Below are 52,640 nucleotides of genomic sequence, written 5' to 3' on the forward strand. Positions count from 1 at the left end.
CTACGAATTTATGCTGACCAGTAGTGCGTTAACACTCTCTCGATCTACATCCTTTTCCAATTCAAAAGCAATTGATCTGCCTTCCTCAAGATCAAATGCACGACCTGTGCCGTTGTTAGCGTTAAAGCTGCCGATACTAAAAAGCTTTGTGCGGATCTCGTTATTGATAACCGACTCCCAGACATACCGCTTGGTACCTGGATTAAGGTTAGCAATTTGCATCCTTTCGGTGACATTATTTATGTTTATTGTGATGGCACCGTGATTGATCACATTATGTCCCAATCGAATTGATGGCTCCACTGCATCGACCAGCGCGGCGACATCGCCACCCCTTGTAGCCTCTAGTGCTCGAATATTCTCCGGTTCATCAGCAACAGCCACGCCGGTAGCTCGACTGTAGATGGCTTTCAGCAAATCCGTCAGCAAGTTGCCGGCTACTCCGGCACCAAGAGCTCCGACAATTGCTGCGGCCTGCCAATCAACCTCGTAAAGAGATTCGAAACTCCCTGGCTTCTGAGCGATAAGATTAAAAGTCAGAGGAACATTGCCAAACTCTCTCCTTCGAACCTTCCCCTCAACGATATAGTTTGCAACTATGAGGATTGTGCGTGTTATCCCAACCAAGCTTTGGGTACCATCATATGCGGGCAATTTATGCAGATCAGCAAGATTACCTTCAAATTTCACGTCCAGAAGCATGTACTACCCCCAATTTGCCCTTTCGCGAATCTACAAGCTACAGTAGCAAAGTTGAATCTACAACATTGAACGAATTGCAGGCTCGCGGCTCACCATGAGGGGGGTTTGGGGTCGCCGCGCCATATTCTGAAACGCCGAAGACGAAGCGAGGCATCAGTCGCCCTCATGGTGAGCCGTGAGCCCATCGAACGATCGAACCACGAGGGCGCTTGGCGCGCTTCCTATCCCACCCGTTTTCCCGCCTGATCGAACCAGTGCAGCTTTTCCGCCCGGACTACGACCCGTAGCTGGTCGCCCGGTCTGGCGGTGGCGCGGCCATGGACGCGCACGATGATGCGTGTTCCGGCAGCGGCGCAGTACAGAAAGCTTTCGGCGCCGACCGGCTCGACCGCTTCGACGGCGGCGGGAATGGCCAATGCTCCGCCCGGGGCTTCCGCGCCATGGGTGACGTCGGCGTCTTCCGGGCGGAAGCCGAGCGTGGCGGCGGCTTGCGGCGCGAATGGGACAACAGAACCGTCGGTCAGCATCGGGGCTGCGGAAGCAAGGGCTGTTGAGCCAGCGGCTGAACCGTGGCCGACGGCGGCCATCTCTTCCGGAGAGCCGGCCGGCATCCGACCTGCCCCGCCGCGCGTGAGCGCCAAAAGGTTCATCGGCGGCGCGCCGATGAAGCTCGCGACGAAGGTGGAGGCCGGCTTTTCATAGATGTCGAGCGGATCGCCGATCTGTTCGACGAGCCCTGCATTCATCACCACCAGCTGGTCGGCGAGCGTCATCGCCTCGAGCTGGTCATGCGTGACATAGACGGATGTGACGCCGAGCGCGCGCTGCAAATTCTTTATCTCGACCCGCATCTGGCCGCGCAGCTTGGCGTCGAGATTGGAGAGCGGCTCGTCGAACAGGAAGACCTTCGGGTTGCGCACGATGGCGCGGCCCATGGCCACGCGCTGGCGCTGGCCGCCGGACAGCTCGCGCGGGCGGCGGTCGAGCAGGGCGGAAAGCTCCAGCGTCTTTGCCGTCTCGCGCACCCGCTTGTCGATTTCGTCCTTGGGCGTGCCGCGGTTGCGCAGGCCGTAGGCCATGTTGTCGTAGACCTTCATATGCGGGTAGAGCGCGTAATTCTGGAACACCATGGCGATGTCGCGCTCGGTCGGCCCGATCGCGTTGACCACCTTGCCGTCGATCGAGACAGTGCCGGCCGAGATCGATTCCAGCCCGGCGATCATGCGCAGAAGCGTGGACTTGCCGCAGCCCGACGGGCCGACCAGCACGCACAGCGCCTTGTCGGGAATGGCGATGGAGACGCCCTTCACCGCTTCGACGCCTCCAGCGTAGATCTTCTTGACGTCCTTCAAGTCGACTGTCGCCACGCTCTTACTTCTCCGTATCGACAAGGCCGCGCACGAACCAGCGCTGCATCAGCACCACCACCAGAATTGGCGGCACGATGGCCAGCATGCAGGTGACCATGACCAGGTGCCATTCGGTGTCGGCGTCGGCGAAGGAAATCATCTTCCGGAGCGCGATGACGATGGTGTTCATGTCGTTGCGGTTGGTGACGAGCAGCGGCCAGAGATATTGCGTCCAGCCGTAGATGAACAGGATGACGAACAGCGCCGCAATATTGGTCTTGGACAGCGGCAGCAGGATATCCTTGAAGAAGCGGAACGGCCCTGCGCCGTCCACTCGCGCGGCCTCGACCAGTTCCCCCGGAATGGTGAGGAAGAACTGGCGGAACAGCAGCGTGGCGGTGGCCGAGGCGATGATTGGGATGATGAGGCCGGCATAGGTGTCGATCAGGCCGAAATCGACCATCACCTTATAGGTCGGCAGGATGCGCACCTCGACCGGCAGCATCAGCGTGATGAAGATCAGCCAGAAGAATGTCATCCTGAGCGGGAAGCGGAAGAACACGATCGCATAGGCAGACAGGATGGAGATGCAGATCTTGCCGAGCGCGATGCCGAGCGCCATCACGGTGGTGTTGAAGAGCAGCGTTCCGACCGAGACGCCGCCGATGCGCCCCACGCCGCCGAACAGCGCCTCCGAATAGTTTTCGACGAACCTGTCGCCCGGGAGAAGCGGCAGTGGCGGGCGCAGGATGGTCTGCAGCGAATGCGTCGAGGCGACGAAGGTGTAGTAGATCGGGAAAGCGACGATAAGGATGCCGAGGATCAGCACCGCATGCCCGATGAAGGTGCGGAGGGGGTAGGATTCGGTCATGGGAATACGCTCCCCCTTGCGGAGAGGTTCGGCGCGCAGCGCCGGGTCGGGGCTCGCGAAGAATGCCGGGTTCTTGGAAGACGGAGAACTTCGTCGTCACCCCCACCCCGCTCCGCTTCGCGGATCGACCCTCCCCGCAAGGGGGAGGGTAAAGAACGCGCCTCACCCATAATGCACCTTCTTTTCCACGTAGCGGAACTGAATGGCGGTGAGCGCAATGACGATGACCATCAGGATCACCGACTGCGCGGCCGAATCGCCGAGGATCAGATTGACGAAACCGTCATTGTAGACCTTGTAGACCAGCGTCTCGGTGGCCTTGCCCGGACCGCCGCCGGTGACGGCGTGAATAATGCCGAACGTGTCGAAGAACGCATAGACTGTGTTCACGACCAGCAGGAAGAAGGTTGTCGGCGCAAGCAGCGGGAAGACGATGGTCCAGAAGCGCTTGGTCGGCCCCGCCCCGTCGATCGCCGCGGCTTCGATGAGCGTCTTGGGGATAGCCTGCAGCCCGGCCACGAAGAACAGGAAATTGTAGCTGATCTGCTTCCAGGAGGCGGCCGCGACCACCAGCACCATGGCGTCGCCGCCGTCGAGCAGCGGGTTCCAGGCGATGCCGAGCCAACGCAAGCCATAGGCCAGCGTACCGATCGACGGGTTGAACAGGAACAGCCACAGCATGCCGGCGATGGCCGGCGCCACCGCGTAGGGCCAGATCATCAGCGTGCGGTAGAGTCCGCGGCCGCGAATGACCTTGTCCGCCATGACGGCCAGCAAAAGCGCGGTGACCATGGCGACCGCGGCGGTAGCGATTGAAAACACCGCGGTGACCCTAACCGAATTCAGGTAGTTTGGATCGGCGAGCACGCGGGCGAAATTGTCGAACCAGACGAATTGCGACTTCAGCCCGAACGGATCTTCCCTGAGCATCGACTGGTAGAGGGCCTGGCTCGCCGGCCAGTAGAAGAAGACCAGCGTGATGGCGAGCTGCGGCGCGAGCAGCAGGTATGGCAGGATCTTGTTGGGGAAGACGACGCGTGGGGACAAAAGAAACCTTTAGTCGCGATGTGCAGATCCTGAAACGATGGCGCCGCCCCTCACCCGTACCCTCTCCCCGTTATCCTTCGACAAGCTCAGGACGGGGCGAGGGGTCGCCAGCGTGAGGGCCAGTTTCGACGTTGCAGAGTTAATTCAGTTCCCGATCGCCTGCTGGATCGCTGCGTTGCCGCGCGAGACGGCATTGTCGAGCGCCTGCTGCGCCGTCTGCTCGCCGGCCAGCATCTTCTCCAATTCCTCGTTCTGGATGTCGCGCACCTGCGGCAGGTTGACGAGGCGCACGCCGCGCGAATTCTCGGTCGGCTCCTTGCCCAGCATCTGGTTGATCGGCGTCTCGCGGCCTGGGTTCTTTTCGTAGAAGCCGGACTTCTTGGTTTCCTCGTAAGCCGTGAGCGTCACCGGCAGATAGCCGGACACCTGGTGCAGGCGGGCCTGGATTTCGGTCTGCGACAGGAAGTCGAAGAAGGCCGCCACACCCTTGTATTCCTCGTCGGACTTGCCGCCGAAGACCCACAGGCTGGCGCCGCCGGGAATGGTGTTCTGCGGCGCGCCAGTGACTTCCGGATCATAGGGAAGTTGGCCGATGCCGTAATTCATGCCCGACTTGACGATGTCGCCGAGGCCGCCCGACGATTCGGTGAAGATGCCGCATTCGCCGGCCAGGAAAATCTGCTTGGCTTCGGAAGTGCGGCCGCCATAGCGGAACACGCCTTCCTTGGCGAGGTCGGCGAGCGCCTGGAAGTGCTTCACGAACACCGGCGAATTGATCTTCAGCTCGACATCGACGCCGGCCAGGCCGTTTTCATTGGTGCCGTATTGCTGGTTGTTCCAGGCCGTGAAGTTTTCGAGATGTATCCAGGTCAGCCAGGTCGAGGTGTAGCCGCAAGACGCAGCACCGCTGGTCTTGATCTTGCGCGCGGCCTCCCAGACTTCCGGCCAGGTCTTCGGCGGATTGTTCACGTCGAGGCCGGCCTTCTCGAAAATGTCCTTGTTGAAATAGAGGATCGGCGAGGAGGAGTTGTAGGGGAAGGATAGCATGGTGCCGTCCGGCTTCGAATAATAGGCGACGATGCCCGGCAGGTACTGGCTCTTGTCGAACTGCTTGCCGCCCATGGAGAGTATCTCGGCGACGGGCTTGACCGCGCCTTCGGCGGCCATCATGACGCCGGTGCCGACATCGAACACCTGCATGATGTGCGGCGGCTGCTTGGCGCGGAAGGCGGCGATGCCGGCATTCAGCGTCTCGGGATAGGTGCCCTTGAACACCGGAACGACCTTGTATTCGCTCTGGCTCTCGTTGAATTCCTTTGACAGCGTATCGACGACCTCATTGTTGGCGCCGGTCATTGCATGCCACCAGGAGATTTCGGTGACGGCGAATGCGGACGATGTCGAAAGCAAAGTGACGGCGGCGGCTACACCGGCCGCAAGGCCTTGAAATTTCATGTTTCTCTCCCGTTTATGGTTGGCAAGATGGCTGGTCTCGCAGGGGGAGTATCGGTCGATTGTGACAGTGAGACAACGGTTTTGTTGCCGCTTCGTGAATTTTCATGTGCATTTCGGTTGGAGTTCGTTTCGGCAGGCATAAGAAGGCGCGCAGGGGCCTGCTGACCCCGCCCGTGATGAGGCGGAGTTGAGGCAGCGCTACATCGGGAACCGTGTGTCAGCCGCCGATCGCCACACCGATCAGCTTCCTGGCGTCGTCGCTCGACCATTCGGCCGGGCCGTTCATGTGGGCGAGCAGGCAGCCTTCGCCGTCGACCAGCAGCGTGACCGGCAGGCCGAGCGCCAGGCCGCGCATCTTGAGTTCCTCGAAAGTCGCCATCGTATTGTCGCGGTAGTAGCCGAGCGCCTCCACGCCGGTGTCGGCCAGGAACTTCTTCCGCTTGGCGTCATCGCCGGTGTCGACATTGACCGCCACCACCTCGAATTTTTCGCTGCCCAATTCCTTCTGCAGGGCGTCGAGCGCCGGCATTTCGGCGCGGCATGGCGCGCACCAGGTCGCCCACAGATTGACCAGCAGGGTCTTGCCGGCGCGGTCGGCGACGGTCATGGCGTTGCCGTCCGGCGCATTGAAGGCGAGCGTCTTGAGCGATTGCGGCGGATCGGCCGGCAGCATCGCCGCGACTTCGCCGGTAGCGGCCGCCGCTACCGTCTTGGCGCGATCGGCCTTTGCGGCGCAGAGCTTGGAATTGGCGTCGGCGTTGACGACCGCGCCCGCAGCCGATGGCGGGGCGTTGTTGCCAGACAGGGTCGCGCTGACATATACCGCCACGGCGCCTGCCAACGCCCCCGCAAGCGCGGCCACGGCCAGCAGCCGCGGGACAGGTATCAGTTTCTTTCGATCAGCCATTTCAGTTCAATCTTAATCTCCGGAGCCCGATTAGCACGATGAGCGACAAGAAGGCCAGCAACGCCATGTGGGGCGGACGTTTTGCCTCTGGTCCGGCCGCGATCATGGAGGCGATAAACGCCTCGATCGGTTTCGACAAAAAACTCTACGCCCAGGACATTCGCGGATCGATCGCGCATTCCGAGATGCTGGCTGAAACGCGCATCATCGAGCGCCAGGATCAAGAGAAAATCGCTCACGGGCTGAACACGATTTTGGCAGAGATCGAGGCCGGCGATTTCGAATTCTCGACCCGGCTCGAGGACATCCACATGAACATCGAGGCGCGGCTGGCCGAACTGATCGGGCCGGCGGCGGGCCGCCTGCACACGGCGCGTTCGCGCAACGACCAGGTGGCGCTGGATTTCCGGCTGTGGGTCAAGGATGAGCTGCATCGCGTCGCCGAGGCGCTGAAAGGGTTGATCGCCGCTTTCCTGACGCGCGCCGAGCACCATGCCGCGACCGTCATGCCGGGCTTTACCCACATGCAGACCGCGCAGCCGGTGACCTTCGGCCACCATTGCATGGCCTATATCGAGATGTTCTCGCGCGACCTTTCGCGGATGCGCGACGCCATCGAGCGGATGGACGAGAGCCCGCTGGGTGCTGCCGCGCTGGCCGGCACCGGCTTCCCGATCGACCGGCAGATGACCGCGAAGGCGCTCGGCTTTCGCGAACCGACCCGCAATTCGCTGGACAGCGTTTCCGACCGCGATTTCGCGCTGGAGTTTTTGTCGATCGCAGCGATCTGCGCGACGCATCTGTCGCGGCTGGCGGAGGAGATCGTCATCTGGTCGACGCCGCAATTCGGCTTCGTGCGGCTGTCGGACAGTTTTTCGACCGGCTCTTCCATCATGCCCCAGAAGAAGAACCCGGACGCGGCCGAACTGGTGCGCGCCAAGACCGGCCGGGTTAACGGCCATCTGATCGGGCTCTTGACCGTGATGAAGGGGCTTCCGCTGACCTATTCCAAGGACATGCAGGAAGACAAGGAAGCCGTGTTCGACGCCGCCGAGACGCTCGACCTGATGCTGGCGGCGATGACCGGCATGGTCGGCGACATGGAGATCAACGAGGCGGCGATGAAGAAGGCGGCCGGCTCGGGCTATTCGACCGCGACCGACCTCGCCGACTGGCTGGTGCGCACGCTCGGCCTGCCCTTCCGCGAAGCGCACCACGTGACCGGCCGTGCCGTGGCGCTGGCCGAGTCAAGGAAGCTCGGGCTTGAAAAGCTCAGCCTCAAGGATCTGCAGTCGGTTCATCCCGGCATAACCGACGACGTGTTTTCGGTGCTGTCGGTGCAGAATTCGGTGAAGAGCCGCACATCCTTCGGCGGCACCGCGCCCGCCGAGGTGAGGAAGCAGATACGCTACTGGAAGAAGCGGCTCGGCAAGGCGTGATTTGCCGGGGTGCAATGGCAAAAAAACTTCGCTACAAGCGGCAGGCTGATTTTCTCGGGACGGATGCGTGATGACCGGAAGCAGGATTTTGACGATTTTGGTGCTTCTGGCGGCGCTCGGCGCGGTTTCCGCGTGCGGGCGCAAGGCGCCGCTGGATACGCCCTACCAGGCCGCCATCGACGCCCGCAAGGAGGCTGAGAGAGCCAACGAACCGGTGCCGCCCGAGCCGCAGCCGCCGGTCAAGGACAAGCCGTTCATCCTCGACCCGCTGCTTTAGGCTTGCATAGCCGGCCGAATTTCATCGCTTTTCCTGTCCGGGACAAAAGACAGTGAACCATTTCGACTATCGCGACGGCGTGCTGCATGCCGAGGACGTCGCCCTGCCCGACATCGCGCAGGCGGTGGGGACGCCGTTCTACTGCTATTCGACGGCGACGCTGACGCGGCACTTCAATGTCTTCCGCAAGGCTTTCGAGGGGCTGGACTCGCTCGTATGCTACGCCCTGAAGGCCAATTCCAACCAGGCGGTGCTGACGACACTGGCAAAGCTCGGCGCCGGCGCCGACGTGGTTTCGGAAGGTGAATTGCGGCGCGCGCTGGCGGCCGGAATCCCGCCGGAAAAGATCGTGTTCTCAGGCGTCGGCAAGACCTCGCGCGAGATGGATTTCGCGCTTGCCGCCGGCATCCTCTGCTTCAATGTCGAATCCGAACCGGAACTGGAACTGCTTTCCGAGCGCGCGGTGGCCGCCGGCAAGATCGCGCCGGTCTCGCTGCGCATCAATCCGGACGTCGACGCGAAGACCCACAAGAAGATCTCGACCGGCCGCGCCGAGAACAAGTTCGGCATCCCCTGGCAGCGCGCCCGGCAGGTCTATGCCCGCGCCGCAGGACTGCCGGGCATAAAAGTCGCCGGCATCGACACCCATATCGGCAGCCAGATCACCGACCTGCAACCGTTCGACGACGCCTTCGCCCTTCTAGTCGAACTGGTCGGCACGCTGAAGGCGGACGGCCACGCCATCGAGCACATCGACCTCGGCGGCGGGCTTGGCATCCCCTACCGCACCGACAATTCGCCGCCGCCCCTGCCCGACGCCTATGCGCAGATCGTGAAGAAGCATGTGGGAAATCTCGGACTCAAGGTGATGTTCGAGCCGGGCCGGCTGATTGTCGGCAATGCCGGTATACTGGTTTCGCAGGTGATCTTCGTGAAGGAAGGCGACGCCAAGAACTTCCTGATCGTCGATGCGGCCATGAACGATCTGGTGCGCCCGACGCTCTACGACGCCTTCCACGACATCCGGCCGGTGGTGCGCCAGCCCGCCGACGCGCCGCGCATGACAGCCGACATTGTCGGGCCGGTCTGCGAAACCGGCGACTATCTCGGCCACGACCGCGACCTGCCGCGGCTGAAGGCCGGCGACCTGATCGCCATCGGCACTGCCGGCGCCTATGGCGCGGTGCAGGCAGGCACCTATAATACCCGGCTGCTGGTGCCGGAAGTGCTGGTCAAGGGCGACGCGTTCCACGTCGTGCGGCCGCGCCAGAGCTATGACGAGCTGATCGGGCTGGATTCCGTACCGGACTGGTTTTGATCTTCCTTCCAATCACGTTTTCGCCAGTCGCCTCGCCTTTGCCGTGTTTGCTGCTATCTTTTGAGTCGTAGGCCGCGCGCTCCCGCGCGGCTAATGCTGGAAGGGCCGATGGCAGAAGCGCCCGCAGACAGGAACGAGCACGGTTTTGCCGGACGGCTGGCCCGCACCCGGGTGGCGGTCTGGACCGCGATGGTGGTGGAGCGCGGCTGGCCGCTGATCCTGCCGCTGGCGGTGACGGTCAGCCTGTTCGTCAGCCTCTCCTGGCTTGGCGTTTTCCGGATCATGCCCGACATGGCCCGCTTCGCGGTGATGGCGCTGCTGGCGCTGGCAGCGCTGGCTTCGCTCTATCCGCTGCGCTTCTTCAAAAAGCCGACGCCGGCCGAGATCGACCGCCGCATCGAAGCAGCCAACGAATTGCTGCACACGCCCGTGCTGGTGCAGACGGACCGGCCGAGCGGCAAGGAAACCAATTTTTCGCAGGCGCTGTGGCGCGAGCACCAGAGACGCATGGCCGAGCGTCTCGGCGGGGTCGGCGGCGACCTGCCGCGCACCCGCGTGCCTGAGCGCGACCCGTGGGGCATCCGCGCCGCCGCCGCCCTGCTGCTCTTCGTCGCTTTCGCCTTCTCGTTCGGGCCCTTCGGCGGCAGCCTCGGCGACGGTTTCAGGGCGCATGCGGCGCGCGAGACGATCCCGCCGCGCATCGACGCCTGGGTGACGCCGCCTTCCTATACCGGCAAGGCGCCCATATTCCTGACCGCCGACGCCGACCGCGCACAAGGCCCGGTGACGGTGCCGGAAGGCAGCGATCTGACTTTGCGCGTGACCGGCGGCCCGGGCGACGAGGCCCTGGTGTTCACCGACGCAGCCGGCAACATGCGCGAAATCGCGCCTGCCGGCGCGCCAGCAGCCGATGCGCCTAAGCCGGTTGCCGACAGCGTCAACGCCGGAGCACGGCAGTTCGCAGCGAAGCTTGCCAGCGACGGCGTTCTGGCGCTGCGCTCGGGCGAGGACGAGCTCGAAAGCTGGGCCTTCGCCGTGATACCGGACCAGGCCCCGGTGATCCGCTTCTCCGACGAGCCGAAGCGCGCGGTGAACGGCGCGTTCGAACTCCACTATGAAATCGAGGACGATTACGGCGCAGCCTCCGCCAAGGCCGAGTTCGCGCTTACCGAAAAGCCCGCCGAAGGCGCGCGGCCGCTCTACAAGGCGCCGGAAATGCCGCTGGCCATTCCGCGCCGCGGCAGCGTCGCCGGCAAGGCGAACCGGGATCTGACCGAGCATGTCTGGGCCGGATCGGGCGTGGAACTGACGCTGAAGGCGGTCGACCATGCCGGCCAGGAGGCGACCAGCGAGACCAAGTCGATCACGCTGCCGGAGCGACCCTTCTCCAATCCGCTTGCAAAAGCGGTCGTTGAATGGCGCAAGATCCTGTCGCTGGACGCCAACCGCGTGCCCTATGTGATCGAGCTTATCGACGCGGTCACGCTGCGGCCGGAAGACACGTTCGAAAACCTGTCGCACTATCTCGGCATCATGACCGGCCGAACCAAGCTCAAAATGGCGTCGACCGACGACCAGTTGCGCGAGGTGGCGGACTATCTCTGGGGAATGGCGCTGCAGATCGAGGACGGCGACCTCTCGGCGGCGGAGAAGCGGCTGCGCCAGGCGCAGGAAGCGCTGAAGCAGGCGCTGGAGGACGGCGCCAGCGACGAGGAAATCGACAAGCTGATGAAGGAACTGCGCGAGGCGATGAACGAATTCCTGCGCGAATTCGCCGAGCGCGCCGCGCGCGACCCCAATCTGGCTATGCCGGAGATGCGGCCCGGTCAGCAATTGCGCCAGAGCGATCTCGAACGGATGATGGACCAGATCGAGAATCTGGCGAAATCAGGCAACCGCGAACAGGCCAAGGACCTTCTGGCGCAGCTTCAGGACATGATGAACAATCTGCAGGCCGGCCGCCAGCAGCAGGGCCAGAACGGCCAGCAGAGCGAGATGCGCCAGCAGATGGACAAGCTCGGCGAGATCATGCGCCGCCAGCAGGAGATGATGAACGAGACCTTCCGCATGGACCAGATGCAGCGCGGCCAGCAGCAGCGCGGACAGAATGGCGAACAGGGCGAAGGCGAGATGGGCCAGCAGGGCGAACAGGGGCAGCAGCCTGGCATGACGCCCGAGGAATTCGCCGAGGCGATGAAGCAGCTTCAGGAAGGCCAGGGCCAGTTGCAGGGCGATCTTGAAAGCCTGATGAAGGGCCTCGAAGGCATGGGCATCCAACCCGGCGAGGGCTTCGGCGAGGCCGGCGAGGCGATGGGCGAGGCCGAAGGCGCGCTCGGCGAAGGCGAAGGCGAGCGCGCTGTCGGCGAGCAGGGCCGCGCGCTGGAAGCGCTGCGCCGCGGCGCGCAGGACATGATGCAGCAGATGCAGCAGGCCATGCAGGGCGACCAGGGCGAGGGCCAGGAAGGCGGACGCCAGCAGAACGCCGATCGCGACCCGCTCGGCCGCCCGCGCGCCACCACCGGCCCGGATTTCGGCAATTCGGTCGAGGTTCCGGACGAGATCGACGTGCAGCGCGCCCGCCAGATCCTAGAAGCCATCCGCAAGCGGCTCGGCAACGCGCTGTCGCCGGCGCTGGAGAAGGAATATCTCGAGCGGCTGCTGGAGCTGAATTGAATTCAGGTGGGGTCTGCCTGCAAATGGCGACTCGCCTGACCTGAACCCGACCCGGCATCCAGTAAAAATCCAAGGATCATCGCCCATGCCCACCCTCGGCGCGGTCACGCCCATCCTGCGCATCTTCGACATCGACAAGGCGCGCGAATTCTATGTCGGCTTCCTCGGCTTCGAGGTGCAGTGGGAACACCGCTTCGGCGAGAACTTTCCGCTCTACATGGAAGTCGCGCGCGACGGCTGCGCGCTGCATCTGAGCGAGCACCATGGCGACGCCTCGCCAGGCTCAGCCATTCGCATCCGCGTCGGGGACATAGAAGGCCTGCATCGCGAATTGCGGGCCAGCGACTATCGCTTCGCCAACCCCGGCCTGGAGGAGACGCCGTGGAAGACGCGTGAAGTTTCGGTCACCGATCCGTTCGGCAACCGGCTTCATTTCTTCGAGGAGACGGCGGAATACCAGCGCCGGCCCAAGCCGGAGTGAGCCAATCCGGCCATGGGCCTACTCACCCGCCCATCGCTGCCGCGTCCTTCGCCATGAAGCGCTGGAAGGCCGGGCGGGCGGTGACCCGGCCGAGATAATCGTCGAAGACCTGTTTCTTCGGCAGCACGCCGAGAATGTGGGTGGCGAAGTGGATGCCGCTGCCGAGCTGGGTGTCGGCGGCGGTGAATTTTTCGCTGGCGATGTAGGGCCGCGCGGAGAGCGTCCTTTCCAGATTGCGGACCATGTCGTCGAAGGCGCCGAACGAGAAATCGTTGCTGACATATTCCCAGCCCTTCGCCCGCGCCGCGATGCACGGGTCGAACACGGAATCGCAATAGACCAGCCAACTCAAAAAGGTTGCGCGGTTGTCGTCACCGACCGCTGGCGCCAGCCCGGCCTCAGGGAATCTTTCGGTGAGATAGAGACAGATCGCGGCTCGCTCGGTAACGACCGTGCCGTCATCGTCGATGGCCGGCACCTTCTTGTTGGGCTGGATCTCGCGATAGCTCTCCGGCACGCCGCCTGGCGCGCGTATGTCCACCGGCTCAATCTCGAACGGCGGGCCCAATTCCTCCAGAAGCCAGTGGACACTGGACGAGCGGGACCAGGGCGCATGGTAGAATTTGATCATCGTCGTCTCCTCCCAAGCAACTCGACGATGCAGATATAGCAGACCGCTCCTGACAACATTTTGTCAGGATAAATGTCGGGAGGCTTAGCCGGCGGCGATCACTCGCGAGGAAAACGCCTCGCGAATGGCGTCGGCCATGCCGTCAATGGCCTCGCTGCGCGCGCCGGAGGCGCGGTGGAGCACGACGTTGGAGGAATCGATGTCGCCGAACCCGTCGGCCGCTGTAAGTTCGCGGCAGTCGGCGGGAATGTTGCTGCGCGAAACCGGCGCCACGGCGAGGCCGGAAGCGACGGCGAGCTTCAGCCCGCCGGTGGTGTCGCTGGTATAAGCGACGCGATAGGCGAGGCCGCGCTGCTCCAGCGATTTGATGGCGAAATCCTTGCACCAGCCGGCGCGGCTGTAGAGCGCCACCGGCAGCGGCGTCTCCTCGTGTGCGGAGTGCAGCGTCGAGGTGGCCCAGACGGTCGGGTCGCGCATCAGCACTTCTCCATCCGAATAATCCTGCCATTCGAAGACGACCGCGAGATCGAGCTCGCCGCTCTCGATCGCCGCCTTCTGGCTGGCCGAATGCGCGTATCTGACCGTGATCTCGACCTTCGGATGCTGCCTCGAAAAGGCGTTGAGCGCCCGCGACAGGATCGCATAGCTGTATTCTTCCGGAATGCCGATCCGCACCGGCCCGTCAAGCGGCGCGGTATGGAGCGAGGCCGCGGTCTCGTCGAGGAGGGCCACGATGCGGCGCGCATTGGCGATCAGTTCGCTGCCCTTGCGGGTGAGGAGCACGCCGCGCGAACCGCGCTCGAAAAGCGCTGCCCCAATCGTTTTCTCCAGCCGCTTGATCTGCATGGAAACCGCGGACTGCGTGCGCCTGACCTGGTCGGCGGCGCGCGTGAAGTTGCCGGTCTCGGCGACGGCCACGAATGTCTGCAAAAGATCGCTGTCGAGATGAATGCCCATGCCCACGCATCATAAGGAATACTGATGACAGGCATCATTCCTATTCGTTTGCGACATGTCAATCGACGGACGACAATGGCCACTCCTCACTCAGGCCCGCTGCCGCAACCGGCCGCGGGTTCTTTTTTGGCGGGGTGCGTTCCTGAGCCGATCAGACGGCGCGCACTTTTTTCAGCCGCATCTCACCCCTATCTACCGTCGTCCTTTAACAGTCACGGCGGAATCCCTTGAAAAAGCCCAAAGCCCTGAAGCGGGCCCTGCTCATCGTCAACCCGCGCGCCCGGCGCGGCACAGGCTCGATCGCCTCGGCGGTGAAGGTATTGGAAGAGCGCGGCATCGCCGCGACCGAGGTCAAGGTCGGCGAGGGCGAAACCATCTCCAACCTTATCAGGGCGCACAGGGCCGAATGCGATTTCGTCATCGTCGGCGGTGGCGACGGCACGCTCAATGCCGCAGCGCCCGGGCTGGTCGACACCGGCCTGCCGCTCGGCGTTCTCCCGCTCGGCACGGCGAACGATTTCGCCCGCACGGTCGGCATTCCGGCCGATCCGGTCAAGGCCGCGGAACTGATCGCCGCCGGAGAGCCGCGGCCGATCGATCTCGGCGAGGTCAACGGGCATTTCTTCTTCAACGTCGCCAGCATCGGCTTCAGCGCGGAACTGGCGAGCGACCTGACCGAGCACGCCAAGAAGCGCTGGGGCAAGCTCGGCTACGCCATCATGGCGGCGCGCATACTGGCGCGGTCGCGGCTGTTCACCGCCCATCTCGACCATGACGGAACCACCGAGCGGCTCCGCACCATGCAGATTTCCGTCGGCAATGGCCGTCATTATGGCGGCGGCATGACCGTGGAGGAAACCGCCACCGCCGACGACGGCAAGCTCGATTTCTACAGCCTCGAGGTCGACCATTGGTGGCGTCTGCTGGCGCTGCTGCCGAGCCTGAGAAAGGGCACGCATGGCCGCTGGAACGATGTGCGCGCCTTCCAGACCACCGAGGTGACGATCCGCACCAGCCGCCGCAGGGCTGTCAATACGGATGGCGAGCTCAGCACCTACACCCCGGCGCATTTCCGCATCCGGCCGAAGGCGATCTCGGTGTTCGCGCCGCCAAAGGGACAGCCGACGTAAGGCAGTCTGCGCTCCCTATCGGGCCGGCAGCGGCGGAATCTGGCCGAGCGGGATGAAGCCGAGCGTCGCTCTGCCCTTGGCGATCCTCAGCGGCAGCGATGGCGCGTCGCCGAGCATCGCCAGTCCGGAAAAAGCCTGCTCGATCTGATCGCGTTTTTCGGGAACCGCCTCGCCGAGAACCGCCGACAACCCCTTCGGGTCGCGGATGGTGATGTTCAGATTGGCGTCGATCAGGCCGGCATCGTCGACCGAGAACGGCCCGCTCAGCGTCACGCCGGTCTTCTCCCCGGTGGACAGCGCCAGTTCGCGGATCGTGCCCGACTGCCCGCGCAGATCCTTCACCCTTTCGCCGAGCAGCCGGACGCCGTCATTGATGGTGATGTCGGACTGGCCCGACAGCGGTGGAATTTGGCGGCCGTCGAGCAGGCTCGCATCGAGCGCCAGGCCGCTGAAGCTGCCGGCGAGGTCGAGGTTCTGCTCGTTGGGCCGCATATGCGCCTGAAAATTTTCGGCGGCGAGCAGCGGCGCGCCATCGGCCGTCGCAGCCTTCAGCCGGACGCCTTCGAGCGACAGCCTCTGCGGCAGCGGCGTCGAAAGCCGGGCGCTGGCGCGCAGATTTTCCCAGTCGAGCGCGAAGGCGCCGGCCTTGGCGCTGCCTATGCTTGCCGGGCCATCGAGTTCGGCGACGAGCCGCATCGGATCGTAGATCTGGCCGGCCGAGCGGAAGCTTCCAGCCGAGAGGCTGATGCCCTGCGCCGCATCCGAAAACGCGATGCTGTCGCAGTAAAGGCCGATGCGAAACGGATAGCCGCGCGCGGTCGGGTTGACGCAGTCGGCTTGAACGCCGTCGCGGTTGAGCGCGGCGATCGCGGTCTTCGCCTCCGCCTCCAGCCTGCCGGCGAGCCAGAACCAGCCGAGACTGTAGCCGCCGAAAAGCACGACGATGAATACGCCGAGCCAGAAGAAGCGGCGGCTGTAATTGGGCTTTTTCCTGTCGGGTGACGGCATGCTGTGGCTCTATCCTTTGTCTCGGCGTGTTCGGGAAATCCCATTCCCACGCTTCGTAATCATGCATTACGTATGGGCTGAACGATGCTTCGGTCGGAGTTGGCTTGGCGATATGGGCGATTTTTGGGTTTTTGGCTATGGCTCGCTGATCTGGCGTCCCGGTTTCGCCCATGTGGAAACGCAGCGCGCCCGGCTTTTCGGCTTCCGCCGCTCGCTCTGCGTGCGCTCCTTCGTGCATCGCGGCACGCCCGCGCGGCCCGGCCTGGTGCTCGGGCTGGACCGCGGCGGCTCCTGCGTCGGCCTCGCCTTCCGGGTACCCGGCGAGTTGCGCGGCGAGGTGCTCGCCTATCTGCGCGAGCGCGAACTGCCCACCAGCGTCTATCTCGAACGCACACTTCCCGTGCGGCTTGCCGATGGCGGGATCGCGCAGGCGGTAACCTACATAGTCGACCGCACCCACGAGCAATATGCCGGCGACCTCGACGAAGCGCACGCCGCCTCGATCGTCTCAGGCTCGGTCGGCCAGTCGGGGCCGAACGAGGATTATGTGCTGAACACGCTCCAGCATCTGGAGGCGCTGGACATCAGGGATCACTGGCTGGAGGCGGTGGGCAAGAGGCTGGCTGTCGATCCAGATTGAATCTGATCTCGGTATAAAGATTTAGAAGAATACCTGCCTAAATCGGCGAACCTGAGAGCTGCGTTGTTAAATCGTGTTTCCGATGTTACTATACACGCCTGTCACAAACTTCGAATATAGTTGCCAAGTCGCAAGTGGGGAAGAACATGAACCTGAGGCGGCTGACCGTCGGAACCTTCAATCTTTTCAATCTCAACGAACCGAACATGCCTGTCTATACGGACAGGAATGGCTGGTCACAGGCCGAATACGACCTGAAGATCGATTGGACCATGCGCGTAATTCGCATGCTTCGGCCCGACATATTCGGGTTCCAGGAATTGTGGCACGCGGCATCGATCAGCCGGGCAGTGGAGGCTTCTGGCCTCGCCGGCGAATACGACGTGGTTGCGCCGCCGGACGCGATCGGGGAGCGCATCGTCTGCGCCGCAATCGTGCGCAAGGGATTGATGAGCAGCGAACCCGATTGGATCGTCAATTTCCCGGACAAATTCGTGCTGCAAAGCTCGGGAGACGATCCGCAGACTCCGGAGATCAGCGTCGACATCGACAGCTTTTCGCGGCCCGTGCTCCATTTTACGGTCAAGCCGCGTGAAGCGCACGATCACGTGCATGTCTATGTCTGCCATTTCAAATCGAAGGCGCCGACGAAAGTATTCCGCGAGAGTTGGTTCAGGGCCGACGAAGCCACCTACAAGAAGCACGCGACTGGCCTGGGTTCGGCGATCTCGACCATTCGAAGAACCGCGGAAGCGGCGGCGCTGCGTTTCATGCTTTCCGAACAGATGAAAGGCACCGGTACACCGGTGATCGTGCTCGGGGACATCAATGACGGCCAACACAGCAACACGGCCAACATACTGACGGAACAGCCGAAATATCTGGTCGGCGACTCGGTGGGCGGCGGCGACACCAGCCTCTACACCGCCCAGACCCTGCAGGAGTACCGCAACACGAGGGACGTATACTACACGCACATCCACCAGGACATCATGGAGTCGCTCGACCACATTCTGGTCAGCGAAGAATTTTACGACAACAGCAGAAAACGCATCTGGATCTTCGACGGAATGACCGTCAACAACGATCATCTGAACTTCGATAATCACAAGGAAACCGGCACCAACGACCACGGGATCATCTGCGCCACGTTCAAGTACAAGCCGATCAAGGCAGAGGCGAGAGCGATCGTCGAAGACGACACGTAAGTCAGGCTGCGGTTGACCGCTCACTGACTCCCAATTCCCTCAGCCGCCTCACCGCCGTCGGCGGCATGGGCGGCGGGTTTGGCGAGCGGGCGGCCTCGATCAGAAACTGGTCGCAGGCGGCTTCCGTCTCGGACACCAGCCGCCGCATGAACTCTTCCTTTTCGAGGCCGGGCGGGATCGGCGGCAAAAACCGCGCCTTGATCGTGCCGGGATAGCGCAGGAACTTGCGGCGCGGCCAATAGAGGCCGGCGACATGCGCCACCGGCACCACGGGAATATCGAGTTGCGCGTAGAGTTCGACGATGCCCCATTTGTAGGCCGGCTCGTCGCCCGGCGCGCGGCGCGTGCCTTCCGGATAGATGATGAGCTGGCGGCTGTTGCGCGCCAGTTCCGCCCTGGTCGCGGCGATCACCGCCTTCAGCGCTTTCGAGCGGTTGCCGCGGTCGACCGGGATCATCCGCATCTTCATGATGTACCAGCCGAAGAAGGGGATCCAGGTCAGTTCCCGCTTCAGTATGTAGAGCGCATCGGGGATGTGCGGCAGGAAGGCGATCGTGTCCCAGAACGACTGGTGTTTTGGGGCCAGTATATACGAGCCCGCCGGCAGGTTTTCGAGGCCGGCGATCTCGCTCTTCGTGCCGGCGATCTTCTCCTGCAGCCAGAGGCTCGACTTCGCCCAGAATTTCGGCACGTACCAGGCGCGGTTGCGCGGTGACAGGAAGTAATAGGGCGTCCAGAAGATCATCTGGAGGATCAGGCTGAGATAGAAGGCAATGTTGAAAGCCAGCGAGCGGATTTGCAGCATGAAAGAGCCTGATCGAGGGATGCGTCCGCTGGTTACACCAAGTGCCGGAAAAAGGAAAATGCGGCTCAGCGAGGAGCAAAGCCTGCTGACGAGGCGTTCGCGGTGGCGATGTCTTCGCTGCTCGTGCGCACCGGGACGACGCCGCGCGCCAGCGAAAAAAGGTATTTGTTGTATTCGGTGAACAGCACCCGCAGCGCATCCGGCTTGGTAACCCAGCCGCCGTTGTCCAGCCTGGTATTCACGACCGGATAAGGCTGCAGCTCGGCGTCGCCGATATACCGGCCCATTTCCAGAAGGCTTCGCGGCATATGGTAGTTGTTCGTCACAAGGATGACGCTGCCATAATGGTGGCTGCGCACCCACTTGGCGCTCTCTTCGGCGTTGCCGATCGTGTCCAGCGCGGCGTGGTCGATGTCGACGCAGCAGGAGAACAGCGTCTTGTCCGCGCCGGTCGCCGCACGCAAAGCATCGCGGTTGGCGACCGGATTCACGCCGCTGATCAGGAGCCTCTCGCCCTTCCCCGATTTCAAAAGATCGACGCCGGCGTCGATCCGCGCTTGTCCACCGGTCAGGACGATGATTGCATCGGCCCTGGGCAGGTCCTTGGGTGTTTCCATGCCGCCTATATGGCTGGCGAACAGGCCGAAGCCTGCGGCGAACAGAAAAGCCGCCCCCGTGAGTGAAAATGCGGCAATGCGAAGGAAAGAAACGAGGCGGAGCTTTTTTGGGCCATGACGTCCCGTGCCGCCGTTTCCGGCGGCTGCGGTCGCATCGGTCGAGTTCGGCCCGTTCACCATATGATGGTTAACTCCGAATCGCCGTCTTGACCAGCGCCATCGCGCGTCGTGCACCGGTTCTGCACACGGTCAGCCTCCATCCGGACGGCCGACATCTATGTCGCTTAAATAGGTCACGACCGTGAAATGCGAAGTCGCGGCCGTCAGCGCGCCGACCACCGCCACCACCAGCGCCACGCCGGCATAGCCGGTGACGCCTATGGCGAAATTGCCGAACAGCGCCGTCGCCTGGTCGGCCTCGGGCGTGGCGAGGTTCATGGACGACCACCAGGAAAACACGATGAACACCACGACGGCCGCCAGGCCCCCGACAGCCGCGCCCTTCATGCCGGTGAGCAGGAAGTGGTGGCGGAATTCGCTGGCGATGAAGCGCGCCTCCGCGCCGACGAAATGCAGCACCTCGATGATGTGGCCATTGCCGGCCATGGCGCCGCGCGTGGCGAACACCACCGACAGCACGGTGGCCGAGAGCATCAGCACCAGCACCGCCACGCCGAGCGTGACCGTGGTTCGCGCCATGGCGACCAGCCGGTCAACCCAGGTGCGGTGGTCGTCGAGCATGGCGCTCGGGACTTCCGCGGCCAGCATGGCCCGCATGGACGCGAAGTCGGGCGGGCTGTCCTCGTCTATGGTGACGATAACCAGCCGCGGCACCGGCAGTTCGTCAATGTTCAGCCCGGCGCCGAGCCACGGTTCGAGCAGCCGCGCGGTCGCCTCGCGGTCGACGATGCGGGCCTCGCGCACGCCGGCGAACTCGCTGGCGATGCGCTGGGCGGCGGCGAGTGCGGCCTCCATGTCGAACCCTTCCGAGGGCTTTATCTGGATCGTCGCCTCGCGCGCGATCTGGTTTTCCCACACCGACGCGGTGTCGCGCACCAGCGTGACCGCGCCAAGCGTCAGGCAGGACAGGAAGGTCATGATGGCGATGACGGAGATCAGCGCCCGTCCGGCGATGTTCTGCGACGGCACGATCGGCGCCATCTTGCGCTGGGCGCGCTCATTGGCCGGCCGCGTCTCGTCCATGCCATGCCCGTCATGCTGCTCGGCCAGTTCAGTCATAGATGTCGAGCCTCCCGCCGGACAGGATCATGCGGCGCGCATCGACCTGTTCCATCAGGCCGAGGTCGTGGGTGGCGATCACCACGGCCGTGCCGAGCCGGTTGAGTTCGATGAACAGCCGCAGCAGTCGACGCGCCAGCGGCGGGTCGACATTGCCCGTCGGCTCGTCGGCAAGCAGGATCTCCGGTTGCTCGATCAGCGCCCGGGCGATAGCCGCACGCTGCTTCTCACCGCCCGAAAGCACGGGCGGCAGCACGTGCATGCGTTCGCCTAGGCCGACCCATTTCAGCAGCTCGATGACGTCGGTGCGGTAGCTCGCCTCCTCGCGCCCGCGCACGCGCAGCGGCAGCGCGACATTCTCGTAGGTGGTCATGTGGTCGAGCAGCCGGAAATCCTGGAACACCACGCCGATGCGCCGGCGCAGCATAGGCAGTTCATGCCTGGTGATGCGCGAGCGGTCCTTGCCGAAGACATTGATCAGGCCGCGCGTGGGTTTGAGCGACAGAAACAGAAGCCTGAGCAGCGTCGTCTTGCCGGCCCCCGAAGGTCCGCTCAGAAACTGGAACGAGCGCTGCGGGATGTGGAAGGAGATGTCGCGGAGAATCTCCGGACCCATTCCGTAACGCAGGCCGACATTCTCGAAGCGAATCAACTCATGAACCCTGGATGTTTTGGGGCGCCGAATACGGCTGCCTGTCTCGATCGACCATCGGTCCGCATGGTTAACCGGCGGTTAATTTTCTGCGGTTTTGGCCCCATATCCGCCCGGCGGCAGCGAAGCGTTAACCAATTCCGTTTACCTCCGCATCGGGGGACGATTGAAGGCTGGCCGGCATCCATGGCAGACCAACGCACCGCACGCCCGGTTTCCGGCGAAATCATGACCGGCAGGGACGCGCATGCCCTGCCGTCGGGCGCCGTTGCGGCGCTCGACGACATCGTCGACGCCGATTACGAGATCGTCTCGCCGCCCGAACGAGACCCCGACCGCTCCAGATTTCCCGCCGTTCCCACGTCGACAGGCGGTATGGCGATGCTGCGCCGGGCCGGCGACGATCTTGCCAGGGGTCCGGTGCGCGGCGGCCCGATATTCTGGACTTTCGGCATGGCCGCCGTCGCCGCTGCCTTCTGGGTCTCCGGCGGTCACGCCCTGATCCACCATGCCTTGCCGCAGCCTGCCGCCGCGCTGACGATTTCGGGCATTTCGTCGCGCATCCAGACCGCTGGCGCAAAAAGCTTCCTGCATGTCGATGGCCATGCCGCCAATGACGGTGAAGCGGCCGCGGCTCTGCCGCCGCTCGAAATCCGCGTCGCGGCAAATGACGGCCGCGTGACCCGCTACAAATTGGGGGCATACGCACGCCAAATGGAGCCCGGCGAACGTTTTGCCTTTTCGAGCAGGCTCGACGTGCCTAAAAGCGGGGTGAAGACCGTTTCGGTCACATTCGGCGAGTAGGAACTGATCATGCCAATCGTTCGCGGCAAAGAAATCGAAGTGCTGTTTTCCGCCTCGACAATCGCCAGGCGCAATCTCGAGCTCGCCAAGGAGATCGCCGCCCACGACTACACCGACCTTCTGGTCATCTCGGTGCTGAAGGGCTCGTTCATCTTCGCCGCCGACCTGATCCGCGCAATGCACGATGTCGGCTTGTCGCCAGAGGTAGAGTTCATCTTCATCTCCAGCTATGGGGCGGGCACGACCACCGGCGAGGTCCGGGTGCTGCGCGACATCGATAACGAGGTCAAGGGCCGCGACGTGCTCCTGATCGACGATATTCTCGAATCCGGCAAGACGCTGTCCTTCACCCGCGACCTGATGCTGTCGCGCGGCGCCAAGAGCTGCGCCCTAGCCGTGCTGCTCGACAAGCGCATGCGCCGCCAGACGACGCTCAACGCCGACTATGTCGGCTTCGACTGCCCGGACTATTTCGTCGTCGGCTACGGCATGGACGTCGCCCACGCCTTTCGCGAACTGCCCTTCGTCGGCGTGGTCAAGGGCGACGCCTGAGCGGCATGGCGGTCACGCTCCACGGCTACAGCTACAGCGTCTATCTGCGCATCGCACGCATGACGATGCTGGAAAAGGGTGTCGCTTGGAGCCATGTCGAAGTCGACCCGTTCGCCGACGAGATCCCGCCGGACTATCGCGCCCTCAACCCGTTCGGGCGCGTGCCGACGCTCGACCATGACGGCTTCGTGCTCTACGAGACCACGGCGATCACGCGATACATCGACGAAGCGTTTGAAGGCCCGAGGCTGCAGCCCGAAACGCCGCGCGAAAGGGCGCGGATGAACCAGATCATTGCCATCGCCGATTCCTATGGCTACTGGCCGATGGTGCGGCAGGTGTTTTCGCAGCGCGTCTTCAATGCCCGGCGCAGGACGCCGGACGAGGCGGTGACCGCCGAAGGCCTGGCGCGCTCGCGCAAGGTTCTGGCCGCGCTGGAACCGCTCATCGGCGGCAGCAATTTCCTGGTCGGCGACAGGTTGAGCCTGGCGGACCTGCATCTCGGCGCGATGACCGCCTATTTCACGGCTGCGAAAGAGGGAGCCGCGGCACTCGGCGATTACCCGAAGCTCGGCGTCTGGTGGAAAGCTTTCAAGAACAGGAAATCGCTGACCGAAACCGACCCGGGATTGCCGGACGATTGAAGGCCGCCTCCAGTGCGCGCAAAGCTCACGATTTCGGCTGGGCCGCGAGCGCATCCGGATGCTCGATCGCCTGGCGGCCGAAATCGGGAACGTCGATATCCTGTCCGGCCTCGATGATCGAGCGGCGCACGGCGCGGGTGCGGGTGAACATGTCGAACAGCTTTTCGCCGTCGCCCCAGCGTATGGCTCGCTGCAGAGAGGCAAGATCCTCCGAAAACCGCGCCAGCATTTCGAGGATCGCGTCCTTGTTGTGCAGGCAGACGTCGCGCCACATCGTCGGATCGGAGGCGGCAAGGCGGGTGAAGTCGCGGAAGCCGGACGCCGAGTATTTGATGACCTCGGTCTTGGTGACGGCCTCGAGGTCGTCGGCGGTGCCGACGATGTTGTAGGCGATGATGTGCGGCAGGTGCGAGACGATGGCCAGCACCATGTCGTGGTGCTCGGGGTCCATGGTGTCGATGTTGGAGCCGCAGCGCCGCCAGAACTCGGACAGTTTTTCGAGCGCGGCGGCGTCGGTGCCCGGCAGCGGCGTGAAGATGCACCAGCGGTTCTCGAACAGGTCGGCGAAGCCGGCGTCGGGCCCGGATTTTTCGGTGCCGGCCAGCGGATGGCCGGGAATGAAATGCACGTTGCCCGGCATATGCGGCTCGATCTGTGAAATCACCGAACGCTTGGTCGAGCCGACATCGGTGACGATGGCGCCGGCTTTCAGCGCCGGCGCGATCTGCGCGGCGACCTCGCCGGACGAGCCGACCGGCACGGAGATGATGACGAGGTCCGCTTCCTTCACCGCTTCCGCGGCGTCGGTCGAGTAGCTGTCGCCCAGGCCGAGTTCCTCCGCCCGCTCGAGCGTGGCGGCGCTGCGCGTCGAGATGGCGATATGGCCGGCCAGTTTCTCGCGGCGGATCACCCGCGCCAGCGACGAGCCGATCAGGCCGATGCCCACCAGGGCGATCTTATCAAACATTGGTTCCGACATTCGACTAACTTTTCAGAAATTCGGCGAGAGCGGCGACCACGCCGCGATTGGCCTCTTCGGTGCCGACGGTCATGCGCAGCGCATCGGGCAGACCATAGGCCGCGACCCGGCGCAGAATATAGCCACGCGCTGTCAGATAATCGTCTGCGGCCGCCGCTGAATGCTTCTCATCCGCCGGGAAGTGGATGAGAATAAAATTGCCGACGCTGGGCGTGACGCGCAGGCCGAGTTTCGGCAATTCCTCGCTGAGCCAGCCAAGCCACTTTTCATTATGCGCGACGGTGCGCTCGACATGGGCGCGGTCGCGCATTGCTGCTGCGCCCGCCTCGATCGCCACGGCGTTGACGTTGAACGGCCCGCGCATACGGTTCAGCGCATCGACGACATGGGCCGGCGCATAGGCCCAGCCGACGCGCACGCCGCCGAGGCCGTGGATCTTCGAAAACGTGCGGGTCATCACCACGTTTTGCGACGACGAGACCAGCTCGATGCCGGATTCATAGTCGTTGCGGCGGACATATTCGGCATAGGCCGCGTCGAGCACCAGGAGCACATGCTTCGGCAGGCCGGCATGCAGCCGCCGCACCTCCTCGAACGGGATGTAGGTGCCGGTCGGATTGTTGGGATTGGCGAGGAAGACGATCTTGGTCTTCGGTGTCGCCGCAGCCAGGATTGCATCGACATCGGCGGTCTCGTTGGTCTCCTTCGCGACCACCGGCACCGCGCCCGCGGCCTGGATGTAGATGCGGTAGACCAGGAAGCCGTGCTCGGTGAACACGCCCTCGTCGCCGGGCTGGAGGTAGCTCTGGGCAAGCAGGCCGATGATCTCGTCCGACCCGTTGGAGCAGACGATGTTCGCCGGGTTCAGCCCATGCGCCTCGGCGATCGCCTCGCGCAGTTTGGTGGCGGAGCCGTCCGGATAGAATTCGAGCCGGCCGGCCGTCTCGCGCGCCGCCTCGATCGCAGCCGGCGAGGCACCGAGCGGATTTTCGTTCGACGACAGCTTATGGACCTTGGTAACGCCGGCGGGCGCAGCGCTCTTGCCCGGCACATAGGCGGCGATGTCCATGACGCCTGGCTTGGGCTGCGGGCGGCTTTTGTCGATCGGCTGCGTCATGGCGAAAAGGTCCGGTTGGAATTTGGCCCGAACAGGATTTCGGGGCGGGACGGAAATACAGGCCGGATGCCGCAATGTCGAGGCCGCGCGGGACAGCCGGTGGAGCCAACGCCAAGAAACCATTGACAGGCCCGGCCCTCACTCCCTAGCTACGGCTCGAATTTCAGGAGCGCGGCGCGCCGGCATGGCGATGACAACAACAGCGGCAAAGACTGCTAAGGCGGCGTGGGCAAACGAGGCCAACGACCCGTCGAGCCCCGTCGTGCGCTTCGGCCTGGACAAGCCGCTGCGGCTCGATGCCGGCACCGTGCTGTCGCCCTTCCAGATCGCCTACCAGACCTATGGCGAACTCAACGAGGCGCGCTCCAACGCGATCCTGATCTGTCACGCGCTGACCGGCGACCAGCACGTCGCCAACCGCAATCCGGTGACCGGCAAGCCCGGCTGGTGGGATGTGCTGATCGGTCCCGGCAAGATCATCGATACCAACCGCTTCTTCGTCATCTGCTCCAACGTCGTTGGCGGCTGCCTCGGCTCCACCGGCCCGGCCTCGACCAATCCGGCCACCGGCAAGCCATACGGCCTTGATCTCCCCGTCATCACTATCCGCGACATGGTGCGGGCGCAGGTCATGCTGGTCGACCATTTCGGCATCGACCGCCTGTTTTCCGTGGTCGGCGGCTCGATGGGCGGCATGCAGGTTCTGGAATGGGCGGCGAGCTATCCCGAGCGCGTGTTCTCGGCGCTGCCGATCGCCACCGGCGCGCGCCATTCCTCGCAGAACATCGCCTTCCACGAGGTCGGCCGGCAAGCGGTGATGGCCGATCCGGACTGGCATGGCGGCAAATATTTCGAGACCGGCAGGCGGCCCGAAAAAGGTCTCGCCGTCGCGCGCATGGCCGCCCACATCACCTATCTGTCGGAATCGGCGCTGCACCGGAAATTCGGCCGCAATCTGCAGGATCGCGAGGCGCTTACCTTCGGCTTCGACGCAGATTTCCAGATCGAGAGCTATCTGCGCCATCAGGGCATGAGCTTCGTCGACCGCTTCGACGCCAATTCTTATCTCTACATGACGCGGGCGATGGATTATTTCGACCTTGCCGCCGATCATGGCGGGCGGCTGGCTGACGCCTTCACCGGCACCAAGACGCGATTCTGCCTCGTTTCCTTCACCAGCGACTGGCTGTTTCCGACCGAAGAAAGCCGGGCGATCGTGCATGCGCTGAACGCCGCCGGCGCGTCGGTCTCCTTCGTCGAGATCGAGACCGACCGCGGCCATGACGCCTTCCTGCTCGACGAGCCGGAGCTCTTCGCGGCGATCCGCGGCTTTCTGCAATCGGCGGCCCGCGCGCGGGGGCTGGACCAGCCGTGAGCGTCAATGTCGCCCACCGCGTCGATCTGCAGGTCGTCGCCGATTTCATCGCGCCGCGCGCAAAGGTGCTCGACGTCGGCAGCGGCGACGGGCTGCTGCTCGAGCTCCTGCAGAACGACAAGCAGGTCGACGGGCGCGGCGTGGAGCTGTCGCAGCGCGGCGTCAATGAATGCGTCTCGCGCGGCCTGTCGGTGATCCAGGGCGACGCCGACCGCGATCTCGTCTTCTACCCCGACAAGGGTTTTGACTTCGTCATCCTGTCGCAGACGCTGCAAGCGACGCGCAACCCGAAGCTGGTGCTCGACGAATTGCTGCGGATCGGCGAGCGCGCCATCGTCTCCTTCCCGAATTTCGGCCACTGGCGCGTGCGGTTTTCGCTGTTCTTCTTCGGCCGCATGCCGGTGACCAGGGACCTGCCCTATAGTTGGTACGACACGCCCAACATCCATTTCTGCACCATCCGCGATTTTGTCGCTTTATGCGACGAGGTCGGCGCCAAAGTGGAGAAGGCGACGGCGCTCGACGCCAACGGCCAGAAGATCGGCTTCAACATGCCGTGGTGGTTCTGGAACTTCTTCGGCCAGCAGGCGGTGTTTCTGTTGAGAAGATAGATGTCTCACCGCGCATAGAGCGGCTACTCGTTCATCAGATCGCCGGTAATATCGCGATAGCCGCTCACCACACGGACGATGTCGACTGTTTTTTCTCGCACTTCATAAAAGACGACATAGCTTCCAGCCGGAAAACTTCGCAATCCTTCCGACAATTCACTGCGACGTCGGCCAGCTTCCGGCTCAGATGCCAGCAACAGAAAGACATCGTTTATCCGAGCGATAATTTTTTCGGCCGCTCGTTCGTTCTCAGCGGCGACATACTTCCAGATATCGAGCATATCCGCCCGGGCACGCGGCCTGAGGCGAATCCTATGCGCCATGTTTCCCGTTTTTTATAGCACGTGCTTCGGTCAGGAAGCTGGTCAGATCGAACGGTTCTGGCTCGCCACTCTCGAGCCCCTCGCGAACGGCGTCTCTCAGCGCCTCAAGCTTGGCCTGCCGTTGTTGCTCCCGCTCTTCGATCAACCGCAATCCATCGCGCAGAACCTCGCTGGCTGACGCGTAGCGACCGCTCTCGACCAGTTGGCGCACCAGTCCCTCATAATGTTGACCAATCGTGTAGCTCGATGGCATTTCGTCTACCTCCATCGCGGCAAATGTATCATTTTATGATATCAACGCCAAGCTTTACCTGTCTGGATGGATCGCGTTTGCGAACCAAAGCAGGTTACCGATCAAGCTCCGGATAAAACCGATCCGATAGCCGCTGCCTCGTTCGCTCGCCGATCAGGCAGTCGACCGGCGCGTTTGCCTGCGCCGGAACGATCTGCGGATCGGGCGAGGCGCCGCTTACTTCCAGGATGAGCTTTCGCCGGATGGCCGTCGCGAATTCCGATGCCGAGCGGATCGGCAGCACGAAGGAGCCTGGACCACCTGTGACGCATTCGGCGTAAAAGCGATCCATCGCCGGGAAGATCGGCGACGGCCGGATCAGGATCGGCAGGCCGTTCACCACGATGCCGCGGCTGAGCGCTGCGTCCCGTGCCTGCATTACCGGGTCGCCGAAATTGTTGGGGCCGTCGCCCGAAATGTCGATGACGCGGCGCGCGCCGTCGAAGCCGTTCGTCTCGATCGACGATGCGCCGAAATCCAGGGCTGCGGAGATCGACGTGCCCCTGAACACTTCGGCCGGCAGGCTTTCGAGCCGCTCGGCGAAGGCCCGCGCGCTGTCGGCGCCGTCGATCACCTGCCAGGGCACGATGGATCGCCGGCGGACGGTCCCCGCCCATTCGAAATAGCTGAGCGCGATGCGACCGTTCGGACCGGAGAGCACGGCCCGGATGAAGCCGGGATGGCGAAGCGCCGCCGCGTAGCCGGCGCGCTGGATCGCGAACTCTTCCGGGTCCATCGATTCCGACACGTCCACGGCCAGCGCCAGTTCGAGATCAACCGCAACGGCGTCGGCGCGGGCCGGCGCGGGCCATTGGCAGGCGAGCCAGAGAAGCAGGGTCAGTGCCGCTTTCATGGCCGGGAACGATAGTGCGTGCCGGCCGCCGTGCACAGGCCCGGCCAGAGCTCATCAGAGCGCCGGCGGCACCCTGGCGGTCTGGGCACCCTGCGGCGTAAGCACAGGCACGAAGACGCGGCGCGAGGCGCGCTTGGCGACGGGCAGGCCTTGATACAACCGCTTCTGCGCCTCGACCACGACAACGCCCGAAAAGATCGGCCAGCAGCGCCGGCCGGTGCGTTCGAGGAGGCTGTGGAAGCGCAGCATCCAGTGCCGTTTCGAAGGCGGGAAGAGCAGCGCCTCTGACCATGCCGACGGGGTGAAATTCGCCTCGCGCAGCAGCGCGTTGAGCTGGGCGCGCGAGAAAGGCCGGCCGGTGCCGAAAGGCGTGTGCTCGAAGCGCGCCCAGATGCCGCGACGGTTTGGCGCCACGATAACGACGCGGCCGGCCGGCGCCAGCACGCGCCAGATCTCCTTCAGCGTCTCGCGCGGGTTTTCGGCATGTTCGAGCGAATGGACGAGCAGCACGCGGTCGATGGAGGAATCGACCAGCGGCAGTTCCTCGTCGAAGACCAGCGCCGTCGCCGAAGGCCCGTTGACAGGCCAGACGACGGCGCCCTGCGTTGCCGGCATGAAGGCGAAGACCCGCTCGGCATCGGCGCCGAAGCGGTCAAGCCACGGCAGCGTGTAGCCGAGCCCGACCAGGCGCTCGTCCGGAAGGCTGGCCCATATCGAGGCAAGCGCCATCGCGATCGACCGCTCGGCGATGCGGCCGAGCGTGGTGGCGTAGAAGGAGCGCAGATCGACGATGTCCGAATTCATGGCGCGACGGTATCCGCGATGTCGGCAGAGTTCAACAAACGCCGCGACAGGGGTGACACCGGCCTGCGAGCGCCCTATCGTCCCTGCAAAAATGGAGGCGAGAATGCCGTTGCAGATCGACCAGTTCATGTGCCGGAGCGACAATTTCGGCGTGCTCGTGCATGATGAGACGAGCGGCGAGACGGCGCTGATCGATGCGCCGCAGGAGCAGCCGATCCTGGCCGCGGTCGAACGCACCGGCTGGACGCCGACGATGATCCTTACGACGCACCATCATGGCGACCATGTCGAGGCCAACCTGGCGCTGAAGCAGCGGTTCGGCTTGCGCATCGTCGGCCCGGAGGCGGAAGCCGCGAAAATTCCCGGCATCGACGACACGGTCGAGGACGGTTCGGTCATTCCGTTCAGCGGCGAGGAGATCCGCGTCATCGCCACGCCCGGCCACACCGCCGGCCACGTCTCCTACTGGTTTCCCAAATCGAAAGTGGCGTTCACCGCCGACACGCTGTTTGCGCTCGGCTGCGGCAGGCTTTTCGAGGCGAAAGCGCCGGTGATGCTGCAATCGCTGAAGAAACTCGCCGCCCTGCCGCCCGAAACGACGGTCTATTGCGGCCACGAATACACGCAGGCCAATGCCCGCTTCGCGCTCTCCGTCGATCCGACCAATTCGGCGCTGCGGGAACGCGCCGCGAAAATCGACCGGCTGCGCCTCGAAGGCAAGCCGACGCTGCCCACGACGATCGGCGAGGAACTGGCGACCAACCCGTTCCTGCGCTGGCACGATCCGGCGATCCGCCGCAATCTCGGGATGGAAACGGCCTCGGACGAGGAGGTCTTCGCCGAAATCCGCAAGCGCAAGGACGTCTTCTGATGGCAATGTCGGCGGCCGAGATCATCACGACGCTCGGCATGAAGCGGCACCCGGAGGGCGGCTGGTATGCCGAGACTTTTCGCGACGGTCCCGGCCGCGGCCATTCGACGGCGATCTACTTCCTGCTCGAGAATGGCGATGTTTCGGCCTGGCACCGGGTGAAGGACGCTGCCGAGGTCTGGCACTTTTACGCCGGCGCGCCGATCGAGCTGAGGGTTCACGAGGAAGGCCGAGGCGTTTCGAGCCACCGCCTCGGACCGGATATTCTCGCCGGCGAGCGGCCGCAGCATGTCGTGCCGGCTGGCTGGTGGCAGACGGCGAAGAGCCTTGGCGACTGGACGCTGGTCGGCTGCACCGTCGCACCCGGCTTCGAATTTGCGCAGTTCGAACTGGCGGAGCCGGGCTGGGAGCCTAGAGCAAGCCGCCCGATTTCGGAATCGGGCATCTCGCTCTAGCTTTTTGTTTTCGCATCGTTTTTGCCGAAAACCGGCATCCACTTTTCGGCACGATGCTCTAAAGCAAAAACCCGAGCGTGATCATGAGTTGCGCGGCGTAGTATAGCGCCCAGACGGCATGGCGCATCCACTCGCGGTGCCGGGAGATGGCGGCGATCAGGAATTTTTCGGCGGCGAGCAGTCCGTCGGAAGCCATGAACAGCACCGCGCCCACAATGATCCAGACATTGTCCAGCGTCAGCGCCGAAACGCCCATGCCCAGGATCGCCGCGGCATAGGCGGCGACCGGCAGGCGCAAATCCGGCGCGACGCGCCGCCACAGCATGACCAGCATCCCCGCCGCGAAGGCGGCCATGGCGACGGCCAAGACCACCCGCCAAGGTTCGGCGAGGAATTCCCATCCTCCGCCCGCCAGGAAAAACAGCGCGATATAGGCGAGATGCGCCGCGAGAAAGCTGGCGAGGCCGCCGAGGAAAGCCTTGTCGCCGTCGCGCGACAGGAACGCGTCGCCAAGGGCGCTGAGCGCCAGCGCGGCGACCAGCAGGAGCGGCCCTGCCTGAGTGAAGGCAAGCGCCGCCAACAGCGCAACGGCAAGCGTCTTGACGGCCGAGCGCAGCAGCGTCTCGCGTGTGTTCAGGATCAGCCCGTAAACGACGGCGGCGGCCAGCGAGAAGAGCAGCGTGGCATTGGCCGTCGCCTCTATGCCGCCGGCAAACGGCATCATGCCTCGGCTCGCCGGCCTGCCGCCGAGCCCTTGCCGAACAGCAGCGACTTCGCCGCCAGCACCGCGCCCGATGTGATCAGCACGCAGGCGGCGATGATGTTGAGCGTCGGCTCAGCGAAGCCGGCCACGATCAGCACCAGCGTCGAGAGCAGCGGCGCCGCGTAGCTGGCTGCGCCAAGAACCTGGATATTGCCGCGCTTGACGCCGTAATCCCAGGCGTAGAAGGCCGCGCCCACCGGCATCAGGCCGAGGCCGAGCACCGCCAACCATTGCGAGGCGCCCGACGGCAGCACGGTTTCCTCCAGCGCCAGATGGCAGACCAGCGACAGGGCCGACGTCGCGGCGCAGAACCATGTGACGATGCTGGTCGGGACGGCGGCGAAGCGGCGCGACAAAAGCGAATAGCCGGACCACAGGAAGGCGCATGCGCCGGCCATCGCGTAGCCGAACAGATAGCGGCTCTCGAAGGCCAGCCCTCCGCCTTTGGTGACGATCAGGAAGGTGCCGGCAAGGCCGAGCATTGCGCCTGCTATGTGGTTCCAGCGCAGCCGCTCGCCCGGCATCAGCGCCGAGCCGAGCACGATCAGCAGCGGCCACAGATAGGCGATCAGGCTGGCCTCGACCGCCGGCGCGTTGCGGAGCGCGGTGAAGTAGAAGAAGTGGTAGCCGAACAGGCCGCCAATGCCGATGATCCAGACCTGCGGCGGGATTTTTCCACGCCGCGCCGGAGCCGGCATGAACAGCCGTGCGACGAGCCCGACCAGCGTGCCGATCGCGAATGTGATGGCAGAGAGCAGAAACGGCGGCACCGCGCCGGAAGCATCGGTAAAGAGCGCCAGCGACGCCCACATTGCGACTGCCGAAAAGCCGATCAGCGTGGCGCGCCCCATGCTTCACATCCCTGGCGCGCGGCATCCGCGCTAATTCGTGGCTTCGAACCTTCGCGCCTGGACGGTGATCGGGCCGATCTGCGTGCCGACCGTGGCGCGGACGGGGCCATATACCCCGGTCGTGCCGAGTGGCGCAAACGTGATCGTCATGCGGCTGCGGTTTTTCAGATAGTCCAGCGCCTCGCGGCCCTTACGGTAGCCGGCGACCGGCTCGAAGCGGACGTTGCAGGTGACCGTTTCCCCCTCCCAGCCAGCAATCGCCATCGTGCCGGTCGATTGGTGGCTGAGCGTCAGGTCGAAGCGCAATTCGCCGTCATAGATCTTGATCGTCCGCCCGCAGACCTCGGAAATGCTGTCGGCGCGGACCAGCGTCGCCGAGAGCGGATCGGTGACGGCCCGCAAATGCGCGTTGCCGAGCGGCACCCAGTCCTTGCCGCGCTTTTTCAGTGGCGGCACGTTTTCGGTCCTGGTTACGGAGCCGCCCTTGAAGCGGATCGCGGTCATCTTGGACTTCCTGCCCTCGGTGTAGTCGACACGAAACGCGGTCGGCTGCGTCCTGTCGCCGGCGAAGCGCCCTGCCGCCGAAACCGAGCCTTGCGTGTCGTCGAAAAGCTGCGCCAGCCCGGCGACCGAAGCCGCGCCCTTTACTGAAAAGGAATTGCCCTTGAAGGTGCTGTTGAAGGTCGAATGGGCGACCGGAATGCCGAGAAACGTCACGGAGTAATCGGCGCTGAAGGATTGCGGCCCTTCCTTCCGTGCCGCGGGCACGGTCACCACCAGCGCGACGAGAAACGCCTGGATAAATCCCGCCATTGCGCGACGCCCTTGTTGGAGCGGTCAGGATAGCCGCCCGCGAATTTTCCCTGTCCTCTTGGTTCAAGCGAGAAATTCCGGCATTAGTGTGAATGCCGTTGGCCGCCGCCCTGGCTCGGCTGCGGCGCGCTTGCGGCTTGACGCCTCGCCGAAATGCCACTATGGAACGCCAACTTTTCCATGAGGCCGCTTGATGAGGTTGCGCGCCACCCTTCCTGGTGCGCTACGATCAATGGCCGTTCGAGACCTGAAGGTAACCGAAATGTCCCGCGCTTGTGAACTGACCGGCAAGGCCGTTATGTCCGGCAACAATGTGAGCCACGCCAACAACAAGACGCGTCGCCGCTTCCTGCCCAATCTCCTCAACGTGACGCTGATCTCCGAGGCGCTGAACCAGAATGTGCGCCTGCGCATTTCGGCCAACGCGCTGCGCACCGTCGAACATCGCGGCGGCCTCGACGCCTTCCTGGCCAAGGCCGACGTCGCCGAGCTTTCGCAGCGCGCGCGCCTGTTGAAGAAGCAGATCGCCAAGAAGGCCGCCGAACAGGCAGCCGCCTAACTCGCAGTTTCGGGCGGGGGACAACCGCCCGGACCTTGGCCGGCTTCGGCATAGTCGAATTGGCCAAGTTCCGCCTCCCGGAGCGCCGTCTTTCAAGACCGCTCCCTGGTTCCATCACCCAGGTTAAAAAAATGAAATTCTCTTCCGCATATTTGCCCTTCGTGGCCGTCATGGCGCTTGTCGTCGTGGCATCGAACATCCTGGTCCAGTTCCCCGTCGCGGGACAGATCGGCGCATTGTCGCTCGCCGACCTCCTGACCTGGGGCGCCTTCGCCTATCCGTTCGCTTTCCTGGTCACCGACCTCGCCAACCGCCGCTACGGCCCCGAAATGGCGCGCCGGGTGGTGTTCGCCGGCTTCATGGTGGCGGTCGTCTGCTCGATCCTCATTCCGCCGCTGATGTTCCGCTACGGGCTGATCGGCTTCGACACTGCGGCCGACCGGCTGGCGCGCATCGCCATCGCATCCGGCTCGGCCTTCCTGTTGGCGCAGCTTCTCGACATCACCGTCTTCAACCGGCTGCGCCTGCAGAGCTGGTGGCGCGCGCCGGTCATCGGCTCGCTCGCCGGATCGGTACTCGATACTGCAATGTTCTTCACCGTCGCATTCTCCAGCGCCTTCGCTTTCGTTGGCCCTGACGATGCATTCGCGCTGGAGGCCGCGCCGCTGCTGGGCGTGCTGCCCGCCGAGACGGCGCGCTGGATGTCATGGGCGCTGGGCGATCTCGTCGTGAAGCTCCTGATCGCCGTCTTCGCGCTGATCCCCTATCGGCTGATCGCGGCGCGCTGGAGCCAGCCGGCGATAGCTTAAGAGCATCCATGATTCCCTGGGTCCAGCTCGATTCCGCGAAAATCCCCGATGGAGGAGAGCTCCGCCTCAAGCGGCGCGGTGCTGAATTCTCGATCATGCTCGGCACGAACGAGCTGATGAACAGCCGGCTGAGCGGCTCCGAAGAGGCGCTGGCAAAACTTTCCTGCGACAGGATCCGCGGCCGCAAGGAGCCGCATGTTCTGATCGGCGGGCTGGGCATGGGCTTTACGCTGCGCGCCGCCCTCGCCGAACTCGATGACGAGGCTCGCGTCACCGTCGCTGAACTCGCGCCCGCGGTCGTGGCCTGGGCGCGCGGCCCGATGGCCGAGATATTCGGCGGCAGCCTCGATGATCCACGCGTGACGATCCGCGAGACCGATGTGGGAGACTTGATACGATCCGCCGAGGCGCGCTACGACGCGATCCTGCTCGACGTCGACAATGGCCCCGAAGGACTTTCTCGCAAGGCCAATGACGCGCTCTACGATAGGGCTGGTCTGAGCGCAGCGCGCACCGCCCTGCGGCCGGGAGGCGTGGTGGCGGTATGGTCCTCCGGGCCGGACGCCGGCTTCACCCGGCGGCTGCGGGACGTGGGATTCTCCGTCGAGGAGATCAGGACACGCGCCAACGGCAAGCGCGGCGCCCGGCATGTGATCTGGCTCGCGATCAACACGGTGCGATAACGGTAGGTCCGGCTATGGCAGTGCCGGCCTCGTCCCCCGCACCGTTTCGAAAGCGAGGGCGGTCAGCGGACCGACAATAAGCCACTGCACGACGGTGAACGCCGTCTCGATGACGAGATAGTCCGGAACGGAAGTCATTACGTTCTTGGCCGCGACGGCGATGGTTGTGAAGCTCCAGGAAAGAGCGGCGCCGAGCGCGGCATAACGCAGCCCGCGCGCCAGCCAGCCGTCGCCGCTTCCGGCGAACGCGCGGTCGAAGATGTAGGCGAAGATCACCGCCTGGATCAGCATCGAGACCAAGCCGAAGGGCACGATGATGTCCTCGCGATAGATCTGCAGCGCCTTGTAGTAGCCCTCGAAGAGGATCAGGTGCCAGACGAAACCCAGCGCAAAGGTAGGCACGAGATAGGCCAACACCGGCAAAACGTAGCGTTTCATTTTTTTCCTCCGTGAACACGACAGTACCCCGCCGGCTTCCGCCACCCCGGAAAAATATGCCAGCAGCAGTGACTTTTATTTTGCAAGTCACAGTACGAAACCATATATCAAGGTCACTTGCAATATGAAAGTTGAGAGGAGAGAGCCTTGGTGTATCCGCAGTTCCGGTCGCCTTGTCCCGTCGCCTCGGCGCTCGATCTCGTGGGCGACAAATGGAGCCTTGTGGTGCTGCGAACGATCTTTGCCGGCCGCCACCGCTATAACGAACTCGCTGGCGTCGCCGAGAAAATTTCGACCAACATCCTGGCCGACCGGCTCGCGCGGCTGGAGGGGTACGGGCTGATCACGAAGCGCGCATATCAGCACAACCCGGAACGCTTCGAATATCACTTGACCCAGCGGGGAGCGGATTTCCTGCCGGTCCTCCAGCAGTTGGCGATCTGGGCGCGGGAGCATATTCCAGACCGCTGGTCGCTGCCGGGCTGGTTCGCCGAAGGAACGGCCAGGCAGTTTTATCCGGAGCCCGGCTCAGAGGGCGCCGCGCTCAATCCTCGTGCAGGATGAACTCCAGATAGAGATTGCGCTGCAGGATGGAGTGGTTGTCGTCGGAGATCAGCGACACGACCAACGCGCCGTCGGCGCGCCGCCAGACGTCGAGCCCTTCCATATTGTCGATCTGGTAGCCCATGTCGGCTTCGAGCAGCACCGGCCCGTCCGCGACCGCGCCTCTGGCGATCGACTCGCCGTAGATGCGGCGCAGTCGCATCTTCACGCCCTCGGCCATCGTGTAGCTGCGCTCCAGCAGCAGCAGGTCGCCGTCAGGCAGGAAGGCGCCGTCGGTGATGTCGAATTTGCCGTTGCGCTTTACCGTGAAAACGCCCTGGTTCGGGCCTTCGATGATCGCAGCGAAGATGTTGCCTTGTCTGTCCAGGCTCTTCTCCGAAACGATGATCAGCCCGCCCTCGTGCTGCCCCTGCGGATGGGAATGCGCGACGGTCTCGAATCCGCGATTCTTGCGAAGTTCATTGACCGGCACCTGAAAATCCAGTTCGCGGAAGGCTGCTTTCATGCCCCCCGGGTCGACCCTGAACTGCGCGACGCGATGATTGCGCTCGAAGCCCACCGTCGCGACGCCGTCCTTGACCGCCAGCCCTTCGGCGTCGACGAGCCACTTCCGGTCGGAGGTCATTCCGTTCTCGTCGATCATCTGCTCCAGGCGGAAATTCTTTAGGCCCTCGGGGCGCTGTTCCGCGTCGCGTACGATGGTTCCGAAGAACCAGAAGCCCGTGTCGGCGACGCCGATGAAATCCAAGCCGGGCGTGAGGAAACGGAATGCTGAAAGCGCCCCGAGATCGCGCGAGCAGGACGTGAGCTCCAGGCCACCGACGAACTCGAGAGGCCCGAATCTTTTGTCCTCTTGCCCGATGTCGAATTGCGTGATCGGACGGGCAGAGATTTCGATCTGATCGACCGGCGCGGGCTGGGTGTTGGACGGGGCGGATGCTACAAGCGCTAGTGCGAAAACAGTCTTCGCAAGCCATGCCTTTGCATCAACCAAGCTCATGGCCTTGTTCATCTACGAAGCCCGCCTGAGCCCGCCGCGGCGGGTTTCGCGGACACTCTCCTCGCCGAACAGCGAGGCAAGCTGCTCGGTCATCGCGCCGGCCAGCTCCTCTGCGTCGACGATGGTAACGGCGCGGCGATAGTAGCGCGTCACGTCGTGGCCGATGCCGATGGCCAGAAGCTCGACGGGCGATCGCGTCTCGATAAGCTCGATCACCGCGCGCAGGTGCCGCTCCAGGTAATTGCCCGGATTGACCGACAGCGTCGAATCGTCGACTGGCGCGCCGTCCGAGATCATCATCAGAATCTTGCGCTGCTCGGGCCGCGCGATCAGCCGCTGATGCGCCCAGAGCAGCGCCTCGCCATCGATGTTTTCCTTGAGCAGGCCCTCGCGCATCATCAGGCCGAGATTGCGCCGCGCCCGCCGCCACGGCATGTCGGCCGATTTGTAGATGATGTGGCGCAAATCGTTGAGGCGGCCGGGGCTCGGCGGCTTGCCGTCCTTCAGCCATTTCTCGCGCGCCTGCCCGCCTTTCCAGGCGCGGGTGGTGAAGCCGAGGATCTCGACCGAGACCCCGCAGCGCTCCAGCGTGCGCGCCAGTATGTCGGCGCAGGTGGCCGCGACCGTGATCGGCCGGCCGCGCATCGAGCCCGAATTGTCGAGCACCAGCGTCACCACCGTGTCGCGGAACTTGGTGTCGCGCTCCTGCTTGAACGACAGTGGCTGCATCGGATCGATAACGACGCGGACCAGCCGCGCCGGATCGAGATAACCCTCTTCGAGGTCGAAATCCCAGGAGCGGTTCTGCTGCGCCATCAGGCGGCGCTGCAGCCGGTTGGCGAGGCGGCCGACGACGCCCTGCAGATTGGCGAGCTGCTTGTCGAGAAAGGCGCGCAGGCGGTCGAGTTCTTCCTCGTCGCAAAGCTCTTCGGCGCCCACGGTTTCGTCGAAACTCGTGGTGAAGATCTTGTAGTCGATCTGGCGCGGCAAATCGGCGAAGAGGTTGTCCTTGCGCTTGGCCTCGCCCGGCGTCTCTGCGTCGGCGTCCTCGTCATCGGAAACGTCCTCCGCGGTGGCGTCGGAGGCCTCCACCTCGCCCTGCTGCTCCTCCTCGGAAGCGGCTTCGGCGTCCTCGGCCTGCGACTGCTCGGCGCCGGAATCGTCCTCGCCACCCTCCTCGCTGTTTTCCTCGCCCTGCGGCTGGTTCTCGTCGCTCTCTTCGGCCTCTTCGCTCTCCTGGTCGTCGCCGAGCTCCTCTGCCATCTCCATGGAGGCGAGCATCTCGCGCACGACCCGGGCGAAGGCCTGCTGGTCCTCGAGCTTTCCGGCCAGCCCGTCGAGATCGGCGCCGGCCTTATCCTCCACCCATTTGCGCCAGAGATTGACCATCCGCTCGCCGCTCTTGGGCGCGGCGCGGCCGGTCAGCTTTTCGCGCACCATCAGCGCCAGCGCTTCCTCGATCGGCGCGTCGGCCTGGTCGCGGACATCGGCGAGATTGGCCTTGGCGTATTTGTCCTCAAGCATAGAGCCGATATTGTCGGCGACGCCCGCCATTGCGCGAGAGCCGATGGCCTCGACACGGGCCTGCTCGATCGCGTCATAGACGGCGCGCGCCTGTTTGCCTTCCGGCGCGAATTTCGAGTGGATGCGAAGATCGTGGCAGGCGCGCTTCAGCGCCATGGAATCGCCGATGCCGCGGGTCACCGAAATGTCGGTCGCGGTCGGCTTCTTCGGCATTTCGGGCAGCCGGGCGCGGTTGCCTGCAAGTGCCGGCTTGTCCTTGGCGAAGCCGACTTCCAGCTCGTGATCGCCGGAAATCGCGCGCATGCAGACCGTCACCGCGCGCTTGAACACATCGGCGTCGCCGCCCGTCTTGGGCTTGTTGCGCGTGTTGTCTCCGGGACCCGCCATCGGACGAAATTGACCTCTATTCGGCTGCCATCGGACTTGTGCGGGGCGGTGCTGGGATCGGATCGCCGTCGACAGTCGCTGCATGCGCCCATTCGAGCGCGGCGAGCCGTACGTCTTCTATGGCTTCCATCTCCGTTTCGCCGTCACCGGTGCACCCCGGCAAGGCCGGGATCGTCGCCAGCCACCCGCCTCCTTCCTCGTCTGAAAGGGGTCGCAGAACGACCTCGTAGCGCGCCGGGTCGAATGGCGAGCCGTCCGCAGTCTTCAGGTTGGATTTCTCGATCATCGGGCACCCTCCTCGTCGAGGAATTGCACCAGCTTGATAATATAGATCGCCTTTATGGGGCGCCGAGCAGGTATCGTAAATCGACGCCCGCCCTTGGGATTGCCGACCTTGTAGTGCGATCCGCCCGCTGGCTTCATGCAGGCGACACCGGCCTCGCGGCACGCCTTCTCGACATCGCCGATCTGCCAATCCGACCTCGGATTGGCACGCATACGCTCGATCGTCTTGCCCATACAGCCACCACCGGCCCTCTCGCGCTAGCCCAGCACCACGTTCGCCGCGCTCTCCGGCAGTTCCTCGCCGAAGGCGCGCTGGTAGAACTCGGCCACGATGGTGCGTTCGAGTTCGTCGCATTTGTTGAGGAAGGTCAGCCGGAACGCCATGCCGACATCGCCGAAGATCTCGGCGTTCTCTGCCCACATAATGACCGTGCGCGGGCTCATCACCGTCGACAGATCGCCGTTCATGAAAGCGGAACGGGTCATGTCGGCGACGCGCACCATCTTGCCCACGATCTCGCGGCCCTTGTCGTTGCGGTAATGCTTGGCCTTGGCCAGCACGATCGCGGCCTCATCGTCGTGCGGCAGATAGTTGAGCGTGGTGACGATCGACCAGCGGTCCATCTGCGCCTGGTTGATTTGCTGCGTGCCGTGATAGAGGCCGGTAGTATCGCCGAGGCCGACCGTGTTGGCGGTGGCGAACAGCCGGAAGGCCGGATGCGGGCGGATGACCCGGCTCTGGTCGAGCAGCGTCAGGCGGCCGGCCGATTCCAGCACGCGCTGGATGACGAACATCACGTCGGGACGCCCGGCGTCGTATTCGTCGAAGACGAGCGCGACATTGTGCTGATAGGCCCATGGCAGGATGCCGTCGCGGAATTCCGTGACCTGCATGCCGTCCTTGACCACGATCGCATCCTTGCCGACGAGGTCGATCCGGCTGACATGGCTGTCGAGATTGACGCGCACGCAGGGCCAGTTGAGGCGCGCGGCGACCTGCTCGATATGGGTCGACTTGCCGGTGCCGTGATAGCCTGAAACGATGACGCGGCGGTTGTAGGCGAAGCCCGCCAGGATCGCTATCGTCGTCTGCTTGTCGAACAGGTAGTCGGGATCGATATCCGGCACATGCGCGTCGGCGGCCGAATAGGCCGGCACCACCATCGTCGATTCGAAGCCGAAGGTTTGCTTGACCGACACTGTGGTGTCGGGAAGGTTTGCGATATCGCGATCGACTTTATTCATCTAGACCATCAATCTCCACGCGCGAAAGCATCACCTTTCGCCGGCAATCTCTCTTCTCTCGGGCGCGGTCTTTAGCAGAACAGCGGTCTAACACAAACCCGCTTGTTTGAGCACGCGATAAGCCTGCAGCACATCGCGGAACCGGTCTTCCGAACCCCTGTCGCCGCCATTGGCGTCGGGATGGTGGCGCTTTACCAGTTCCTTATAGCGCGCCTTGATCTCCGCGCCAGTCGCCTTGACGGTTAGACCAAGCGTTTCCAGCGCCTTGGCCTCAAGCGGCTTGGCCTTGCGCTCGCGCGGCTCCGAGCGGTCGCGCGGACCGTCGAACAGATTGAAGGGATCGCGCACGCGGTTGTAGTAGCCGGCACGGCCGGAGCGCTTGGTGGCGAAATCCGGCGAGGAGCGCGCATTGCCGTTGGAGCCCATGGCCCAGGTCGGCCGATGCCCCGTCAGCGCCTCTTTCTGGAAACGGGCGATCTCCGAATCAGGCACGCCGGAAAAATAGTTGAAGCCCTTATTGTACTCGCGCACATGCGCGAAGCAGAACCTGAAGTACTCGCCTTCCTTCATGCGGCCGACCGGCGCGCGATGCGTGCCGGCCTCGCTGCAGCCGTCCCACTGGCAGATCGGCGCGCGCGGCTCCGCCTCCGCGGCTTTGCGATCCGGACGCACGCGGATCTTTTCGAAATATTTCGAATAGGTGCTCATCTCGACCCATTTATGGGGTATTCGCGATGCGAAACAAGAATTGACATTTCGACGAGGATCGCCCTAACCCGCTGAATCGCGGATTAATCCGGAACTTCGGTGTTTTTTGTGGCGGCGCCGACACATGTGGGCGAAGGAGACGGCAATGTCCATAGCGGCGACGATGGAAGCAAAACTGAAAGAGGCGTTTGCGCCGGAGCGGCTGATGGTCATCAACGAGAGCCATCTGCATGCCGGGCATCATCACACGGCCGGCGGCCACCACGCCGAATTCGACGGCAAGGGCGAGACGCATTTCCGCATCCGGATCGTGTCGCCGAAATTCGCCGGCATGAGCCGCATCGAGCGCCACCGCGCGGTGAACGCGGCGCTGGCCGGCGAATTCGACGCCGGACTGCACGCGCTGGCGATCGAGCCCGCCGCGCCGGGCGAGAAGACGAGGTGGTGAGGGTGGCTGCCTACCAGATCGTCTGGACGTGCGGATAGCGCCGGATCTTCTCGTCCGCGGTCACCAAGGGTACCGTCAATTTCTGGCTGGTGGCGACTATGTACCGGTCAGCAGGATCCTTGTGGAACTCGCCAGCCAGTTGCGTGCTCATAACGGCGATTTCATTGTTGATCGGAACGAACTCAACACCGTCCATTCGACCGATGGCATTCAGCCATCCGAGTATGTCTTTGGAAATGCCGATACGACCTCGAGCGACAAGAATTGCTATTTCCCAAGCTGACGCGGACGAAATGAATATTTGCCCACCGTCTCGCTGCTTATTTAACGCGTTCTTTGCCGGCCCGCTTAATCGCCGATGCTCGCCGCCTGCCCACCAAACAAGGACGTGGGTATCGATCAGTATCACTTGAGGACTTCCCATTCGTCCTCGTCGACTGGGTCGAACGGCCGGTCATACCAAAGGACAGTTCCTTTCAGCTCCTCCAGAGGATCACGCTTCTTCTCCTCGACTCGCCGGATTTCCAAAGCCGGCTTGCCGTGGTCTGTCACGATAATCGGTTCGCCACTGGTCTCGACTTGCCGAAAATATTCCAGCGCCTTCGCCTTGAACCGCGACTTCGATACATGGGTGGTCATGAGACGCCTCCGATCTAATTACCAAAATAGCAACCTTAATGACTATGGTCAATGACCATGGTCATTGATACTATTTCTGGTCGACTTGCGGCATTGGATATAACGCTGTAATTTACAGCAATTCCATGATTGGCAGGAATGCTGTAATGCCCAACACTGATCAAACCTATTCGACGAGTGACCTGTCCCGGAAATCCGGCGACATCATCGCGGAAGCGTTGCGTCACCCCGTGACCATCACACAGCGCAACAAGCCGCGCCTCGTTCTCCTGAATATCGAGGACTACCGCCGGCTCAAGGCGCGTGCCGATACCCGCCATTCGGGTACGATCGAAACCACGCCCGCTACCCTGCTCGACGAGATCGAAGCAGCGGTCGACTCCTATGCGGAGGACGACGAGGCGGCCAGGTGACGAGTTTCGGTTCGATCCAGACCGCTTGTGTAATCCGGTATCCCTATCTTTGGGCGCGTGAAGCTGGCCGTGGAGAAACCGAGGGCCGAAAACGTCGTCCCGTAACAGTGGGCGTCCGCCTGCGCCGCATTGATGGCGATTTGCTCGTTCTGTTTCCGATCACCAGCAAGGAGCCTCACGCCGGCCGGTTTGCCGTTGAAATTCCGGAAACGGAGAAGCGACGTGCAAGCCTGGACGTCGGGCTGCGGCTCTGGATCATATTCGACGAATACAACACCGATATTGTCGGAGAATCATTCTACCTGGAGCCTGAGGCGCCGATCGGACGGTTCAGCAAGGCATTTTTTCTGCCGCTAATGCGCACCTTCATCAGCCGCGGCAAGCAAGCGTCTGCCATCAGCCGCAACCGCTGAAGATGACACCGCCCATCATGGTCACCCCTCCACCGCCGGCTTGATCCTGAGCCGCATGATCCGGTTTCTTTCGCGCTTCATCACCACGAAGCGCTTGCCATGGAATGTGAAGGCCTGCTTCTCCTCGGGGATGGACTGCGCCTCGTGGATGACCAGGCCGGCGATGGTGACCGCTTCGTCGTCGGGGAGTTCCCAGTCGAGCGCCCGGTTCAGGTCGCGGATCGGCACCGAGCCATCGACCACCACCGAGCCGTCCGCCTCCTGCTTGACGCCCTGCATGTCGATGTCGTGCTCGTCGGCGATCTCGCCGACGATCTCCTCGATGATGTCTTCGAGAGTGACCAGCCCTTCGACCTCGCCATACTCGTCGACCACGATGGCGAAATGCGCCTTGCGGCGCAGGAAGGCGTTGAGCTGGTCTTGCAGCGTTGTCGTGTCCGGCACGAACCACGGCTTCGCGGCGATCTTCATCACGTCGATCTGCGAAAAATCATTGCCGACATCGTTCAGCGCGCGAAGCAGATCCTTGGCGTGCAGCACTCCGACAATGTTGTCGGTCGAGCCGCGCCACAGCGGCATGCGCGTATGCGGGCTCTGCAGGATCTCACGCACCACCGCTTCGGGCGGGTTGTCGGCATTGACCGAGCGCATGTTCAGGCGATGGACCATGACGTCGGAGACTTCGAGCTCGTGCAGATCGAGCAGCGCGCCCATGCGGTCGCGGTCCTGCTTCACCACGCCGCCCTCCCGGTGCAGGCCGGCGACCGTCTCGCGCAATTCCTCATGCGCCGAAAGCGGCGGCTCGATGCGGCCGAGTTCGAGGCCGAACGCCGCCAGCAGCCGCGTACGGAAGACGAGCGCCAGTGCAATGAGGGCGAGGAAAACGCCTGCAACAATGACGGCGTCGGCGCTCATCCGGGATGGTTCTCCCGGAGGAAGGAGAGCACTTCGGATGCAGGCACATCGCGAGCGATGAAGGATTGGCCGACGCCATGCGTCAGGATGAAGATCAGCGCGCCGCGCGACACCTTCTTGTCCTGCGCGATATAGGCAAGCAGGCGCTCGGCATCTGGCAGCGGGCCTGGAATGTCGGCCATTCGCCAAGGCAGGCCGACGGCGGCGAGATGCGCTTCGACCCGCGCCGCATCATCGTGGCTGGCGAGGTTGAGCCGGGCCGAGAACCTGTGCGCCAAGGCCATGCCGATGGCCACGCCTTCACCATGCACGAGGCGCGCGCCGTCATAACCCGTCGCCGCCTCCAGCGCGTGGCCGAATGTGTGGCCGAGATTGAGCAGCGCCCGGTCGCCGGTCTCGAACTCGTCGCGGGCCACGACCTCGGCCTTGGCGCGGCATGATTGCGCGATGGCTTCGGTGCGCGCCGGCCCGCCGTCGAACACTTCCTTCCAGTTCTTCTCCAGCCAGGCGAAGAAATCCGGGCGGTCGATGAGGCCGTATTTGGCTACTTCCGCATAGCCTGCGCGGAATTCGCGTGCGGGCAGAGTGTCGAGCGCGCCGGTGTCGGCCAGCACGAGACGCGGCTGGTGGAAGACGCCGACGAGGTTCTTGCCATGCGCCGTGTTGATGCCGGTCTTGCCGCCGACGGAGGAATCGACCTGCGCCAGCAGCGAGGTGGGCATCTGGACAAAATTCATCCCGCGCCTGACAATGCCGGCGGCGAAGCCGGCGAGGTCGCCGATGACGCCGCCGCCGAGCGCGATCACCGCATCGCCGCGCTCCAGCCGCGCTGCAAGCACGCCGTCCACGACCTGCTGCAGCGCGTCGAAATTCTTGGTCTTCTCGCCGGCCGGAAGCACGATCGACGTGGATTCGATGCCGCTTCGGGAAAGGCTCTTCGACAATGCGCCGAGATGGTGGGCGGCGACGTTCTCGTCGCTGACGATGGCCGCGCGGATGCCCGGCAGGCGTTCGGCGATCTCCTCGCCGGCGCGCCCGATCAGCCCCGGACCGATCAGTATGTCGTAGCTCCGCGCGCCGAGCCCAACCTCCACTGTCACCGCGTTTGCGCTCATGTCCTGTCCTTCGGGGGGTTGTTGGAGTCGGCTTGTCCGAAATGCCGATGCAGCGCCTCGATCACCTCGGCGGCGATCACGTCCCTGCGTTCGTCGCGCGTCGGCACGGTCAGCGCCGCCAGCGCATAGACCGGGTAGCGCTCGATCATCAGCCTTTCCAGCACCCCGCGCGGATCGGGATTCTTGAGCAGCGGCCGGTTCTGCTTCTTGGCGACGCGCTCCATCAGCGTGTCGAGATCGGCCTTCAGCCAGACCGAGACGCCGTTCGCCTCGATCGCGGCGCGGGTCTGCCCGTTCATGAACGCCCCGCCTCCGGTGGACAGCACTTGCGGGCCGCTTTCCAGCACGCGCAGGATGACCCGCTGCTCCAGCGCCCGGAACTCGGCCTCGCCGTAGCGCTCGAAGAGTTCCGGCACGGTCATGCGCGACACGTTCTCGATCTCGTGGTCGCTGTCGGTGAACGGCAGGCCGAGCGCCGCCGCGACCTTGCGGCCGATGGCGGTCTTGCCGGCGCCCATCAGCCCGACAAAGACGATAGAGCGCTGCCCGAGATGCCTGAGCACCTCGGCCTGGCTGCCCGCCGTCGCATTTAGCGCCTCTGTACCCATCCGGCCCTCTGGAGCTCTCGCGGGCGTTTCGACATGAAAAGGCGGTTTGCGTCAAGCGCCGGCCCCGCTATCGGTGCCCGCCCCTTGAACTGACCTGCCCCCCGTCCCATAACGGAACGGGGACGCATATATTCGGACGAGCTTATTTATGCCGACATTAATCCGGTTTCTGGTGACCTTGGGCATACTGGCCGGACTGGTCTATGGCGCGATGTTTGCGCTGGTCATGTATGTCGAGCCGAAGAAGGGCGAGATGTCGGTCCGCGTCCCGACCGAGAAGCTCAATCCGAAGCCGCGGCAATAATCATGCGCAGCGCCGCGCGCATCGAAGCCTTCCTCGAAATGATGAGCGCCGAACGCGGCGCTGCCGAAAACACGCTTTCCTCCTATCGCCGCGACCTCGAAGACGCCGCCGAGCAGCTTGGCGGACGCCTGGCGGAGGCCGATGCGGGCGCCATCCGGGCCTATCTCGGCGACATCGCCTCGCGCGGCTTCGCCCCCACTTCGCAGGCCCGCAAGCTTTCGGCGCTGCGCCAGTTCTACAAGTTTCTCTACGCCGAAGGGCTGCGCGCCGACGACCCTACCGGCACGCTGGACAGCCCCAGGAAGGACCGGCCGCTGCCGAAGACGATGAGCGTGGCGGAGACCGGCCGGCTGCTCGACCGGGCGGCGCTGGAAGCCGCCGACGGCTCCGCCGGCCACGGATCGCTTCTCGCCGCCAGGCGCATGCATGCGCTGGTCGAGGTGCTCTACGCGACGGGCCTGCGCGTTTCCGAGCTGGTCGGCTTGCCAGTAAACGTCGCGCTGCGCGACGAGCGCTACTTCATCGTCCGCGGCAAGGGCAACAAGGAGCGCATGGTGCCGCTGTCGGCCAAGGCGCGCGCCGCCATGCGTGCCTGGATGGACGTGCGCAACGCCACGCCGGCGCTGGCCGAAAGCCCGTATCTGTTTCCCGCTTCCTCGGAAAGCGGGCATCTGCCGCGCCAGGTGTTCGCGCGCGAACTCAAGGCGCTCGCCGCCCGCGCCGGCATCGCCGCAGCGAAAATATCGCCGCACGTCATCCGCCACGCTTTCGCCAGCCATCTCCTGCAGAACGGCGCGGACCTGCGCGCGGTCCAGCAGTTGCTCGGCCACTCCGACATATCGACGACGCAAATCTACACGCATGTACTTGAGGAAAGGCTGGTGCGCCTGGTCAACGACCATCACCCGCTTGCCGACAGATCGGGCTAACGCTATGTGAAGGCACGTTTCGCGGCCCAAAGCCGCTGGTCTAAGTAACGCGCCATCTTTCTCTTCAGGCAATTCGGTCCGCTCGCGCATGTATAATTATCTCGATTTCGAAAAACCGGTTGCCGATCTCGAAGGCAAGATCATCGAGCTGAAGAAGCTCGCGGAGAATGGCGAGGCGGTAGATGTCGGCGACGAGATCATGCGGCTGGAGAAGCGCTCGCGCGACGCACTGCGCGACGCCTACAAGTCGCTGACGCCGTGGCAGAAGGTCCAGGTGGCGCGCCATCCCGACCGGCCGCACTGCCTCGATTATATCGCGGGGCTGTTCACCGACTTCACGCCGCTGGCCGGCGACCGCGCCTTCGGCGAGGACAACGCCATCGTAGGCGGCTTCGCGCGCTTTCGCGGCGAGCCGATCGCCGTGATGGGCCAGGAAAAAGGCTCCGACACCAAGAGCCGCCTCAAGCACAATTTTGGCTCGCCGCGGCCCGAAGGCTACCGCAAGGCGGTGCGCATCATGGAACTCGCCGACCGCTTCGGCATTCCGATGGTGACGCTGGTCGACACCGCCGGCGCCTATCCCGGCGTCGGCGCGGAAGAGCGCGGCCAGGCCGAGGCCATCGCCCGCTCCACCTCGGCATGTCTTTCCATGAGGTCGCCCTCGGTCTCGGTAGTGATCGGCGAAGGCGGCTCCGGCGGCGCCATCGCCATCGCCACCGCCAACCGCGTCTACATGCTGGAGCACGCCATCTATTCGGTGATCTCGCCGGAGGGCGCGGCCTCGATCCTGTGGCGCGACACGACGCGCTCCAAGGATGCTGCGACCAACATGAAGATCACCGCGCAGGATCTTCTCGACATGAAGATCATCGACGCGATCATCCCCGAGCCGCTGGGCGGGGCGCATCGCGGCCCCGAAGCGGTGATCAGCGCCACCGGCGACCGGATTGCAAAGAGCCTTCGCGAGTTCGGATCGCAGAACATGGATTTCCGCGAGCACCGCCGCGAAAAGTATTTGGCGATCGGCCGCAACCTCTGATTTGACGCCGCCCTCGTGCGATCTTGCGGCACTGCTCCCAGATTTCGCCACAAAATTGCCGCCAGTTTTCTGTCAATGGATAGTCGGAGAGTCTGCTCTTGCTGCTTGTGGTAATCAAATTTCAAGGTTAACGGGCTTACGGTCGCGACCATTGGACTGGACCGGCGGGGGACCGCGGTACGGTCAGTACGACGGAAACGAAGACTATTCATGCCGATGAATGCAAATATCGCCCGCGCCGGACTGCTGCTTGCCATGCTCGCCGTGGCGGGCTGCAACGGATCGACCACATTCGAGGACATTTCGCCCCAGGCCAACAAGCAACTGCCGCCCAAGATACTGGCGCAGATGAAGGCAAAGGGCATGCCCCGCAATTCGCCGGTCATGGCGCGCGTCTTCAAGGAAGAAGGCAAGGTCGAGATCTGGAAGCAGAAGACCAACGGCCGCTACGACATGATCGCGGCGTACGATATCTGCAAGTGGTCGGGCAAGCTCGGCCCGAAATTCATCGAGGGCGACCGCCAGGCGCCTGAAGGGTTCTACGCGGTGCGGCCGCACCAGATGAACCCCAGGTCGAACTATCACCTCGCCTTCAACATCGGCTATCCCAACGCCTTTGACCGGGCGCACGGCCGCACCGGCTCGAACCTGATGGTGCACGGCGCCTGCTCCTCGTCGGGCTGCTATTCGATGACCGACGAGCAGATCGAGCAGATCTACGCCTTCGGCCGCGACGCCTTCCAGGGCGGCCAGACCGAATTCCAGATCCAGGCGTTTCCCTTCCGCATGACGGCCGCCAACATGGCGCGCTACCGCAACGATCCGAACTATGAGTTCTGGACCATGCTGAAGGAAGGTTACGACCACTTCGAAATCACCAAGGTGCCGCCGAAGGTCGATGTCTGCGAGAAGCGCTATGTTTTCAACCGCATCCCCGAGGGCGGCGCCCAGTTCGGCTCGGCCAGCGACGCCTGCCCTCCCTTCACCCAGCCGGACTCGCTGAAGACAGCCTACCAGTCCTACCGTTCGACCTACGAAGCCGCGTTTTCGAGCGCGGTCAACTCGAACGTGCCGGCGCCCAAGCCGACCATCGCCGGCCTCAAGGAAGCCAGCCTGGTTTCGGAATGGACCCGCAAGCGCGCGCGCGGCGAGCGTGTTCCGGTCGAGCCGCCGTCGCTGTCGCATGACGGCAAGGTGACCGCGACTTCCCGCATGGGCCGCATCGATTCGCCGGCCGGAAAGCGGCTCGCCGCGCTCGAAGCCGCCGAGGCGGCGAAGAAGCAGGCCGCTGAAGCCAAGAAGAGGGCAGCCGAGGAACAGGCCGCCGCCGCACTCGCCGCCAAGGCAGCCGCCGAAGCGCCGGCGCCTGTCGAAACGGCTGTCGTTCCAACGCCCGCGCCGGTCGCCGTGCAGGCCCCGCCTGCCGAAAAGCCCGGCCTGCTCGGCAACATGACCAGGCGCATCACCAACATGTTCGGCAGTTGAGCAGCCGCCCTTGGCTGACGACGTCTATGATCTCAGGGGGCTCAACTGCCCCCTGCCCGTCCTGAAGGCGAAGAAGCGGCTTGCGGCCATGGCGCCCGGCAGCCGCCTTTGGCTCGAAACAACCGACCCGCTCGCGATCATCGACATCCCCGCCTTCTGCGCCGAGGACGGCCACCGGCTGATGGCGACGGAAGAGCAGCCCGGCTGCCACCGCTTTCTCATCGAACGCGGCTGACCCTCACAGGAGCCGCCCCTCATCCGCGAATGCGCCAGTCGTATTCCAGTTGTTCCTGCCAGTCGGCAGGCCTGCCCTCGCTCGTCAGGTCGAAAATGTTCCAGGACGGCTCGATGGTGCCGGCGTGGCGTGGATCCTGGCCGGGATCGGCGGGTGCGTAAAGCATCTCCGAACTCCAGAAGTGCCGGATTTCAGAGCCGTCGCGATGAAAAACCGTGACCATCGGCATCTGGAATCCTTCGGGCGTCTCGGCAAGGTAGTCGCGCTTGAAACTGTTCCCAGCGGCCGACAGCAGGCGCAGGTTCCGCCATCCACGTTCCTTGGCGAATGTGGTCAGCCGGTTGAGCGGCGCCTTGGCGATCACCACGAAATCGAACCCTGCTGCTTCCACATGCTTCACCGCGCCATCCAGCGAATCGAGAAAGGCTACGCATGAGGGGCACGGTCCTTCTTCCAGTTTCAGGCGCGCCGTCGCGCCCTCGGCGGGGCCGGGCCGGTCGTCCTTGGGATAGCGGGGAAACATGAAGTTGTAGACGACCAGAGAGTCCTTGCCCGGAGCGAACAACTCCGAGAGCTTCAACCTGGCCGGAACGCCGTCCGGGCCGAGGCCTTCGAAAACGTAGTCTTCGGGAATAAGCCCGCCCGGCGGCAGTTCGCGCCGCAGGACCGAAACCGCCTCCATGGCGCGGCGCAGTTCGATCTCCTTCGCCAGCAGGCGATCGCGGGAAGCTCTATATTCGGCGGACTCGCCGGGAAAGGCGATGTTCATTGTCGCGCATCCTTCTCACGTCGAGTCGGAAGCTAGGGTCTCCGTTGGGCGCGGCAAGGCGAGTTCGTGAAGCCCATTCAAAGGCCGGCAATCGCCAATGGGTTGTTTTCCATCGCCGCGCGATCGGCCGTGTCGACTTGCGGCTGGTTGGTAAAAGCGGCGAACAGCCGGCGCACATAGTCCTCCGGCATGTCCAGCGTGATCAGCACCAGCCTTGTGCCGCGTACCTCGTCGGGCCAGGCCGGCAGCCGGGCCGGCGGGTGCAGAAGCTTCTGCACACCGTGCACCACAAGTGGACGCTCCGGACTTTCGGCAAGCTCGATGACGCCCTTCATCCGCAGCAGCTTTTCGCCATGCGCCGAGCGCAGGAGATCGAGGAACATCTCGATCGCCGCATAGGGCACCGGCCGGTCATGAACCAGCGTGAACGAGCGGACGCGCTGGTCGTGCCGGTGTTCGTGGTCGTGATCATGGTCATGATCATGCCCGGCATGGTGATGCGCCGCATGCTCCGCCTCGGCGCCAAGCCATTTGCGAACGTCGGCGGTTTTGGTCTCCGGATCGTAGAGCCCGCAATCGAGCAGTCCCGAGACGCCGGCGGTCGAGACATCGAGCAGCGGCGCGCCCGGATTGATCTTCCGCAGCCTGGCACGAAGCCGCTCCAGCGCTTGCGTGTCGGCGACCAGATCGGTCTTGGCGATGACGATGCGGTCGGCGACCGCGACCTGCTTGACCGCCTCGACATGGGCGTCGAGCGTGGCCTCGCCATTGACAGCGTCGACCATGGCGATGACGCCGTCGAGCCGGAACGCCTGCACCAGTGCGGGATGGCCCATGATGGACTGCAGCACCGGGGCCGGGTCCGCGAGCCCCGTCGTCTCGATGACCACCCGCTTCAGCCGGGCGATCTTGCCGGTCTGCAGGCGGTCTACGAGATCGGCCAGCGTGTCGACCAGTTCGCCGCGCACCGTGCAGCACAGGCACCCGTCGGATAGCTGGATGACGCCGTCGGAAGACTGCTCGACCAGCAGATGGTCGATCGCGACATCGCCGAACTCATTGATGATGACGGCGGTGTCGGTTAGCGCCGGATCCTTCAAGAGCCGGTTGAGCAGCGTCGTCTTGCCGGCGCCGAGAAAGCCGGTCAGCACCGATACGGGAATTGGGAACTCAGCCACTCGGCTTGCCTGTTTCGTCGCCCTGTTGGGAAGCAGCCGTTCCCGGCACGGGCTTGTCGGGACGCCAGGTCGGGATCGGAACGTCGGCATAGACCCGGTTGGCGGCGGCAATGGCGGCGGCTGCCGGTGAGAGCGGCCCGGTCGCTCCGCCGAGTTCGACCTTGACCAGCACGCGCCCGCGCGTCATCTCGCCGAGATAGACCTGCTGGGGCGGCTTCTGGGAACCTTCCTTGCTTCCTTTGGCGAGTTCCTTCTCGGCCTTGGCGCGCGCGGCCCGCGCCTCCTTGGTGCACAGTTCCTTGTGCATGTTGACCGGCTTGTTCGGCCCCTTGCCAGACGGCTTCAATTCGCTGAGCGATGGCCCGCGGGACGTCGAGACGGTGAAGCCCCGCGCAAGCATCGCCGCGGCCTTCTCGTCGCGCGACTTCACGGTCT

At 63.9% G+C, this 52,640-nt stretch carries 64 protein-coding genes (1 of these 64 running past the window's edge); 27 read left to right on the top strand and 37 right to left on the bottom strand.

Annotated elements, in window-relative coordinates:
* From G6N73_RS20400 to tlpA, 6 genes are all read right to left on the bottom strand, one after another.
* Nucleotides 1-702: a DUF7946 domain-containing protein gene (locus G6N73_RS20400; protein ID WP_165030925.1), complete on the bottom strand. Its 702-nt coding sequence runs from the start codon at nucleotides 700-702 to the stop codon at nucleotides 1-3.
* Between the two features lie 221 nt (nucleotides 703-923).
* On the bottom strand, nucleotides 924-2,069 hold the full coding sequence (gene ugpC, locus G6N73_RS20405) for a sn-glycerol-3-phosphate ABC transporter ATP-binding protein UgpC (RefSeq protein ID WP_165030927.1): 1,146 nt from the start codon (nucleotides 2,067-2,069) through the stop codon (nucleotides 924-926).
* A 4-nt stretch (nucleotides 2,070-2,073) separates the two neighbouring features.
* Nucleotides 2,074-2,922 (bottom strand): sn-glycerol-3-phosphate ABC transporter permease UgpE, encoded by an 849-nt coding sequence (gene ugpE / locus G6N73_RS20410; RefSeq protein ID WP_165030929.1) that lies wholly within the window; start codon nucleotides 2,920-2,922, stop codon nucleotides 2,074-2,076.
* Between the two features lie 162 nt (nucleotides 2,923-3,084).
* Nucleotides 3,085-3,969: a sn-glycerol-3-phosphate ABC transporter permease UgpA gene (ugpA, locus tag G6N73_RS20415; RefSeq protein ID WP_165030931.1), complete on the bottom strand. Its 885-nt coding sequence runs from the start codon at nucleotides 3,967-3,969 to the stop codon at nucleotides 3,085-3,087.
* A 144-nt stretch (nucleotides 3,970-4,113) separates the two neighbouring features.
* Complete coding sequence (ugpB, locus tag G6N73_RS20420; RefSeq protein ID WP_165030933.1) at nucleotides 4,114-5,424, bottom strand: sn-glycerol-3-phosphate ABC transporter substrate-binding protein UgpB; 1,311 nt, start codon at nucleotides 5,422-5,424, stop codon at nucleotides 4,114-4,116.
* A gap of 217 nt (nucleotides 5,425-5,641) precedes the next feature.
* On the bottom strand, nucleotides 5,642-6,331 hold the full coding sequence (gene tlpA, locus G6N73_RS20425; RefSeq protein WP_165030935.1) for a thiol:disulfide interchange protein TlpA: 690 nt from the start codon (nucleotides 6,329-6,331) through the stop codon (nucleotides 5,642-5,644).
* A gap of 38 nt (nucleotides 6,332-6,369) precedes the next feature.
* On the opposite strand from tlpA, the gene argH reads away from it, so the two are divergent.
* From argH to G6N73_RS20450, 5 genes are all read left to right on the top strand, one after another.
* Nucleotides 6,370-7,770, top strand: a complete 1,401-nt coding sequence (gene argH, locus G6N73_RS20430) for an argininosuccinate lyase (RefSeq protein WP_165030937.1) — start codon at nucleotides 6,370-6,372, stop codon at nucleotides 7,768-7,770.
* A 70-nt stretch (nucleotides 7,771-7,840) separates the two neighbouring features.
* The gene (gene lptM, locus G6N73_RS20435) at nucleotides 7,841-8,047 is read left to right on the top strand and encodes an LPS translocon maturation chaperone LptM (protein WP_165030939.1); all 207 of its coding nucleotides are present in this window, start codon (nucleotides 7,841-7,843) and stop codon (nucleotides 8,045-8,047) included.
* 52 nt (nucleotides 8,048-8,099) lie between these two features.
* Nucleotides 8,100-9,365 carry a diaminopimelate decarboxylase gene (gene lysA, locus G6N73_RS20440; RefSeq protein WP_165030941.1) on the top strand — a complete coding sequence of 422 codons (1,266 nt, stop codon included), beginning with the start codon at nucleotides 8,100-8,102 and terminating at the stop codon, nucleotides 9,363-9,365.
* 108 nt (nucleotides 9,366-9,473) lie between these two features.
* Nucleotides 9,474-12,038 carry a TIGR02302 family protein gene (locus tag G6N73_RS20445; RefSeq protein ID WP_165030943.1) on the top strand — a complete coding sequence of 855 codons (2,565 nt, stop codon included), beginning with the start codon at nucleotides 9,474-9,476 and terminating at the stop codon, nucleotides 12,036-12,038.
* 85 nt (nucleotides 12,039-12,123) lie between these two features.
* Nucleotides 12,124-12,519, top strand: a complete 396-nt coding sequence (locus G6N73_RS20450; protein WP_165030944.1) for a glyoxalase superfamily protein — start codon at nucleotides 12,124-12,126, stop codon at nucleotides 12,517-12,519.
* Nucleotides 12,520-12,541: 22 nt separating this feature from the next.
* Here the strand turns inward: G6N73_RS20450 and G6N73_RS20455 are convergent, their stop codons facing one another.
* Nucleotides 12,542-13,150 carry a glutathione S-transferase family protein gene (locus G6N73_RS20455; protein ID WP_165030947.1) on the bottom strand — a complete coding sequence of 203 codons (609 nt, stop codon included), beginning with the start codon at nucleotides 13,148-13,150 and terminating at the stop codon, nucleotides 12,542-12,544.
* A gap of 84 nt (nucleotides 13,151-13,234) precedes the next feature.
* The gene (locus tag G6N73_RS20460; RefSeq protein WP_165030949.1) at nucleotides 13,235-14,107 is read right to left on the bottom strand and encodes a LysR family transcriptional regulator; all 873 of its coding nucleotides are present in this window, start codon (nucleotides 14,105-14,107) and stop codon (nucleotides 13,235-13,237) included.
* Nucleotides 14,108-14,334: 227 nt separating this feature from the next.
* On the opposite strand from G6N73_RS20460, the gene G6N73_RS20465 reads away from it, so the two are divergent.
* On the top strand, nucleotides 14,335-15,237 hold the full coding sequence (locus G6N73_RS20465) for a lipid kinase (RefSeq protein WP_165030951.1): 903 nt from the start codon (nucleotides 14,335-14,337) through the stop codon (nucleotides 15,235-15,237).
* 15 nt (nucleotides 15,238-15,252) lie between these two features.
* Here the strand turns inward: G6N73_RS20465 and G6N73_RS20470 are convergent, their stop codons facing one another.
* The gene (locus G6N73_RS20470; RefSeq protein WP_165030953.1) at nucleotides 15,253-16,245 is read right to left on the bottom strand and encodes a DUF2125 domain-containing protein; all 993 of its coding nucleotides are present in this window, start codon (nucleotides 16,243-16,245) and stop codon (nucleotides 15,253-15,255) included.
* 112 nt (nucleotides 16,246-16,357) lie between these two features.
* On the opposite strand from G6N73_RS20470, the gene G6N73_RS20475 reads away from it, so the two are divergent.
* Both G6N73_RS20475 and G6N73_RS20480 read left to right on the top strand, forming a co-directional pair.
* Nucleotides 16,358-16,885: a gamma-glutamylcyclotransferase gene (locus G6N73_RS20475; protein ID WP_165030955.1), complete on the top strand. Its 528-nt coding sequence runs from the start codon at nucleotides 16,358-16,360 to the stop codon at nucleotides 16,883-16,885.
* A gap of 146 nt (nucleotides 16,886-17,031) precedes the next feature.
* Nucleotides 17,032-18,093 carry an endonuclease/exonuclease/phosphatase family protein gene (locus tag G6N73_RS20480; RefSeq protein ID WP_165030957.1) on the top strand — a complete coding sequence of 354 codons (1,062 nt, stop codon included), beginning with the start codon at nucleotides 17,032-17,034 and terminating at the stop codon, nucleotides 18,091-18,093.
* Between the two features lies 1 nt (nucleotide 18,094).
* On the opposite strand, the gene G6N73_RS20485 is transcribed toward G6N73_RS20480, so the two are convergent.
* The 4 genes from G6N73_RS20485 to ftsE form a co-directional block, all read right to left on the bottom strand.
* On the bottom strand, nucleotides 18,095-18,898 hold the full coding sequence (locus G6N73_RS20485) for a lysophospholipid acyltransferase family protein (RefSeq protein ID WP_165030959.1): 804 nt from the start codon (nucleotides 18,896-18,898) through the stop codon (nucleotides 18,095-18,097).
* A gap of 65 nt (nucleotides 18,899-18,963) precedes the next feature.
* Nucleotides 18,964-19,695: a YdcF family protein gene (locus G6N73_RS20490; protein ID WP_165030961.1), complete on the bottom strand. Its 732-nt coding sequence runs from the start codon at nucleotides 19,693-19,695 to the stop codon at nucleotides 18,964-18,966.
* Between the two features lie 69 nt (nucleotides 19,696-19,764).
* Nucleotides 19,765-20,754, bottom strand: coding sequence for a cell division protein FtsX (locus tag G6N73_RS20495; protein ID WP_165030963.1), 990 nt, complete (start codon nucleotides 20,752-20,754; stop codon nucleotides 19,765-19,767).
* Nucleotides 20,747-21,406 carry a cell division ATP-binding protein FtsE gene (ftsE, locus tag G6N73_RS20500; RefSeq protein WP_008835049.1) on the bottom strand — a complete coding sequence of 220 codons (660 nt, stop codon included), beginning with the start codon at nucleotides 21,404-21,406 and terminating at the stop codon, nucleotides 20,747-20,749. The genes G6N73_RS20495 and ftsE overlap by 8 nt, the downstream gene beginning before the upstream one ends.
* Nucleotides 21,407-21,592: 186 nt before the next feature.
* Between ftsE and G6N73_RS20505 the strand changes: the two genes are divergently transcribed.
* The 3 genes from G6N73_RS20505 to G6N73_RS20515 are packed head-to-tail and all read left to right on the top strand — an operon-like array spanning nucleotide 21,593 to nucleotide 23,406.
* Nucleotides 21,593-22,210, top strand: a complete 618-nt coding sequence (locus tag G6N73_RS20505) for a hypothetical protein (RefSeq protein WP_165030965.1) — start codon at nucleotides 21,593-21,595, stop codon at nucleotides 22,208-22,210.
* A gap of 9 nt (nucleotides 22,211-22,219) precedes the next feature.
* A complete protein-coding gene (hpt, locus tag G6N73_RS20510) occupies nucleotides 22,220-22,762 on the top strand; it encodes a hypoxanthine phosphoribosyltransferase (protein ID WP_165030967.1) in 543 nt (180 codons plus the stop codon).
* 5 nt (nucleotides 22,763-22,767) lie between these two features.
* Nucleotides 22,768-23,406: a glutathione S-transferase family protein gene (locus G6N73_RS20515; RefSeq protein ID WP_165030969.1), complete on the top strand. Its 639-nt coding sequence runs from the start codon at nucleotides 22,768-22,770 to the stop codon at nucleotides 23,404-23,406.
* Between the two features lie 25 nt (nucleotides 23,407-23,431).
* Here G6N73_RS20515 and G6N73_RS20520 read toward each other — a convergent pair whose 3' ends face one another.
* Nucleotides 23,432-24,385 carry a prephenate/arogenate dehydrogenase family protein gene (locus tag G6N73_RS20520; protein WP_206078984.1) on the bottom strand — a complete coding sequence of 318 codons (954 nt, stop codon included), beginning with the start codon at nucleotides 24,383-24,385 and terminating at the stop codon, nucleotides 23,432-23,434.
* A 4-nt stretch (nucleotides 24,386-24,389) separates the two neighbouring features.
* Nucleotides 24,390-25,502, bottom strand: coding sequence for a histidinol-phosphate transaminase (hisC, locus tag G6N73_RS20525; protein ID WP_165030973.1), 1,113 nt, complete (start codon nucleotides 25,500-25,502; stop codon nucleotides 24,390-24,392).
* A gap of 190 nt (nucleotides 25,503-25,692) precedes the next feature.
* On the opposite strand from hisC, the gene metX reads away from it, so the two are divergent.
* A complete protein-coding gene (gene metX / locus G6N73_RS20530; RefSeq protein WP_165031062.1) occupies nucleotides 25,693-26,877 on the top strand; it encodes a homoserine O-acetyltransferase MetX in 1,185 nt (394 codons plus the stop codon).
* On the top strand, nucleotides 26,874-27,488 hold the full coding sequence (gene metW / locus G6N73_RS20535) for a methionine biosynthesis protein MetW (RefSeq protein ID WP_165030975.1): 615 nt from the start codon (nucleotides 26,874-26,876) through the stop codon (nucleotides 27,486-27,488). The genes metX and metW overlap by 4 nt, the downstream gene beginning before the upstream one ends.
* Before the next feature lie 23 nt (nucleotides 27,489-27,511).
* Here metW and G6N73_RS20540 read toward each other — a convergent pair whose 3' ends face one another.
* The 4 genes from G6N73_RS20540 to G6N73_RS20555 all read right to left on the bottom strand — a co-directional run bounded on the left by G6N73_RS20540 (nucleotide 27,512) and on the right by G6N73_RS20555 (nucleotide 29,760).
* Nucleotides 27,512-27,811 carry a type II toxin-antitoxin system RelE/ParE family toxin gene (locus G6N73_RS20540; RefSeq protein WP_165030977.1) on the bottom strand — a complete coding sequence of 100 codons (300 nt, stop codon included), beginning with the start codon at nucleotides 27,809-27,811 and terminating at the stop codon, nucleotides 27,512-27,514.
* Complete coding sequence (locus G6N73_RS20545) at nucleotides 27,801-28,064, bottom strand: type II toxin-antitoxin system ParD family antitoxin (RefSeq protein WP_165030979.1); 264 nt, start codon at nucleotides 28,062-28,064, stop codon at nucleotides 27,801-27,803. The genes G6N73_RS20540 and G6N73_RS20545 overlap by 11 nt, the downstream gene beginning before the upstream one ends.
* Nucleotides 28,065-28,158: 94 nt before the next feature.
* A complete protein-coding gene (locus tag G6N73_RS20550) occupies nucleotides 28,159-28,956 on the bottom strand; it encodes a DUF1194 domain-containing protein (protein WP_165030981.1) in 798 nt (265 codons plus the stop codon).
* Nucleotides 28,957-29,010: 54 nt separating this feature from the next.
* Complete coding sequence (locus G6N73_RS20555) at nucleotides 29,011-29,760, bottom strand: class I SAM-dependent methyltransferase (protein ID WP_165030983.1); 750 nt, start codon at nucleotides 29,758-29,760, stop codon at nucleotides 29,011-29,013.
* Between the two features lie 103 nt (nucleotides 29,761-29,863).
* Here G6N73_RS20555 and gloB point away from each other — a divergent pair, with 103 nt between their 5' ends.
* A complete protein-coding gene (gloB, locus tag G6N73_RS20560; protein ID WP_165030985.1) occupies nucleotides 29,864-30,631 on the top strand; it encodes a hydroxyacylglutathione hydrolase in 768 nt (255 codons plus the stop codon).
* Entirely contained in the window at nucleotides 30,631-31,086 is a 456-nt protein-coding gene (locus G6N73_RS20565) for a cupin domain-containing protein (RefSeq protein WP_165030987.1), read from the top strand. Before gloB ends, G6N73_RS20565 begins: the two co-directional genes overlap by 1 nt.
* Nucleotides 31,087-31,144: 58 nt before the next feature.
* Here the strand turns inward: G6N73_RS20565 and G6N73_RS20570 are convergent, their stop codons facing one another.
* The 3 genes from G6N73_RS20570 to G6N73_RS20580 are packed head-to-tail and all read right to left on the bottom strand — an operon-like array spanning nucleotide 31,145 to nucleotide 33,513.
* Nucleotides 31,145-31,810 (bottom strand): lysoplasmalogenase family protein, encoded by a 666-nt coding sequence (locus G6N73_RS20570; protein ID WP_165030989.1) that lies wholly within the window; start codon nucleotides 31,808-31,810, stop codon nucleotides 31,145-31,147.
* Entirely contained in the window at nucleotides 31,807-32,700 is an 894-nt protein-coding gene (gene yddG / locus G6N73_RS20575) for an aromatic amino acid exporter YddG (protein ID WP_165030991.1), read from the bottom strand. The genes G6N73_RS20570 and yddG overlap by 4 nt, the downstream gene beginning before the upstream one ends.
* Before the next feature lie 30 nt (nucleotides 32,701-32,730).
* The gene (locus G6N73_RS20580; protein WP_165030993.1) at nucleotides 32,731-33,513 is read right to left on the bottom strand and encodes a DUF3108 domain-containing protein; all 783 of its coding nucleotides are present in this window, start codon (nucleotides 33,511-33,513) and stop codon (nucleotides 32,731-32,733) included.
* Between the two features lie 262 nt (nucleotides 33,514-33,775).
* Here G6N73_RS20580 and rpmB point away from each other — a divergent pair, with 262 nt between their 5' ends.
* The 3 genes from rpmB to G6N73_RS20595 all read left to right on the top strand — a co-directional run bounded on the left by rpmB (nucleotide 33,776) and on the right by G6N73_RS20595 (nucleotide 35,564).
* Nucleotides 33,776-34,072 (top strand): 50S ribosomal protein L28, encoded by a 297-nt coding sequence (gene rpmB / locus G6N73_RS20585; RefSeq protein WP_165030995.1) that lies wholly within the window; start codon nucleotides 33,776-33,778, stop codon nucleotides 34,070-34,072.
* Between the two features lie 131 nt (nucleotides 34,073-34,203).
* Nucleotides 34,204-34,881, top strand: coding sequence for a queuosine precursor transporter (locus tag G6N73_RS20590; RefSeq protein WP_165030997.1), 678 nt, complete (start codon nucleotides 34,204-34,206; stop codon nucleotides 34,879-34,881).
* A gap of 8 nt (nucleotides 34,882-34,889) precedes the next feature.
* Nucleotides 34,890-35,564, top strand: coding sequence for a spermidine synthase (locus G6N73_RS20595; RefSeq protein WP_165030998.1), 675 nt, complete (start codon nucleotides 34,890-34,892; stop codon nucleotides 35,562-35,564).
* Nucleotides 35,565-35,576: 12 nt separating this feature from the next.
* Here the strand turns inward: G6N73_RS20595 and G6N73_RS20600 are convergent, their stop codons facing one another.
* Nucleotides 35,577-36,002, bottom strand: a complete 426-nt coding sequence (locus tag G6N73_RS20600) for a hypothetical protein (RefSeq protein WP_165031000.1) — start codon at nucleotides 36,000-36,002, stop codon at nucleotides 35,577-35,579.
* A gap of 150 nt (nucleotides 36,003-36,152) precedes the next feature.
* Between G6N73_RS20600 and G6N73_RS20605 the strand changes: the two genes are divergently transcribed.
* The gene (locus G6N73_RS20605) at nucleotides 36,153-36,566 is read left to right on the top strand and encodes a winged helix-turn-helix transcriptional regulator (protein WP_206078985.1); all 414 of its coding nucleotides are present in this window, start codon (nucleotides 36,153-36,155) and stop codon (nucleotides 36,564-36,566) included.
* Here the strand turns inward: G6N73_RS20605 and G6N73_RS20610 are convergent.
* The 6 genes from G6N73_RS20610 to G6N73_RS20635 all read right to left on the bottom strand — a co-directional run bounded on the left by G6N73_RS20610 (nucleotide 36,547) and on the right by G6N73_RS20635 (nucleotide 41,715).
* Nucleotides 36,547-37,566 carry an esterase-like activity of phytase family protein gene (locus tag G6N73_RS20610; protein ID WP_165031004.1) on the bottom strand — a complete coding sequence of 340 codons (1,020 nt, stop codon included), beginning with the start codon at nucleotides 37,564-37,566 and terminating at the stop codon, nucleotides 36,547-36,549. The genes G6N73_RS20605 and G6N73_RS20610 overlap by 20 nt on opposite strands.
* A gap of 12 nt (nucleotides 37,567-37,578) precedes the next feature.
* On the bottom strand, nucleotides 37,579-39,477 hold the full coding sequence (cobT, locus tag G6N73_RS20615; RefSeq protein ID WP_165031006.1) for a cobaltochelatase subunit CobT: 1,899 nt from the start codon (nucleotides 39,475-39,477) through the stop codon (nucleotides 37,579-37,581).
* Nucleotides 39,478-39,493: 16 nt separating this feature from the next.
* Complete coding sequence (locus G6N73_RS20620) at nucleotides 39,494-39,763, bottom strand: type II toxin-antitoxin system HicB family antitoxin (RefSeq protein WP_165031008.1); 270 nt, start codon at nucleotides 39,761-39,763, stop codon at nucleotides 39,494-39,496.
* Nucleotides 39,760-39,996 carry a type II toxin-antitoxin system HicA family toxin gene (locus tag G6N73_RS20625; protein WP_165031010.1) on the bottom strand — a complete coding sequence of 79 codons (237 nt, stop codon included), beginning with the start codon at nucleotides 39,994-39,996 and terminating at the stop codon, nucleotides 39,760-39,762. The genes G6N73_RS20620 and G6N73_RS20625 overlap by 4 nt, the downstream gene beginning before the upstream one ends.
* A 24-nt stretch (nucleotides 39,997-40,020) precedes the next feature.
* Nucleotides 40,021-41,007: a cobaltochelatase subunit CobS gene (gene cobS, locus G6N73_RS20630; RefSeq protein ID WP_008835026.1), complete on the bottom strand. Its 987-nt coding sequence runs from the start codon at nucleotides 41,005-41,007 to the stop codon at nucleotides 40,021-40,023.
* 87 nt (nucleotides 41,008-41,094) lie between these two features.
* Nucleotides 41,095-41,715 (bottom strand): J domain-containing protein, encoded by a 621-nt coding sequence (locus G6N73_RS20635; protein WP_165031013.1) that lies wholly within the window; start codon nucleotides 41,713-41,715, stop codon nucleotides 41,095-41,097.
* Nucleotides 41,716-41,860: 145 nt separating this feature from the next.
* Between G6N73_RS20635 and G6N73_RS20640 the strand changes: the two genes are divergently transcribed.
* A complete protein-coding gene (locus G6N73_RS20640) occupies nucleotides 41,861-42,163 on the top strand; it encodes a BolA family protein (RefSeq protein ID WP_165031015.1) in 303 nt (100 codons plus the stop codon).
* Between the two features lie 10 nt (nucleotides 42,164-42,173).
* On the opposite strand, the gene G6N73_RS20645 is transcribed toward G6N73_RS20640, so the two are convergent.
* The gene (locus G6N73_RS20645) at nucleotides 42,174-42,572 is read right to left on the bottom strand and encodes a PIN domain-containing protein (protein WP_165031017.1); all 399 of its coding nucleotides are present in this window, start codon (nucleotides 42,570-42,572) and stop codon (nucleotides 42,174-42,176) included.
* Nucleotides 42,569-42,802: a type II toxin-antitoxin system Phd/YefM family antitoxin gene (locus G6N73_RS20650; protein WP_165031019.1), complete on the bottom strand. Its 234-nt coding sequence runs from the start codon at nucleotides 42,800-42,802 to the stop codon at nucleotides 42,569-42,571. The genes G6N73_RS20645 and G6N73_RS20650 overlap by 4 nt, the downstream gene beginning before the upstream one ends.
* Before the next feature lie 146 nt (nucleotides 42,803-42,948).
* Here G6N73_RS20650 and G6N73_RS20655 point away from each other — a divergent pair, with 146 nt between their 5' ends.
* Both G6N73_RS20655 and G6N73_RS20660 read left to right on the top strand, forming a co-directional pair.
* Entirely contained in the window at nucleotides 42,949-43,215 is a 267-nt protein-coding gene (locus G6N73_RS20655; protein WP_165031021.1) for a type II toxin-antitoxin system prevent-host-death family antitoxin, read from the top strand.
* A complete protein-coding gene (locus G6N73_RS20660) occupies nucleotides 43,212-43,628 on the top strand; it encodes a hypothetical protein (protein WP_165031023.1) in 417 nt (138 codons plus the stop codon). Before G6N73_RS20655 ends, G6N73_RS20660 begins: the two co-directional genes overlap by 4 nt.
* 21 nt (nucleotides 43,629-43,649) lie before the next feature.
* On the opposite strand, the gene G6N73_RS20665 is transcribed toward G6N73_RS20660, so the two are convergent.
* Genes G6N73_RS20665 through G6N73_RS20675 form a run of 3 tightly spaced genes read right to left on the bottom strand, consistent with a single transcriptional unit; the run spans nucleotide 43,650 to nucleotide 46,266 of the window.
* A complete protein-coding gene (locus G6N73_RS20665) occupies nucleotides 43,650-44,543 on the bottom strand; it encodes an HlyC/CorC family transporter (RefSeq protein ID WP_165031025.1) in 894 nt (297 codons plus the stop codon).
* On the bottom strand, nucleotides 44,540-45,658 hold the full coding sequence (gene aroB, locus G6N73_RS20670; protein WP_165031027.1) for a 3-dehydroquinate synthase: 1,119 nt from the start codon (nucleotides 45,656-45,658) through the stop codon (nucleotides 44,540-44,542). The genes G6N73_RS20665 and aroB overlap by 4 nt, the downstream gene beginning before the upstream one ends.
* Nucleotides 45,655-46,266 (bottom strand): shikimate kinase, encoded by a 612-nt coding sequence (locus G6N73_RS20675; RefSeq protein WP_165031028.1) that lies wholly within the window; start codon nucleotides 46,264-46,266, stop codon nucleotides 45,655-45,657. The genes aroB and G6N73_RS20675 overlap by 4 nt, the downstream gene beginning before the upstream one ends.
* Nucleotides 46,267-46,414: 148 nt before the next feature.
* Here G6N73_RS20675 and G6N73_RS20680 point away from each other — a divergent pair, with 148 nt between their 5' ends.
* The 5 genes from G6N73_RS20680 (at nucleotide 46,415) to G6N73_RS20700 (ending at nucleotide 50,258) form a co-directional block, all read left to right on the top strand.
* Entirely contained in the window at nucleotides 46,415-46,570 is a 156-nt protein-coding gene (locus tag G6N73_RS20680) for a hypothetical protein (RefSeq protein ID WP_008835018.1), read from the top strand.
* Nucleotides 46,571-46,572: 2 nt separating this feature from the next.
* The gene (locus G6N73_RS20685) at nucleotides 46,573-47,499 is read left to right on the top strand and encodes a site-specific tyrosine recombinase XerD (protein ID WP_165031030.1); all 927 of its coding nucleotides are present in this window, start codon (nucleotides 46,573-46,575) and stop codon (nucleotides 47,497-47,499) included.
* A gap of 88 nt (nucleotides 47,500-47,587) precedes the next feature.
* Nucleotides 47,588-48,538, top strand: coding sequence for an acetyl-CoA carboxylase carboxyltransferase subunit alpha (locus G6N73_RS20690; RefSeq protein WP_165031034.1), 951 nt, complete (start codon nucleotides 47,588-47,590; stop codon nucleotides 48,536-48,538).
* 216 nt (nucleotides 48,539-48,754) lie between these two features.
* Nucleotides 48,755-50,023 (top strand): L,D-transpeptidase family protein, encoded by a 1,269-nt coding sequence (locus tag G6N73_RS20695; protein WP_165031064.1) that lies wholly within the window; start codon nucleotides 48,755-48,757, stop codon nucleotides 50,021-50,023.
* A gap of 10 nt (nucleotides 50,024-50,033) precedes the next feature.
* Nucleotides 50,034-50,258, top strand: a complete 225-nt coding sequence (locus G6N73_RS20700; RefSeq protein WP_165031036.1) for a sulfurtransferase TusA family protein — start codon at nucleotides 50,034-50,036, stop codon at nucleotides 50,256-50,258.
* Between the two features lie 19 nt (nucleotides 50,259-50,277).
* Here the strand turns inward: G6N73_RS20700 and G6N73_RS20705 are convergent, their stop codons facing one another.
* From G6N73_RS20705 to G6N73_RS20715, 3 genes are all read right to left on the bottom strand, one after another.
* Nucleotides 50,278-51,027, bottom strand: a complete 750-nt coding sequence (locus G6N73_RS20705; protein WP_165031038.1) for a DUF899 family protein — start codon at nucleotides 51,025-51,027, stop codon at nucleotides 50,278-50,280.
* A 77-nt stretch (nucleotides 51,028-51,104) separates the two neighbouring features.
* On the bottom strand, nucleotides 51,105-52,205 hold the full coding sequence (locus G6N73_RS20710; protein ID WP_165031040.1) for a GTP-binding protein: 1,101 nt from the start codon (nucleotides 52,203-52,205) through the stop codon (nucleotides 51,105-51,107).
* A protein-coding gene (locus G6N73_RS20715) for a D-alanyl-D-alanine carboxypeptidase family protein (RefSeq protein ID WP_165031042.1) crosses the window boundary here: on the bottom strand, nucleotides 52,198-52,640 show its final stretch. Its footprint extends 730 nt past the window's final position; only the last 443 of its 1,173 coding nucleotides appear in the window; its start codon lies beyond the right edge, outside the window; it ends in the stop codon at nucleotides 52,198-52,200. The genes G6N73_RS20710 and G6N73_RS20715 overlap by 8 nt, the downstream gene beginning before the upstream one ends.

The sequence above is a fragment of the Allomesorhizobium camelthorni genome (assembly GCF_011045125.1).
Taxonomy (GTDB): Bacteria; Pseudomonadota; Alphaproteobacteria; order Rhizobiales; family Rhizobiaceae; genus Allomesorhizobium; species Allomesorhizobium camelthorni.

Coding starts and splice junctions, on each gene's coding strand:
- G6N73_RS20400 (WP_165030925.1), bottom strand. CDS start 702: ATGCTTCTGGACGTGAAATTTGAAGGTAATCTTGCTGATCTGCATAAA.
- ugpE (WP_165030929.1), bottom strand. CDS start 2,922: ATGACCGAATCCTACCCCCTCCGCACCTTCATCGGGCATGCGGTGCTG.
- ugpB (WP_165030933.1), bottom strand. CDS start 5,424: ATGAAATTTCAAGGCCTTGCGGCCGGTGTAGCCGCCGCCGTCACTTTG.
- tlpA (WP_165030935.1), bottom strand. CDS start 6,331: ATGGCTGATCGAAAGAAACTGATACCTGTCCCGCGGCTGCTGGCCGTG.
- argH (WP_165030937.1), top strand. CDS start 6,370: ATGAGCGACAAGAAGGCCAGCAACGCCATGTGGGGCGGACGTTTTGCC.
- lptM (WP_165030939.1), top strand. CDS start 7,841: ATGACCGGAAGCAGGATTTTGACGATTTTGGTGCTTCTGGCGGCGCTC.
- G6N73_RS20445 (WP_165030943.1), top strand. CDS start 9,474: ATGGCAGAAGCGCCCGCAGACAGGAACGAGCACGGTTTTGCCGGACGG.
- G6N73_RS20450 (WP_165030944.1), top strand. CDS start 12,124: ATGCCCACCCTCGGCGCGGTCACGCCCATCCTGCGCATCTTCGACATC.
- G6N73_RS20455 (WP_165030947.1), bottom strand. CDS start 13,150: ATGATCAAATTCTACCATGCGCCCTGGTCCCGCTCGTCCAGTGTCCAC.
- G6N73_RS20460 (WP_165030949.1), bottom strand. CDS start 14,107: ATGGGCATTCATCTCGACAGCGATCTTTTGCAGACATTCGTGGCCGTC.
- G6N73_RS20470 (WP_165030953.1), bottom strand. CDS start 16,245: ATGCCGTCACCCGACAGGAAAAAGCCCAATTACAGCCGCCGCTTCTTC.
- G6N73_RS20475 (WP_165030955.1), top strand. CDS start 16,358: ATGGGCGATTTTTGGGTTTTTGGCTATGGCTCGCTGATCTGGCGTCCC.
- G6N73_RS20480 (WP_165030957.1), top strand. CDS start 17,032: ATGAACCTGAGGCGGCTGACCGTCGGAACCTTCAATCTTTTCAATCTC.
- G6N73_RS20485 (WP_165030959.1), bottom strand. CDS start 18,898: ATGCTGCAAATCCGCTCGCTGGCTTTCAACATTGCCTTCTATCTCAGC.
- G6N73_RS20490 (WP_165030961.1), bottom strand. CDS start 19,695: ATGGTGAACGGGCCGAACTCGACCGATGCGACCGCAGCCGCCGGAAAC.
- G6N73_RS20495 (WP_165030963.1), bottom strand. CDS start 20,754: ATGACTGAACTGGCCGAGCAGCATGACGGGCATGGCATGGACGAGACG.
- G6N73_RS20505 (WP_165030965.1), top strand. CDS start 21,593: ATGGCAGACCAACGCACCGCACGCCCGGTTTCCGGCGAAATCATGACC.
- hpt (WP_165030967.1), top strand. CDS start 22,220: ATGCCAATCGTTCGCGGCAAAGAAATCGAAGTGCTGTTTTCCGCCTCG.
- G6N73_RS20515 (WP_165030969.1), top strand. CDS start 22,768: ATGGCGGTCACGCTCCACGGCTACAGCTACAGCGTCTATCTGCGCATC.
- G6N73_RS20520 (WP_206078984.1), bottom strand. CDS start 24,385: ATGTCGGAACCAATGTTTGATAAGATCGCCCTGGTGGGCATCGGCCTG.
- hisC (WP_165030973.1), bottom strand. CDS start 25,502: ATGACGCAGCCGATCGACAAAAGCCGCCCGCAGCCCAAGCCAGGCGTC.
- metX (WP_165031062.1), top strand. CDS start 25,693: ATGACAACAACAGCGGCAAAGACTGCTAAGGCGGCGTGGGCAAACGAG.
- G6N73_RS20540 (WP_165030977.1), bottom strand. CDS start 27,811: ATGGCGCATAGGATTCGCCTCAGGCCGCGTGCCCGGGCGGATATGCTC.
- G6N73_RS20545 (WP_165030979.1), bottom strand. CDS start 28,064: ATGCCATCGAGCTACACGATTGGTCAACATTATGAGGGACTGGTGCGC.
- G6N73_RS20550 (WP_165030981.1), bottom strand. CDS start 28,956: ATGAAAGCGGCACTGACCCTGCTTCTCTGGCTCGCCTGCCAATGGCCC.
- G6N73_RS20555 (WP_165030983.1), bottom strand. CDS start 29,760: ATGAATTCGGACATCGTCGATCTGCGCTCCTTCTACGCCACCACGCTC.
- gloB (WP_165030985.1), top strand. CDS start 29,864: ATGCCGTTGCAGATCGACCAGTTCATGTGCCGGAGCGACAATTTCGGC.
- G6N73_RS20565 (WP_165030987.1), top strand. CDS start 30,631: ATGGCAATGTCGGCGGCCGAGATCATCACGACGCTCGGCATGAAGCGG.
- G6N73_RS20570 (WP_165030989.1), bottom strand. CDS start 31,810: ATGATGCCGTTTGCCGGCGGCATAGAGGCGACGGCCAATGCCACGCTG.
- yddG (WP_165030991.1), bottom strand. CDS start 32,700: ATGGGGCGCGCCACGCTGATCGGCTTTTCGGCAGTCGCAATGTGGGCG.
- G6N73_RS20580 (WP_165030993.1), bottom strand. CDS start 33,513: ATGGCGGGATTTATCCAGGCGTTTCTCGTCGCGCTGGTGGTGACCGTG.
- rpmB (WP_165030995.1), top strand. CDS start 33,776: ATGTCCCGCGCTTGTGAACTGACCGGCAAGGCCGTTATGTCCGGCAAC.
- G6N73_RS20590 (WP_165030997.1), top strand. CDS start 34,204: ATGAAATTCTCTTCCGCATATTTGCCCTTCGTGGCCGTCATGGCGCTT.
- G6N73_RS20595 (WP_165030998.1), top strand. CDS start 34,890: ATGATTCCCTGGGTCCAGCTCGATTCCGCGAAAATCCCCGATGGAGGA.
- G6N73_RS20600 (WP_165031000.1), bottom strand. CDS start 36,002: ATGAAACGCTACGTTTTGCCGGTGTTGGCCTATCTCGTGCCTACCTTT.
- G6N73_RS20610 (WP_165031004.1), bottom strand. CDS start 37,566: ATGAGCTTGGTTGATGCAAAGGCATGGCTTGCGAAGACTGTTTTCGCA.
- cobT (WP_165031006.1), bottom strand. CDS start 39,477: ATGGCGGGTCCCGGAGACAACACGCGCAACAAGCCCAAGACGGGCGGC.
- G6N73_RS20620 (WP_165031008.1), bottom strand. CDS start 39,763: ATGATCGAGAAATCCAACCTGAAGACTGCGGACGGCTCGCCATTCGAC.
- G6N73_RS20625 (WP_165031010.1), bottom strand. CDS start 39,996: ATGGGCAAGACGATCGAGCGTATGCGTGCCAATCCGAGGTCGGATTGG.
- cobS (WP_008835026.1), bottom strand. CDS start 41,007: ATGAATAAAGTCGATCGCGATATCGCAAACCTTCCCGACACCACAGTG.
- G6N73_RS20635 (WP_165031013.1), bottom strand. CDS start 41,715: ATGAGCACCTATTCGAAATATTTCGAAAAGATCCGCGTGCGTCCGGAT.
- G6N73_RS20640 (WP_165031015.1), top strand. CDS start 41,861: ATGTCCATAGCGGCGACGATGGAAGCAAAACTGAAAGAGGCGTTTGCG.
- G6N73_RS20650 (WP_165031019.1), bottom strand. CDS start 42,802: ATGACCACCCATGTATCGAAGTCGCGGTTCAAGGCGAAGGCGCTGGAA.
- G6N73_RS20655 (WP_165031021.1), top strand. CDS start 42,949: ATGCCCAACACTGATCAAACCTATTCGACGAGTGACCTGTCCCGGAAA.
- G6N73_RS20665 (WP_165031025.1), bottom strand. CDS start 44,543: ATGAGCGCCGACGCCGTCATTGTTGCAGGCGTTTTCCTCGCCCTCATT.
- aroB (WP_165031027.1), bottom strand. CDS start 45,658: ATGAGCGCAAACGCGGTGACAGTGGAGGTTGGGCTCGGCGCGCGGAGC.
- G6N73_RS20675 (WP_165031028.1), bottom strand. CDS start 46,266: ATGGGTACAGAGGCGCTAAATGCGACGGCGGGCAGCCAGGCCGAGGTG.
- G6N73_RS20680 (WP_008835018.1), top strand. CDS start 46,415: ATGCCGACATTAATCCGGTTTCTGGTGACCTTGGGCATACTGGCCGGA.
- G6N73_RS20685 (WP_165031030.1), top strand. CDS start 46,573: ATGCGCAGCGCCGCGCGCATCGAAGCCTTCCTCGAAATGATGAGCGCC.
- G6N73_RS20690 (WP_165031034.1), top strand. CDS start 47,588: ATGTATAATTATCTCGATTTCGAAAAACCGGTTGCCGATCTCGAAGGC.
- G6N73_RS20695 (WP_165031064.1), top strand. CDS start 48,755: ATGAATGCAAATATCGCCCGCGCCGGACTGCTGCTTGCCATGCTCGCC.
- G6N73_RS20705 (WP_165031038.1), bottom strand. CDS start 51,027: ATGAACATCGCCTTTCCCGGCGAGTCCGCCGAATATAGAGCTTCCCGC.